The organism is Oribacterium sp. Sow4_G1_1, assembly GCF_052116105.1.
Taxonomy (GTDB): Bacteria; Bacillota; Clostridia; order Lachnospirales; family Lachnospiraceae; genus Oribacterium.
In genome coordinates, this window is the sequence record NZ_JBQKLS010000011.1 from 1 (window position 1) to 57,671 (window position 57,671).

Genomic DNA, 57,671 nt, shown 5'->3' on the forward strand with positions numbered 1-57,671 from the left:
ATCTTCAACTGCTTTTATCTTGAGTACTGGGTCTATCTTACTTTTCCTGGACATAACAATACCCCCAAGTAGGTTTCATTTTTCAATGTCCTACTTAGGGGTAGCATATCACAGCCCTCCGGGGTTCTGTTATGGCGATTTTTACGAAAGAACTTTGTGAAATCACTGACTTTCAAAGCAATTAAGCACATATTGCATGAATCCAGAACGAGAAAATAAGAAAATCTAAGAAAAAATAAACAAAGAAATCAAAGAATTTTCAAGATGAAAAGAAGGATTCTCTATTCTATCAGCCATAACATCTTCATATAATATGATCAAAAGGACGGGGGAGTCCCGTCAGGATAAACAATCATAGGAGGATTGGATTATTATGAAGAAGGCACTTAGCTTACTTACCGTTTCAGCAATGGCAGTTTCGATGCTCGCAGGATGCGGCAGCTCGAAGCCGGCAGAGACTACTGCAGCAGCTACGACTGCAGCAGCGGCAGAGACCACTGCAGCCGCTACAGAGGCAGCTTCTGAGGCAGCAACAGAGGCAGCTGCAGCTGCAACGGATGCGGATCTTTCCGATAAGAAGGTCGGCGTATGTATCTATCAGTTCTCTGATAACTTCATGACCCTTTTCAGAAATGAGCTTCAGAACTATCTCGTATCCCTCGGCTTCAAGGCAGAGAACATCGAGATCATGGATGGTGCAAACGACCAGGCTACACAGACCAACCAGATTCAGAACTTCATCACCAAGGGTGTTGACTGTCTCATCATCAACCCGGTTAACTCTTCTTCCGCAGCAACCATCACCGATATGGTAACCGCAGCAAACATTCCGCTCGTATACATCAACAGAGAGCCGGATGCTCAGGAAGAGCAGAGATGGGCAGACGAGAACATGAAGGTCTGCTACGTAGGATGTGACGCTCGTCAGTCCGGAACCATGCAGGGCGAGATCATCGCTGACCTCGACAACCACGGTGATATCAACGGCGATGGCAAGGTTTCCTACATCATGATCGAGGGTGACCCGGAGAACGTAGATGCTCAGTACAGAACAGAGTTCTCTGTAAAGGCTCTGAAGGATGCCGGCATCGAGGTTGAGCAGCTTGACGATCAGGTTGGTAACTGGGATCAGGCGCAGGCACAGTCTCTCGTTGCAAACTCTCTTGCACAGCACGGCAAGGACATCGAGGTTGTTTTCTGTAACAACGATGCGATGGCTCTCGGTGCTCTGCAGGCAATTGAGGCAGCAGGCGAGACCGTTGGTACGGATGTTTACCTTGTAGGTGTTGATGCTCTTCAGGAGGCTTGTGACAACGTTAAGGCTGGCAAGCAGACCGGTACTGTATTCAACGATCACATTTCTCAGTCTCATTCCGCAGCAGATGCAGCTGTTAAGTACATCACCGGCGGCGACAATGAGCACTACATCGGCTGCGATTACGTAAAGGTAACCTCCGATAACGTTGACGACGTTCTTGCATCTCTTGGTTAATCCGAAAGGTTCGTAAGAATTTAACGAAGTACATAGAAATGGGTGCGGGTGCACGAGCTGCGCCCCACCCGTTTTTTAAACCCATTATTTAATGCTTGGAGGGCAAAATGGCGGAGTATAAACTGGAATTACGGAATGTGTGTAAGTCATTCCCCGGTGTAAAAGCGCTGGATCACGCTAACCTCGCTGTTCGCCCGGGTACAGTTCACGCACTCATGGGAGAAAATGGTGCCGGAAAGTCCACACTGATGAAGTGCCTTTTCGGTATCTATCACATGGATGAGGGTGAAATCTACCTGGATGGCGAGAAGACAACGATTACAGACCCGGATGATGCGATGGCGAAGGGTGTTGCCATGGTGCATCAGGAGCTGCAGCCGATACCGGCACGTAACATCGCGGAGAATATGTACATGGGACGTTTCCCGGTACATAAGTATGGTCCTTTACAGGTGATCGATCACAAGAAGATGTTTGAAGAGACCGATCGCTGGCTGAAGGAGCTGGGCCTCGACTATAATCCGAAGGCGCTGCTCGGCTCGCTCTCCATCGGACAGATGCAGATGGTCGAGATCGCGAAGGCGGTTTCTCATGAGGCAAGAGTCATCATCTTCGATGAGCCGACCTCCTCGCTTTCTGATAAGGAAGTAGATTTCCTCTTCAAGGTTATGAACCAGCTGCGTGATAAGGGCGTTGCGATGATCTACATCTCTCATAAGATGGATGAGATCAAGCGGATCGCCGACGACATCACGGTCATGCGAGATGGTACCTATGTCGGTACCTGGCCGGCAGCCGAGATGAGCACCGACGATATCATCGCGAAGATGGTAGGTCGTGAGCTTACGAAGGTATATCCGGATCACGTACATGAGATCGGCGACGTCATCCTCGAGGCAGAGCATCTTTCCTCTATTCACGAGAAGTCCTTCCAGAATTGCAGCTTCAACATCCGTAAGGGTGAGATCCTCGGTTTCGGTGGACTGGTCGGTGCACAGAGAACCGAGCTCATGGAGGGTCTCTTCGGTATCCGTCATCTCGCTTCAGGAACCATCAAAATGCATGGCAAGGAAGTGAAGATCAAGCGTTCGAGAGACGCGATGGATGCAGGTCTCGGTATGATCACCGAGGACCGTCGTGGTAATGGTATCTTCGGATGCCTGTCCATCAAGGATAACACGGGTATTTCCATTTACAACAAGCACCTGAAGGCGGGCTTCATCCTGGATCACCCGACGATCAATAAGATCGTAGATGACAGTATCAAGCAGCTTTCGATTAAGACACCGAGTATGCAGCAGCATATCGAGAACCTCTCCGGTGGTAACCAGCAGAAGGTTATCGTATCGAGATGGCTCGCAAATGATCCGGAGATCCTGATCATGGATGAGCCGACCAGAGGTATCGACGTCGGTGCCAAGCACGAGATCTATGAGATCATGGAGCAGCTCGCCGATCAGGGCAAGTCGATCATCATGATTTCCTCCGAAATGCCGGAGCTTCTCGGCATGGCCGATCGTGTATATGTAATGTGTAATGGTAAGATCACAGGTGAGATTGATCAGAAGGAAGATATGACGCAGGAGAAGGTAATGTCCTTCGCAACGCAGTTCTGATTCTGATTCGATAGAATAAAGGGGAAATAAAATGCAAAAGTCACAGAAAAAGAAAATCACGGATTTTCTCATTAACAACGGTGTTATCATCGTTATGTTCATCCTCGTTATCTACACAGGATTGACAACGAAGAACTTCTTAACGGCCAACAACTTCCTGAACCTCCTCGCAAACATGTCCTACAGACTGGTTATCGCGCTCGGTATTTCAGGCTGCGTTATCACCGGAGGATGTGATCTTTCCGGTGGACGTATGGTCGGCTTCGGCGCATGTATCGCCGGTACACTTCTTCAGAAGCAGGATTATGCAGGCCGTTTCTTTAAGGAGGGCTTCCTGGCAAACATCACACCGCTGAATCCGTTCCTGGTACTGCTGATCGTCATGATCATCTGCGGATGCTTCGGTGCCATCACCGGATGGTTTATCGCTTATCTGAGTGTTCCTCCATTCATTTCCACACTGGCGATGATGGAGATCATCTATGGCCTCGGTCTGATCTACACCGGCGCTACACCGCTCGGTGGATATATCACCGGCTACACCATGTTCTCGACCGGTCGTTTCCTGGGCTTAAGCTTCCTGATCTGGATGGCCATCGCCATGTCAGCGATCACCTGGTTCATCTATAACATGACCCGTCATGGTAAGTACATGTATGCCATCGGTGGCAATGCACAGGCCGCAGAGGTTGCTGGTGTTCCTGTAAAGCTTACCCTCGTTCTCATCTATGCGAAGGCATCTGCATTCTTCGCCATGGCAGGTTTCATGCTCGGTGCAAAGGCCGGTGGTGCATCCATCAATACGGGTCTTTCCTACGAGATGGAAGGTATCGCAGCCTGCGCCCTCGGTGGTGTATCTGTAACCGGTGGTCGTGGTAAGGTTTCATCTGCCATCATCGGTGTTGCCGTCCTCGAGCTCCTGAAGGTCGCTCTTCAGTTCCTCGGTGTCGATGCAAACTCTCAGTACATCGCGATCGGTATCGTTATCTTCGTCGCAATTTCTCTCGATATCAGAAAGTACGTACAGAAGAAGTAATTGAGCGAACGATTTCTATCGTCTATAATATGGGCTGTGGCGCATGCCACAGTCCATTTTTGTATCGACCTTAAGAATTTCGTAAGGGGGTCTGACCCCATTAAATTTTTCTTAAGATAAACGTTCGGGGTCTGTCCACGACCTGACACAGTAAAAGAGAGGTTTCTATGACATATAACATGACACTGTTTGCACAGACGGCTTCGGATCCGGTGACGAACGATCCGGTCGCATTTTTCCTCAGCCAGCACGGTGTGCAGCTCATACTCGGTGTGCTGGTGATCTACTGCGCCGTGAAGCTGCTGGTCTTCCACGATCCGGATTTTATCCGTCCGAAGGAGTGGGGAAAGGTAAAGGAGGAGAATCTTCTCCCATATACTCGTGAGATGGGCATCCTCGTGCTGATGTTCGGTGCCTGCATCTTCGTGATGGAGGTGGTGAGCCAGTATGATGGACTGATGGGCCTTCTGTTTATGATTCTGTCCATCGCGGTGACCTTCTATCGTTTTAAGAAAATCGAAGACAAGTACGGAAATCTCGACCATCATCAGAAGGTGGAGGACTGAGCTTAGTAGCTTGTGACGGTGAAACACGGCGCAGCCGAAGGTTCGGTATGCTTCGCTCGCATGCGGGAGGGTATGCGCTTTCCGGGATGCGGACAGGATGTGATGGCAGAGGGAGGTCTACATTGAACAAGTACAGAGTGATGCTGGTGGATGATGAGGAGGATGTCATCCAGGTGATCATCCGGAAGATGAACTGGGAGAAGCTCGGCTTCACGGTGCAGGGCTATGCCCACAACGGACTGGAAGCGCTGGAGATGGCCGAGGAGGAGCAGCCGGACGTCGTGATGACGGACATCAAGATGCCGTTCATGGATGGACTCGAGCTCAGCCGGCGTCTGAAGGAGCAGTATCCGACCATCAAGATCATCATCTTCTCCGGCTTCGACCAGTTCGAGTATGCGAAGGAGGCCATCCGTCTGGAGGCCGAGGAGTACATCCTGAAGCCGATCGATGCGGACGAGCTGCGTGCCGTGTTCGAGCGCATCCACGCATCGCTGGATCAGGAGTTCGACGAGAAGCAGAACATCAACATGCTGAAAAACTATTATATGGAGAGCCTGCCGATCCTGCAGGAGAATTTCTGCACGGCGCTCATCGAGGGACGCGAGCCGGCGAATTCGCTCAGTCGCGATATGATGGACTATCAGATCAGTCTCGACGGTCCGTACTTCGGTGTGGTGATCCTTCACAACAGTATTTCACTCGCGCCGGAGGGCATCAATCCGCTGCTGATCACGATGTCGGTGCGTCGGCTATGGGAGGAGCACCTCGACGCGAGGTGGCATGCGCGCTTCTTCACCTACCTCGGCGACACGGTGATGATCGTGCAGCTCGAGCAGCCGGGCGCGCTGACGAAGCTGACGGATGACTGTCAGGTGCTGTGCCGTCTCAGTAAGCATGTGTCGAACGCGACCATCACCGCCGGCATCGGTCGTGCGGTCAATCACCTTCTGAACCTGCCGGAGGCCTACGAGAGTGCCCGGGAGGCCGTGTCCTACCGCGTCATCTATGGACGCGGACAGGCGATCAACATCATGGAGGTGGCGCCGGAGACCCAGAAGGAGATGCCGGCGGAGAGTCCGTCCGAGGACAGCGATGACCGCTTCTACCCGGTGTTCAAGGCCATCAAGCTGAGTTCGCCGGAGGAAGTCGATCGTCAGATCGATCAGTTTCTGGACGCGGAGGCACCGGTCAATCCGTCGCTGCAGGAGTATCGCTTCTTCGTGATGGAGCTCGTGACCGAGGGACATCGCTTCATAAATGCGAATCATCTGTCGATGGAGGCGGTGTTTGGAAAGGATGAGGACCTCTTTCAGAAGGTACAGCACCTTGATCTGGAGGCCCTGCGTGCATGGATGAAGGAAAGCGCCCATAAGATGCAGGCGCTTCTCCGGGTATCGCGCAGCGACAGCACGCGTACCTTCGTGGCGAAGGCAGAGGCCTATGTGCATGAGCATTACAGTGATAAGGACCTGAGTGTCGAGAGCATCTGTGATTTTCTCGGCATCAGTGCGGCGTACTTCTCGACCGTCTTCAAGCGGGAAACGGGAAAGACCTTCATCAACTACCTCACGGATATCCGTATGGACCGGGCAGTCCACATGCTGCTCGACGAAAATGAAAAAACCTATGTGATCGCGGAAGCGGTCGGCTACAGTGATCCGAACTACTTCAGCTATGCATTTAAAAAGAAATTCGGCGTATCGCCGTCGAAGTATAAGGCACAGCAGCAGGCCGGCACCGCGCCTGCCTGATGGTGGATGAACGGAGAGGTGCTTTGCAGAAAACCTGCAGACACCTCTCTGCTTGCGTATAAGAAAGAACCATGTGCAGATACAGGAGGACATAGTGGAGAAACAGCATCCGGCAGAGACGAAGCAGAACCGGAAAAAGGGGAAGCGAAGCTATCTCCCACATACCATCCAGGGAACGATTCTGATGGCCTTCACCATCATCTCCTTCGTGCTGCTCATGATCCTGGGGCTGGTCCTGTATCAGCTGTTTGCACGTCGTATGCGGACGAGCTCCGTGGAATCCACCGAGCAGATCGTGCAGCAGTCCGTCATCAATCTCGAGGATTACCTCGCCAATATGCGCCGCATCTCGGATGCGGTATACTATAATGTCATCAAAAATGCAGATCTCAGCACGGACAGCATCGATCGTGAGATGGACCTCATCTATGAAGCACACCTCGAGCATCTCGTCAGTATGGCGCTCTTTACCGCCGATGGCCGGCTGATTTCGTCCTCGCCGATCGCCACGACGAAGGAAAACCTCGATGTGACGACCCAGAGCTGGTTTACCGAGGCGCTTCGAAAGACCGATAATCTGCATTTCTCCACCCCGCATGTCGAAAATCTCTTCCTGGATCCGGCCTATCGCTATCGCTGGGTCATCTCCCTGAGCCGCGCCGTCGAAATCTATGAAAACGGTACCCCGACCATGGGCGTCCTCCTCGTCGATATGAACTACTCGACCATCGATCGAATGATGGAGCGGATCAATCAGGATTCGAGCGGTCAGTACATCTATCTGACCGATTCGAGCGGCAGCCTCATCTATCATCCGAAGCAGATGCAGATCAACTATGGGATTCTCACAGAGAACAACATCAACGAGGCGCACTACCAGGATGGCCATCATCAGGAGCTTTACCTCGGTACACGCCGCCAGGTGCTGCTGAACTCGGTTTCCTACACCGGCTGGAAGATGATCGCCGTGATCCCGGCCAGCGCCTACGGTGTGGATGCGGCCAGCCTACGTTTCGTCGTGATCCTGCTCGTATCGATCTCCCTCCTCGTCATGATCTTCGTGAATCAGATCGTATCGCGTCAGATCTCCCTGCCGCTGAACCGGCTGAACCGCTCCATCAAGCGGATGGAGGGCGGGGATGTCGTGCCGGAGGATATCTATGTGGGCGGCTCCGAGGAGGTCGAGCATCTCGGACGGACGCTTCGAAGCTCCATGACACGGATCAATCAGCTGATGGATGACATCGTGATCGAGCAGGAGGAGAAGCGAAAGTCGGAGATGGACGCCCTCCAGTCGCAGATCAATCCGCACTTCCTCTACAACACCCTGGATTCCATCGTCTGGATGATCGAGGGGGAGCACAACAAGGATGCGGTCTTCATGGTGACCCAGCTTGCGAGCCTCTTCCGTATCAGCCTGAGCCGTGGAAAGAACATCATTCCACTTGCGCAGGAGCTGAAGCATGCGGAAAACTATATGAACATCCAGAAGGTGCGTTATAAGAATAACTTCTCCGTTGTGTTTGACATCGATGAAAACATCCGGGACTACCTCAGCGTCAAGCTCATCATCCAGCCGATCCTCGAAAATGCCATCTATTACGGCGTTGGGGATATGGATCCAGATGACGGTGCCGAGATCCGTATCCGTGGCTGGCTGATCCCAGATACAGAAAACGAGAAGAGCGGTGAAGGCGATGCAGCACATGGGCAGACGTACGATGCGGCGTCGGGCCCGGTGGCCGCTCGGACGGCTCGGCAGCCGGATCCGACAGAGGCCAATGCTGGCGACCGTGCACACAGGCAGATGATTCAGGCGATGTCGGTCGGCGACATCTATATCGCAGTGAGCGACAACGGCTATGGCATGCCACCGGAGGTGTGTGAAAATCTGCTGAAGGACGATGAGGAATCGAGACAGCGGGTGCCGAAGCATGGCTCCGGTGTCGGACTCGTGAACGTCCACAATCGTATTCGGATCCGCTTCGGCGCACAGTACGGGCTGATGGCCGCGTCTGAGCCGGATGAGGGAACGACGATCACGATCCATCTGCCGGCGATCCCGGATACACCGGAGAACCAGAAGCTGCTGGAGAGCGGACACTACAGGACCGCTGTTTCGGACAGGAAAACAGCGGATGTGAAAACTGCGAGTGCGGGCAATGCCGACACCGAGGATGCAGCGGCGACGCGTTCAGATGTGCAGAGCTCAGATATAACAGACGTACTGGTGGAGGATGCAGGCAGAACGGAAGGAGGAAAACAGCATGCATGAGGATCGAAGCTTCTTATGGCCGATCATCGGTGGGCTGGTGGTCACCATCCTGTTCTGCTCCGTGATGCTGGTGCGGGGCACCGGTGAGAAGCGCTATCAGGTATCGGTGATCGTGAGTGATTCCTCCCAGGATCGCTGGGTGCCGTTGAAGGCAGGGCTCACACAGGCAGCGAGGGACAACAACATTGACCTGAGCTACGTCTATACCGACTACATCGATGATGTCTTTACACAGACCGCGCTGATCAATCAGGAAATCGCGGATGGTGCGGATGGCATCATCACGGATTTCTGTCTCAGCATGGGCACCGCGGACATCGTGCGGAACATCATCGCCCGTGTGCCGGTGGAGTTTATCATCACGAATGTGGATGCGGATGCAGATATCTCCGGAAACTATGCGACGGTGATGACGGATAATGTAGAGGTCGGCCGGGCCATCGGAAACGAGCTCGTGATCGATTACGGCGACCGTCTGAAGGGAATGAAGATCGGCATCATCGCCGGAAACCAGCAGCAGTATGCGATGCAGGACCGACTGAAGGGGTTCCTGGAGGCCGTGGGTGCGAAGGAACCGGAGATCGTCTGGACGGTGGAGGAGAGCCGTTTCCTCGAGAAGGAGCTGAAACGCTCGATGGAGCGGGTGACACCGGCGGTGATCGTCGGCCTCGATAATACGAGTCTCGAAGCGGCGGTGGACTATGTGGCGACGGCGGAGACGAAAAAGCTGCCCCTCTATGGTGCCGGCTGCAGTGAGAAGCTCGCGTACTATATCGATAACGGCACCATCGCATCGATGATCCTCCCGAACGAGTTCAGCATGGGCTATCAGAGTCTCACGGATCTTGCGGCCAAGCTTCGAAACCGGATGATGGTGCTCGAGGATCGGGAACAGGACTTCAATGTCGTCCATCAGGATAATCTGTTCCGGGATGAGAATCAGCGGATCCTGTTTCCGATCGTGCAGTGAGTGGTGCCGCTGTCATGGAAAACAACTGGGAGGATGGTATGAAGAAGAAAAAAGGGCGCAGGAGTGCAGTCATGGTGATGCTGGTCGTGATGCTGGTTCTCTGCGGCTGTGGTACGCGACAGAAGCTGCCGGCCAGAAAAACCGATGGAAAGATCAAAATCGGCGTGTCGGTCTATGATCAGTACGACGCCTTCGTAGCGGAGCTGATGCAGGATCTGAATGATCAGGTGCTGGGCGCGAAGGCGGAGGAAAAGCAGGATATCGTGCTGGAGGTCTATAATGCCTCGCAGAGCCAGACGAAGCAGAACGAACAGGTGCGCGACATGATCGCAGCGAATTTCGATGTGATCTGTGTCAATCTGGTCGACCGGACGGCACCGACCGAGGTCATCAATGCGGCACGGGATGCGGATGTGCCGATCATCTTTTTCAATCGTGAGCTGGTGGAGGATGATCTGCAGCGCTGGGATAAGCTCTTTTATGTGGGGGCCGATGCCTTCGTTTCTGGAAAGATGCAGGGGGAGCTGGCAGTAGATGCGATCCAGAGCGGCACGGTGGACCGGAATGGGGACGGCGCGATTCAGTATGTCGTGCTCGAGGGGGAGGCTGGACACCAGGATGCCATCGCCCGCTCGGAGAGCTCCGTCAATCGGATGCTGGAGCTCGGTGTGAAGCTGGATCGTCTTACGTATGCGATCGCAAACTGGAACCGTGCGCAGGCGAAAACCCAGATGGATAAAATCATCCGGCAGTATGGGGCGGATATCGAGCTGGTGCTCGCGAATAATGATGAGATGGCCCTCGGTGCGATCGATGCCTTCGAGGCGAGTGATCTTCCGAAGGCGCAGCGGCCGCTGATCTTCGGCATCGATGGCACGGAGGCGGGGCTCAGTGCGGTATGCGACGGGAAGCTCGAAGCGACGATCTATAACGACGCCGAAGGCCAGGCAGCGGCCATCTTTCATCTGGCACACCACCTGGCCCTGGAGGAGCCGCTGCGGGACCTTCCGCTCGTCGGCGACAAGTATATCCGTCTGCCGTATGAGAAGGTGACGCGGGATAATGTGCTGGAATTCAAGTGACCGTGGCCTCTTTCAATCTCTGTCACCGGTGACGTCGGCCCAGTAGCGGTCGCCGTGGTCGACCATCGCGATGTAGGTTTCCTTCATAACGCGGCGGAAGGCGCGGAGCTCTTCCGCGAGGCCGAAGCGGGCCGGGATGGTGCTGGTGACTTCGTGGATCTCAGCGGCGATTTTCTTTCCGAGGCGTTCATCGCCGAGGCGGAAGAGGCCGAAGGCGGTCGAGTCGTAGCTCCGGTCGCCGGCACAGCTCTCGATCCATAAGCGGGCAAACTGGCGCCACTCCTCGAGGAGAACTTCATCGACCTCCTCATCCAGCACGCAGAGCGTGGTGAAGTACTGCCGGATATCGCGCGCGCGCTTCTTCCGGTTCAGAAAGTTCGTACCGAGGCGGCCGTCGATGAGGAGACCCATCCAGGCTGCGACGAAGGCATCCTTTCGCTTCGCACCCGCGCGCTCGTTCGCCGGGTAGCGCTTGCGAAGAAGCTCGAGACGGCGGCGATCGTTCCGGTCGCCTGCATTGTCCTCGAGCATCTCGGTCAGAATCTTCTCACGGGTATCGATATCCTTGATGTCATAGTAGTGCGTCGGCCAGTCTTCCTTATAGTTGATGGCCGGCGTTTTTTCTTTATTTAAAAGCATGTTCGTGCGGTCCTTTCCAGCGGTATGATCCTATTCTGTAACCGTTCATGCAAGCTGCCCCTCCGGGTCCTCTCTGCCTGAACTGTTATCCTATTCTAGCATGATTCCTCGGACTTGCACAGAATTTGCTTGACGCGTGGGATCGCCGGTGCTATATTGTTCAAAACATTTTGAAATAAGGAGGAAATGAACATGAAGCAAGGCGGGAATGAAAAATTCAAACAGATAGAGGCGGACCGGAGTCGCATCGACTGGATGATCACGCTGGTGCCGTTTGTGCTCATCGTGGTGCTGGCACTGCTGTTTTTCCTTCTGCCGGACGCGTCCAATGCCGTGCTCGGCAGTATCCGGACCTTCCTGGGGGACAGCTTCGGGCTGTACTATCTCCTGATTGGCCTCGGAACGACCGTGATGTCGCTCTACATCGCGCTCTCACGCTATGGTCGCATCGTGCTCGGTGCGCCGGATGAGAAGCCGAAGTACAGCTTCTTCCAGTGGGGGGCCATGATGTTCACGGCGGGGCTCGCTGCCGACATCCTGTTCTACTCCTTCTGCGAGTGGATCCTCTACTTGGAGGACCCGCACACCGTGGAGATGGGCAGCCGTATGGACTGGGCCAGCACCTTCACGCTGTTCCACTGGGGCCCGATTCCGTGGGGCTTCTACCTCGTGCTCGCGGTGGCCTTCGGCTTCATGCTGCATGTGCGGAAGCGGACGCGCCAGAAGTATTCGGAAGCCTGCCGTCCGATCCTCGGGAAGTACACCGACCGTCTGCCGGGCCGTTTCATCGACCTCCTCGCCGTGTTTGCACTCCTGGCCGGCACCGCAACCACCTTTTCCGTCGCCACGCCACTCCTCAGTGAAGCGCTGAAGACGCTCCTCGGCATCGATCTCCCGGATCGTACCATCACGATCGCGATTCTGCTCGTGACCTGCGTGCTCTACACCTGCGCGGTCATGCGTGGTATGTTCGGTGTCTCTCTGCTCGCCAATGTCTGCACCTACTGTTTTTATGGCTTACTTCTCTACGTGCTCGTCTGCGGCGGAGAAGCGCGCTTCATCCTCGAGACCGGTTTCTCCGCGATGGGGCGTCTCGCGCAGAACTTCCTCGGCCTCGCGACCTATACGGATCCGACGAGAAGCACCGGCTTCGCGCAGAACTGGACGATTTTCTACTGGGCATACTGGATGGTATGGTGCGTAGCCGCGCCGTTCTTCATCGGATCGATTTCCCGTGGCCGCACCATCCGCTCGACGATTCTCGGCGGCTATGTCTTCGGCATGGGCAGCACCTTCGTAAGCTTCATCGTGCTCGGGAATTATGGACTGGGGCTTCAGATGGCTGGTCGCTTCGACATCGTCGCGCTTTATGATGAGACGCAGAACCTGTACACCACCATCATCGCCATCATTCAGCAGCTGCCGCTCGCGAAGGCGGTGCTCGTGCTGCTCATCGTGACGATGATCGCCTTCTATGCGACCTCCTTCGATTCCATCGCCCTGGTCGCTTCCCAGTACAGCTATAAAAAGCTCGGAAAGGACGAGGAGCCGCAGGGCTGGATCAAGGCACTCTGGTCGGTGCTGCTCATCCTGCTTCCGGTCGCCCTCGTCTTCTCGGACAGCTCTATGGCGAACCTTCAGTCCGTCAGCATCATCGCGGCCTTCCCGATCGGTGCCGTCATCGTCCTGATCACCGCCGCGTTCCTGAAAGACGCGAAGGCGTATCTGGAGGAGATAAACTAGACATTTGGATGGCCCCCTGTGTCTGAATGCTTGAGATGTTTTGGCGTGAGACGTTGAATGTGTATGGTGGAATATGCTAGAATTCTGTTGAATATGATTTGAGATTATTTTAACAGGGGGGACATGATGTTACAGAGCTTTTTTAATTATGATAATCCGATCTGGCGTTTCATGGGGCGGCTTGGCGATATGATCGTGCTGAACCTTCTGTGGCTCGTCTGCTCGATTCCGGTCGTGACGATCGGTGCGTCCACGACGGCACTGTACTACTGCACGCTGAAGTATGTGCGGAATGAGGATTACGGTGATTTTCGGATGTTCTTCCGCTCGTTTAAGCAGAATTTCAGACAGGCGACGATCATCTGGATCCCGATGCTGCTGATCGCTGCGGTGCTGGGCTTCGATTTCTGGTTCTTCGGACAGCTGATGGCCGGCTCTGGTACGGTGAAGTTCTTCCTGCAGGCGGTCGTGCTCGCCATGATCATCGTCTGGAGCTTCGTCTTCCTGTATGTATGGCCGGTCTTAAGCCGTTTCGAAAATACGACGAAGAACACCATCCTGAATGCCATCCTGATGTCGATCCGCTATCTCGGATCCACGATTTCGATGCTGATCTGTGATGTCGTGATTCTGCTGGTATGGTATATTCTCTTATTTTATATACCATGGCTGTCCGCGTTTCTGATGCTGATGGGCTTCGCACTGATCGCCTGGATCAACTCCACGATGTTCGAGCATATCTTTCTCAAGTTCATGCCGAAGGAGGATCACAGCCACGACGGTGATGTGCACCCGATTCTCGAGGATATCAATATGGATGGCTCTCTGAAGGAGGGGGCTGCCGAAGAAACCGGTGAGGCGATTTCCAGCTTGAAGAAATCATCGGAAGATGAGATATGACAGAGAAAAGAGAAGTAAAAGAAACCCTGCACTGAAAACATAAAAATCAAAACAGGACCATACAGAGGCCTCCGGCGCAGTTTTGCCGGGCTTCTGCATGGTCCTGTTTTCGATTCGTTCGTCTTCGGCGATTTGAGTTTCTCCGGCTGAATTTTTAACGTGTGATTTTTCTGTAAATAAAAAAATCCCCCATAAAAGGGAGGAGGGCAGGTGATCCTTCGATCCCTGCCCGAGTATTATGAAAAAAATCTTTTTAAATCGATAACTTATTTGTTATCTTGGTTATAATATATAAGTCAATGGTGAACAAAGTATGTGGGGCACGTGAACATTCTGTTAACATTCAGGTTCAAATATGAACGGACTATGAACACAGAATTCAAATTTGACTTTTCGAATACGGAGACTTCTGCTACACTTCAGAAAGTGCAGAAACGGATGCCGAAAAATCGGTATCCCGGTCCTGCGCCGGTCAGAAAGAAAGATGGAGATAAGAGCATGATCAGAAATGTGATATTCGATGTGGATGGCACCTTATGGGACTCGGCGCGTCAGGTGACGGCGGCCTGGCAGGAGGTGCTGGACCGTCATCCGGAAACAAAGGACGTGAAGATCACGGTGGACGATATGTACCGCTATATGGGACACACGATGTATGAAATCAGCTGCATGATGCTGCCGGATATCTCGGAGGAGCTGCGGGCGCTGATCATGCAGGACTGCATGGAGAACGAGGACCAGTACCTTCGTGCCCACAGCGGAGATTTCTATCCGGGCTGCATGGAGACGATCGAGCGTCTCCATGAGGAGGGCTACCGCGTGTACATCGTGTCGAACTGTCAGGACGGCTACATCGAGACCCTCATCGAGGATGCCGGCTGGATCCTGGGACCGGTAGAGGTCGAGGGCGATGTGCAGGACTTCGAGTGCTATGGACGAACCGGAAAGAAAAAGGGCAGCAACATCCGGCTTCTGATGGAGCGAAATGGCCTTCTGAAGGAGAGCTGTGTCTACGTCGGCGATACCGCAATGGACGAGGCTGGCGCCGCGCAGGCCGGCATCCGCTTTATCTATGCGAGCTACGGCTTCGGCACCGTCGCTAACCCGAAGGCCGTGATCCACGAAATCTCCGAGCTCCCGGAGGTGCTTCAGCGGCTTTCGAAATGAGAGCAGGGGCTGGACCGAAAATAGTTCTGAATTTAGTACAATATGCTTGATGACTTAAAAGAGGCTGTGCTATACTTTAAATGTTTTGAAAACGCTTACAAATGGTACTGCGCTTTCAGGTAAACCAGTTAGGTTCTGTCGGCATAGTGCAGACAGTTTTAAATGGAGGAAGTTATGGATTTAAATTTAAGACCAGCAAATGAGTGTGCATTTGATGCGGTTTCTCTGGGCGAGGTTATGCTTCGTCTGGATCCAGGTGAGGGCAGAATTAGAACTGCCAGATCCTTCCGTGCATGGGAAGGCGGCGGAGAGTACAACGTTATCCGCGGACTTCGTAAGTGCTTCGGTTTAAAGACCGCTGTTCTTACTGCACTTGCAGACAATGAGGTCGGTCACCTGGTTGAGGACTTCATGATGCAGGGTGGTGTGGATACATCCCTCGTAAAGTGGATGGACACCGACGGAATCGGCCGTGTATGCAGAAACGGACTGAACTTCACAGAGAGAGGCTTCGGTATCCGTGGTGCAAAGGGCTGCTCCGACCGTGCAAACACCGCTATTTCCAAGGCTACACCGGCTGATTTTGATTTCGATTACATCTTCGGTGAGCTCGGCGTTCGCTGGCTCCACACCGGCGGAATCTATGCAGCTCTTTCTGAGCAGGCTTCCGAGACCGCAATCGCTGCGATCAAGGCTGCGAAGAAGTATGGCACCATCGTTTCCTATGACCTCAACTACCGTCCTTCCATGTGGTCCGCAATCGGCGGCCAGGCAAAGGCGCAGGAGGTAAATAAGGAGATTGCTCAGTACGTTGACGTTATGATCGGTAACGAGGAAGACTTCACCGCTTGCCTCGGCTTCCAGATCGAGGGCCAGGACGAGTCTCTGAAGGAGCTCAATATCGACGGCTACAAGAAGATGATCAACGAGGCTGTAAAGACCTACCCGAACTTCAAGGCAGTTGCAACGACGCTTCGTACCGTTCACACTGCAACCGTAAACGACTGGTCCGCACTCTGCTGGGCAGACGGCGAGATATACAAGGCAGCGGATTACAAGGGCCTCGAGATCATGGATCGTGTCGGCGGCGGCGACTCCTTCGCATCCGGCCTCGTATATGGCCTCATGACTACCGGTGATGCGGAGAAGGCTGTAAACTACGGTGCAGCTCACGGCGCACTCGCGATGACCACTCCGGGTGACACCACCATGGCTACCAAGAAGGAAGTAGAAGCTATCATGGGCGGCGCAGGCGCACGTGTACAGCGTTAATTCCTGACTTGCTTCATTAAGACAAAGCTCCCCTTACCTTCGGGTAAGAGGAGCTTTTGTTATACTCAGTTGTACGAATGTCATTACACAGCAGAACCGGCGCCATAGGGGAACCAGCTTGCGCATTCAAAGAACAGGTTCTTATGAAAAGTCCGTGTAGGGCATACAGATTTATCTGTAATGCCCTACACGGACTTTTCATGAGGTTCTGTACTTTGAACTAAGTGAGCGGTTCCCCTATGGTGCCGGTTCTGCGTTCGGAATACATTTATGCTACGTTCATCACGAGCGGCACCAGCACCACGGTGAGGATTCCCGCCACACAGATACTGATGGAACCCATGGCGCCCTCGATCTCACCGAGCTCCAGCGCCTTCGCGGTACCGACCGCATGTGCCGAGGTACCGAGCGCGAGCCCCCGCGCGATCGGATGATCGATATGGAAAAGCCGGAAGACCAGCTCTGCGATCATATTGCCGAGGATGCCCGTGATGATGATCGCCGCCACGGTCAGCGTGACGATACCGCCCGCCTCCTCTGAGACACCCATGCCGATCGCCGTCGTGATCGACTTCGGCAGTAGGGTGGCGATGTGCTCCGCTGTCAGTCCGAACAGCTTTCCCATGATGAGAATGCTGAGAATCGAGCATAGCGTGCCGGCGGTGATCGCTGCCAGCACCGCCACCAGATTATCCTTCAGCAGCCGGAGCTGCTTGTACATCGGAATCGCGAGACAGACCGTCGCCGGTGTCAGCAGGTAGCTGAGCAGATTCGCACTCGCCTTGTAATCCTCATATGGAATCTGAAAGATCACCAGCACCGCGATGACCATGATCGTCGACACCAGCAGCGGATTCAGGATGGCGACACGGAACTTCGCCTTCAGCCGGACGGCCAGCAGAAATAAGAAGATACTTAAGATTAAACCGAAATAGCCAGAGCTCTGCAGTGCTTCCTTCATCATGCCTTCTCCTTTCGCTCCGCTTCCGCGGAAGTTATCTGTGCAGCGCCGGAAGCATTGGCCTCCGCCTGTAACGCGTGGCGCTGCACTTCCTTCTCGTGCAGGATCTCACGGTAGCCGTTCGCACCATCGATCTCACCGTTCGGACTGAGCGTCCGGCGACCGATGCCGAAGGTCTCGTGCGGCTCGAGTGAAAGCTCGGCGTCCTCTGCAGCCTGATCCTCCTTCGACTCACTGCGCCGAAGAATCGCGGTGGCGGTCAGGCCCGTGACGATCATGACGAGCACCGTCGACACGACGATGATCACGAGGTACGGCAGGAGCACCGGGAGCAGGATATCGATGGCACTCATGATGCCGACCGCCGCCGGAATGAACATCATGGTCATGGTGTCGAGCAGGAAATTACCCGCGCCCTCGACCTCCGGAAGCTTCACGATCCCGGTCACCAGTGCGATCAGCAGCAGGATCATACCATACACACCCGCCGGAACCGGAAGGGGCAGGAGCGTGTTCAGCAGTTCACCGAGAAAGGTGAATGCGATGATCCACATGATTTCTTTTACATACTTCATACTTGTCTCTTTTCTTTACTATAGGTCCATCAGTGCACGCAATGGCCTCCATTATACGCTCATGACGGACGCTGTAAAGCGTTAATTTATTATCCAGACACTGCCATAACCCGTACATATAAAAGTATGTGATTCTGTGCATTTCCCCTATTGTGCTTTGTGAAAATTCCATTATACTAAAATGCGGTGGTTAATGATTTACTACGTTCAATTTCATATGGAGGGTAAAGATGACAGATTTTAAGCCAGTGAAGGAAGGCAAGGTTCGTGAGATCTATGATCTCGGAGACAAGCTCATCATGGTCGCAACCGACCGTATTTCCGCATTTGATGTGATCCTGCACAACCAGATCACAGAGAAGGGTAAGGTTCTGACCCAGATGTCGAAGTTCTGGTTCGATCTGACGAAGGATGTAATCCCGAACGATCTGATCTCTGTTGAGAACAAGGATATGCCGGAGTTTTTCCAGCAGCCGGAGTTTGAGGGCAGAGCGACACTGTGCAAGAAGCTCGAGATGATCCCGATCGAGTGCATCGTACGTGGCTACATCACTGGTTCCGGCTGGGAGAACTACAAGAAGGACGGCACCATCTGCGGCATGAAGCTCCCGGAGGGGCTCGTCGAGTGCGCGAAGCTTCCTGAGCCGCTTTACACTCCGTCGACGAAGGCAGAGATCGGCGATCACGATGAGAACATCAATTTCGAGCAGTCCATCGTGGTTCTCGAGAAGGCATTCCCTGGCAGAGGCGAGGAGATCGCGACGAAGATCAAGGATGCAACGATCGCTGTATATAAGAAGTGCGCAGACTATGCGCTTTCGAAGGGCATCATCATCGCCGACACCAAGTTCGAGTTCGGTCTCGATGAGGAGGGTAATGTGCTCCTCGCCGATGAGGTACTGACACCGGACAGCTCCAGATTCTGGAGACTCGACCAGTACAAGCCGGGTGAGGGACAGTCCAGCTTCGATAAGCAGTTCGTACGTAACTGGCTGAAGGCAAACCCGGACAACAACGCAACCCTTCCGCAGGAGGTTGTTGATAAGACCATCGCCCTCTACAAGGAAGCGTACACTATGCTGACCGGCAAGGAAATCTGAGGATTATAACAGATCCTGTGATTTCAGCAGTTTCCGGGACCGGAATCCCTTCCGCGATACTGACCGCGAAGGAAGACGTCGGATTATAACAGATCCTGTGATTCTGCTTATTGAACAAATTCAAAAACATCGGGCGCCATGTATGTACATGACGCTCTTTTTTTGTATAATTTTTTTATATTGAGCACAATTAAAGGAGAGTCCACCATGGCAGATCATTACGATGAGAACGACGAGGAAGTGGTATCCCTCCCGGGCGTAGATACCGATGGCGAACGCACAGAGAATATCGATGACGGACGGATTCGTCGACCGTCTGAATTTTTCGTCCGCACCACGAGCGACGATATCGACGAACAGGAGCATGCCCGACGCGAATACTTTAATAAGGTCGTCGGTGAAGCAGAGAATGAAGCATTACAGGCAGCGGAGGGGCTGGGCCCGAACGCCGAAAACTCCTTGCTCTACCGCATCTGGTCCCGCGTGAATCACGAAAGCGAGGAGGCCGTCGCCGGCATCGTCGAAAAGAAGGTCGAGTACGTCGAGCTCTTTTTCGACCTCATCTTCGTGTACAGCCTCCGTACGATCAACGCACTGTTTCATGCCTATGAGCACTCCTTCCCGCCGATGAGTGCGATCCAGACCTTCCTTTTCCTGACCGCGGTCGTCATGCAGGTCTGGATGTTTACCACGATGTTTTTCAACCGTTACGGCCGGAAAGCCCTCCGGGATTACATCAGTATCTTCATTAATATGTATCTCCTGTACTACATGGCGAGCGGCTCGAACCACCACTGGCTCGATCATTATATCCGCTACCACGGAGCCTGGGCACTGATCATGCTGAACCTCGCGTATCGAAGCTGGGATAAGCTGCGTTTCGCCCCGCATCTCGATGACATCGACCGGAGGATACTCGGGGCGAATGTCGTCCATCATCTCATCGAGTGCGGCATCATCCTCGTGTCGATCCCGGTGCATGAAACCACCGGCGTCGTGCTCTCGCCGCTTGCGCTGATTTACGGCTATGTCGCAAAGGCCAGTGAGTTCCGCGCCTATAAGGCGAGACCGTGCGACTTCCCGCATCTCGCCGAGCGAAATCTGCTGCTCGTGATCCTGACCTTCGGTGAGATGATCATCGGCATCGCCAGCTTCTTCGAGGCGGGGAAGAATGTGCTTCTGAACATCATTTCCTTCCTGATCGTCATCGGCATGTTCCTGAGCTACGGCTTTTTTAATGACAATGTCCTCGACCACCACAGAAAGACCTCCGGCCTCGGCTTCCTCGCGATCCACGTCATCATGATCCTCGCGATCAATTCGACGACCATCGCGCTCGAGCTCCTCGCTCGCCCGCTGGTGCCGCTTCTTCCGAAGACCATGTGGATGACCAGTATGCTGCTCGTCTACTATCTGTGCCTGCTGGCGACCGAGCGTTATGCGAAAGAGCACCTTCGGACGAACCGCTTTAAGTTCATAGGCTTCGTCCTCTCGATCCTGGCGGCTTATCTCTGCCTGATGCTGCTCGCCGGACATAATCAGCTGGTGGGTGCCTTTATCACGCTTGTCTTTGTATATGGCATCTTCGCGCTCCTGTTGCACATCCACCACAGCAGCCTCCGCAAGATGAAGGTCGGCGGATACATCTCGTAAACCTGGGATACGGGGGCCCCGGCTTAGATTTCACCGGTCTCGGAGTACTGTGCTTCCGGTTGTCGTTCGCCGAGCTACGTCTGAACAGCAGCACCCCGGATGAAACGTAGAATACTGATTGAGTTCACTCCTCTGAAATGCTAGAATAGTCACGTACATTTGTTTGACGGATTATTCTCTTTTCAGAGGAGTTTTTTTATGAAACTGATTCACTGTGCAGACCTGCATCTCGACAGCCGGATGAGTACGCATCTCGGGGATGCGGCAGCCCGGGAGCGGCGGCAGGAGCTGCTCGGCACCTGGCTCCGCCTCGTCGCGTACGCGGAGCAGCATCAGGTGCGCGCGATCCTCATCGCCGGCGACCTCTTCGACCGGCCGGCCGTGAGCCGGACGACGGCGCATGCCGTCCTCGAGAGCGTACGTACCCACCCGGAAATCGCGTTTTTCTATTTAAAAGGAAATCATGACACGGACAGCTTTCTGAACCAGGCGGAGAGTCTGCCAGAGAATCTCTATACCTTCCAGGACACCTGGCGGAAGTACCGGCTGTCAGATCATCTCGTGATCGCCGGCCGAGAGTTTACGGAATCCGGCACCCTGAACGAGCTGGCGGCGAAGACCCTGCGCCTTGAGGAGGCCGATGTAAACATTGTCCTCCTCCATGGGCAGGTCAGCGAAGGCACAGCGCAGGACAGTGCGTCGACCGAGACGATCCATCTCGCGGACTATGCGCATCAGGCCATCGATTATCTGGCGCTCGGACATGTGCATCAGTACCAGGAGGGAAGCCTCGACGGGCGCGGAAGCTGGTGCTATCCGGGCTGCCTCGAGGGGCGTGGCTTCGATGAGTGTACGCGGCATGGCTTCGTCCTGCTCGAGGTCGATGAGGCGACACATCAGCTCCGGCGTCAGCTCGTGGATATCAGTACGCGCCATTTCTGGACGGTGCCGCTGGAGGTGCAGGGGCTTGACTCGTCGATGGCGATCGTGCGGCGTGCGCGTGCCCTGCTGTCACTGCTTTCCGGGACGCCGAGTGCGGATCCGGCGATCGCGGAGATCCCGGCGGAGCGCGTCGAGGCGATCCTTCAGGCGGGGGCCGGGGTGCGCATGCGCGCGCAGGACCTCGTGAAGCTGGAGCTTCGCGGCGCGCTTGCGATGGATGTGGAGCTTAGCCTCGACTTCATCCGTACGCAGCTTGCACCGATGTTTTACTTCCTTCGGGTCGTGGATGAGACACGGCGTTTCATCGACCCGTCGATGTATCAGCATGATAAATCGCTGAAGGGCGCGTTCGTCCACTCGGTCGAGGCGGATGCGACGCTCGACGAGCAGACGAAGGCGGCGGTGATCGAAGCAGGTCTCCGGCTGCTGCGGGGCGAGGAGCTGCTGTGAGTGGGGGCCGTGGCAGAACGGGACGGATCGGGCGGCGCTTCCGAGGCGCGCTGCCCAGTAAAGAAAGAGAGAATCGAAGGATTTGTAGATGAGATTACTGAACTGTCAAATCGAAAATTTCGGAAAGCTGCAGAATCTGGAGCTTGATTTCCAGGACGGGCTCAATGTCTTCCTCCGGGAGAACGGCTTCGGGAAGTCGACGCTGGCGGCCTTTATCCGGGTCATGTTCTATGGACTGTCCGGTGAGCGGAAGGCGCAGGACAGCGACAATGAGCGGAAGAAATACCGTCCATGGCAGGGCGGCAGCTTCGGCGGCTCGCTCTGCTTCGCGCTCGACGACGGAAGGTGCTACCGCATCACACGACACTTCGGCGAGCGGAAGGGGCAGGACCAGTTCATGCTTTACGATGCGGAGACGAATCTGCCGTCGAAGGACTACAGTGAGCGCATCGGGGAGGAGCTCTTCCGCATAGATGAGACCTCCTTCCGGCGTACCTGCTTCATCGGACAGCAGGCGCTCGAAACCGGCGTGACCTCGGAGATCAATGCGCGTATCGGTAATGTCTCAGAGGATCCGGAGGATATGAACCGTTATGCAGCGGTGCTGGAGCAGCTGAAGGATGAGATCAATGCACTCTCACCGGCGCGGCGGACGGGTGCGATTTTTAAGAAACGTCTGGAGCTCGAGGAGCTGAAGAACGGCTGTGCCGGCAGGGAAGCGGAAGAGCAGCAGGCGGTCGAGGGGGCGGCCGCACTCCACAAGGCGCGCGAAACGAAGCAGCGCCTGCAGTCGGTGCTGGAAAGCACGAACCGGCGACTGGTCCAGCAGAGTCAGCAGCAGGACGCGATCCGCGACCGGATGGAGTATGACCGCCTGTGCGCGGATCGCAGCGACAGCCTGACACGGCTCCTGGAGCAGGAGCGGCGTTACCTCGGTGCTTCCTTCGATACGCTGAGCGGAGAGCAGCGGGCACAGCAGCTGCAGCGGGCGCTGCGGCGTCTTCAGGAGACCTTCCGAAGCGGACTCCCATCGGAAGCCGAGATGCGCGGCGCGGAGAAGCGTCTCGGTCGCATCGCCTGGCTGGCGGATCGCATCGCCGGCCTCGAGCAGCAGGGCGGCCGTCGGAGACGGAAGGCATCGCCGAAGAAGAGTACACAGCAGACACGCGCCTTCGCCGGACTGCTGCTGTCCCTCCTTCTGCTGCTCCTCGGTGTGTACTGTCTTCTTCATTTCGGCGGAAACATCATGCCGAGTGTCGTGCTGCTCGGTCTCGGAGCGCTTGCGCTGCTGCTGTCTGCCGCTCGCTTCGTGAAAAGCACAGGAACGAGGAGTGATGATCAGGAGCGCATGGCCGCGCTGCAGAATATGCGTGTGGAGCTCGAGCACCTGAACCAGGAGCTGAACCGCTTTCTGGGCCGTTTCTATCCGGAGATGGACTACAGTGCCGCTGCGGATGATCCCACCGCGGCGGAGGGGGAGGATGTCGACGGCGATGACATTGACCGAAGACACCCGAACCGGGCAGCCCTGCTTCGCCGGCTCGGCACGGACATGCTCAGCTACAGCCGGCTTACGGATATCCGAACGATCGCTATCGAGCTTTCGAAGCGGCAGCAGGCGCAGGAGGCCTTCGAGCAGAGCCATGATATGGAAAAGCTGCGCGCCATCCAGAGACCGGCGGAGGCAGCGGAGAGTCTCGCAGCGCTGAGCCAGCAGATGCAGACGCTGCGGGCACAGCTCGAAGCGCTCGAGGCCCGTATCCAGCAGCTGTCCGCTGAACAGGAAACAGCGGAGCGCAGACTTGAGGAGCTGTACGAGATGGAGCGGCATGCACAGCAGGCCCTCGAGGATCTCGCGGCGATGGAGCAGCGCCACCATCTGCTGACGCTCGTCCGCGACCACCTCACGAAGGCACGGAACGACTTCACGAAGCAGTACATGGACCCGATGATGGATGCGTTCACGAAGTACTACTGTATCCTGTCCAATGCCTCGGACGAAGCGCTGGTGACTACCCCGGGCGGAACGGTAGCGCGAATGGATGCGCCTGCTGGCAACGGGACAGCACACGTGACGTCTTCGCTGACGGACACAGCAGCAGGCAGTGAAGCGGTCGTCTCCTCGCCGTCGGCGATTCCGTTCCGCATGGATGCGGATTTTAACGTGCATCTCCTCGCAGAAGGGGAGGCACGTAATACGGAGCTTCTTTCTGCCGGCTACCGGAACCTCGTGGAGCTCGCGCGGCGCATGGCCTTCATTGACGCCATGTATAAGGAGGAGAAGCCGTTCATCCTCCTCGATGACCCGTTCATCAACCTCGATCCGCCGAAGGTCGAGGGCGGCATGCGCTTCCTCGAGGCCATCGCCCGTGACCACCAGGTGATTTACTTCACCTGTCATGATAGCCGTAAATAAAAGAAACCACCGTACAAGCCTTACGCAGGCTGTACGGTGGTTTTTCTGTTCGCTACATACTGAAGATGCAGCGCGGTCGTCTTTTTTAACGTTTTCTTGTTTTCTTCCCAACTTCCGAAGTGGCCTCTGCTTCCTCAACGAGGTTCTGCGAAACGGTCATCTCCTGATTATCGATGTGCTCCTTCATCAGTGTCTTCGCGCGGATGAGATCACGGATCCGGATCGCCTGCAGGATCTCCTCGTGCTCATGCACGAGGATGCCACGCTTCGCCTCATCCTTGATATACTCGAGACGATAGCGGTACATCTGCTCCCGGAGATTATTGATCATCTGGACGAGCTTCTCGTTTCCGGAGGCCTTATAGATGATGTCATGGTAGGCCTCGTCGGCCTCGGCGATCTCGATCTCCGTGCCGCCGTTCTTCACGACCTTCTGAAAATGATCCTCGGCTGCGCTCAGCTCACGAAGCTCTTCGTCCGTGATCCGCTGACAGGCGAGGTCCGTCGCCAGCTCCTCCAGGGCACCACGCACCTCGAGGGTATCCTGCAGATTCTTGTGGGAGATCTTCGCGACCTCGGCACCACGACGCGGAATCATCAGTACGAGACCTTCCAGCTCCAGCTTTCGGATCGCCTCACGAATCGGTGTACGGGAGACACCGAGCTTCTCGGCGAGCTGGATCTCCATAAGACGCTCACCCGGCTTCAGCTCGCCCTTCAGGATCGCCTGACGGAGTGTGTTGAACACGAGATCCCGTAAAGGAAGATATTCATTCATATTTACTGTAAAATCATTCATCACTGTACTTGTCCTCCGAAGAAAGTCGTTCACAGGCGAGCCGGACGGCTCGGTGAGGTTCTGGATGGCTGCAGCCATGGCTCGGTGAGGTATACCTGCTTCGCGAGGCCGCTTTCCTTCGCGGAAAGCAGCGCCTGATAGCAGGCCTGTGCCTTTTCGGGATCATCGAAGAGGCCGAACACCGTCGGGCCGGAGCCGGACATCATGGCATTCAGTGCGCCGAGCGCCATCATACGCTCTTTGATGGCGTCGATTTCCGGATGCTGCCGGCTGGTGACGGTTTCGAGGATATTCCCCATCCGTCCGGCGACTGCGCGTACATCCCGCGCCTTCAGCGCCTCGATCACCTGATCAACATCCGGGTGTGCCTCCGCCGGGAGCGTGTTTACATGCAGGTTCTCGTAGACGGCCTTCGTGGATACCGAGATCGCCGGCTTGGCGAGCACGATCGAGCAGGCCGGCAGTGCCGGGAGCGGAGTCAGAATCTCTCCGATGCCCTCGGAAAGTGCCGTCCCGCGCATGAGACAGAACGGGATGTCTGCCCCGAGCTGGACGCCACGCTTCTTCAGCTCTTCGAGACTCAGCCGGAGATCAAACAGCCGGTTCATACCGTACAGTACCGTGGCCGCATCCGCAGATCCTCCGGCCATGCCGGCGGCCACCGGGATGATCTTTCGAAGATTCATCTTCACACCGCCCTCGAGATGAAACTCGTCCATCAGCATCTTCGCCGCCCGGTACATGAGATTGTTTTCGTTGACCGGCAGAAACGGCAGATTGGTTTTCAGCACGATGCCCGGCCTGTCGGTGCGCTCGATATCGATGTTGTCGTGGAGCTTCACGGTCTGCATGATCATGCGAACATCATGATAACCGTTCGGGCGCTGCCGCAGCACGTCGAGCGACAGATTGATTTTTCCATATGCCTGAAGTTTGATATGATTCATAACTCCCTGTTTCCTTGATTTGTATTTTGGCCTTTGTATACATTACTCTTATTTTAGGGCATCCCGACGTTTAAAGCAAGCGCTCCTCTGCTCTATTGACAAAAGAAAAGTGGATGAGTATACTCTCTGACATGAGTGACAGACTGTCACTTTTGATGACGACATGTCATCTTTTTAACATGACGAAACCGGCACCGACGTGAAGCGACGATATGCGGAGCATTCGAGGTGCCGTCAAGGAGAGGAGAATCTATGGCGACGGAAAGATTTCTTAAGCTTTCCCAGGATAAAAAAGACAGAATATTACAGGCAGCAAGGCATGAATTTGCGAGGGTCCCGTTCGAGGATGCCTCGATCAATCAGATTATCAAGGAGGCCGGGATTTCTCGCGGTAGCTTCTATACCTACTTCGAGGATAAGCTGGATCTTCTCCACTATGTATTTCGCGATGAGGGGATGCGAAACGAGCAGTATTTCCGGGAACTTCTGCTTCGAAAGCAGGGGAACTACTGGGAAGCGCTTCATGAATGGGTGTACAGCATCGAAAAGCTCATCGATCAGGGTTCGATACAGGAAGACATCAACATCATTATGCAGAGCGGTATGATGCAGCGTATCCTTGCGTTCACCGAAAGTGGAAAGATGGACCATGCGGAGTGCATGAAGAACGAGTGGTTCCGAAGGCAGATCGATCCGACCTGCTTCCGTCATAGCGATCGTCCGGGACAGTTTGCCGTCATCATCCGACTCGGAAACGCCATCGCGATGATGACCGTGATGGCGCTGGTCGCACATGCGCCGGAGGAGCACGCGCGTGTCCTTCGAAACTTTGAAACAGAGCTTGCCATCCTGCGAGAGGGTGCGGATCCGCATTTTCGTGTGGGGGAGGCGCCGATCGGCGATGTGAGCGCAGGCGCGTAAGCCATAAGTGTTCAGGCCGACGACATTGGCCAGGACCCGGATGTGAAGGAACAGTAAAATTACAAGATCAGAAAACAGGAGATTATATATGAAGAAACAGGTAAAGATCGCCATCGGTGCCGTCATCGTACTCGGCTTTGCAGGGCTCGTGGCGACGCGCATGATGAAGCCACAGGAGGAGATGCAGACGAAGGGACTGCCGGCGGTCACGCTGACCACGGCGACGGAGGGAAGCATCGAGCAGACGACCGCGCTTATGGGTACGGTTCAGCCGTCCGACACCTACTACATCACCCCGAAGGTGGCCGGTGAACTCGTCGAGATCTACGTTCAGAACGGCCAGTCCGTTGAGGAGGGCGCGCCGATCGCGAAGATCGATAACCAGAAGCAGATCGATGCCGCGAAGTCTCAGATGGAGGCGGCCAATGCTTCCGTTCAGGCGGCTTCGCAGCAGGCCGCGACGGCGCAGGATGCGGTGAATCGTATGACTCCGCTCTACGAGTCCGGCGATATCTCGGTGCAGAGTTATAACCAGACCGCGAACTCCGCGAAGGCCGCAGCTTCCCAGGTGGATGCTGCGAAGGCCCAGGCGGCGAGTGCGAAGCTGAACTACGAGACTCAGGTGGAGTTTGCTACGGTGACCGCACCGGCAGCCGGCGTCGTACAGAACCAGAACATGACCCTGCACGGTATGGTGTCCCAGTCCTCTCAGCTCTGCGTCATCACCGGTACCGGCGCGAAGGTCGTCAAGTTTAACGTGACCGAGGATGTCCTTCAGAACCTGACGCTGGGTCAGACCGTGACGGTGGAAAAGAACGGTAGCAGCTATAGTGGTACGGTCACGAAGCTGACGAAGCTCGTGGATCCGCAGTCGGGACTCTTCCCGGTAGAGGCGACCCTTTCCGGTGCCGACGCTCTTTCCGACGGCAGCAGCACGAAGCTTTCGCTGGTGGCCGCGAAGGCGGACCATGCCCTTCTCGTCCCAGTGGATGCGGTGTACTATTCCGGTGGAAATCCATACGTGTACACCTATGAAAATGGCCTCGTGAAGCGTGTCTTCATCACCACCGGTATCTCCGATGATCAGTATTATGAAGTGACGGATGGCCTCGATGGCACGGAGCAGATCGTGAACAGCTGGACCGATGACATCTATGATGGTGCCGAGGTCCGCATCGTGGATGCAAATGGCCAGACGACCGAGGATGCATCCACAGGTGCAGAGACGGAAGAGACCCACGCAGCAGACTGAACCTGAGGAGAGAATACTATGCATAAAATAACCGAATTTGTCCTGAAAAGACCGGTTACCACCTTCCTCGTGGTCGTCAGTCTGATCTTTTTCGGATTCATGTCCATCACGAACCAGAAGATGGAGCTCATGTCCGACATCGAGATGCCGATGATGATCGTCACCACGACCTATGCAGGCGCGTCACCGGAGGATGTGGATAAGCTGATCACGAAGCCGATTGAGGACGGTGTATCCGTCCTGTCGGATGTGAAGGAGGTCACCTCCCGTTCCGCAGAAAACTACGGCATGACCATCATCCAGTATGAGTATGGTACGGATATGGATGAGGCCTATGATGCGCTGAAAAAGAAAATGGATGCCATCAAGTCGAAGCTTCCGGATGGCGCAGATGATCCGACCTTCCTCGAGATGAGCATGAACGGACAGCCGTCCATGTACCTCACCATCCAGAATCCGACGCAGGAAAACATGTACAACTATGTCGAGAATGACATCGCACCGGAGTTCAACAAGCTGAGCACGGTTGCGTCGGTGGATACGACCGGCGGACAGAAGCAGTACGTACAGATCCAGCTGATTCCGGAGAAGCTGAAGCAGTATCATCTTTCCATGTCGACCGTGGCACAGCTTGTCAGTGCCGCAGATTTCAGCTATCCGGCGGGTACGACCAGCGTCGGCAGCCAGGATCTTTCCGTCACCACCTCGGTCAGCTACCCGGATGTGCAGTCGCTTCAGAATATCCCGATCGTCACCGGAAACGGCAGTACGATCTACCTGAAGGACATCGCCCTCGTGCAGCTCGCACTGGAGGACAAGGCGGCCATCGGCCGTTATGATGGCAACGATACGATGATGCTGAGCATCACGAAGACCCAGGACTCCTCCGCTGTTTCCATGTCGAAGGAAGTGATGTCTGAAGTGAACGAGCTGAAGGCGAAGGACGAGAACCTCGACATCATCGTCGTACAGGATGAGGCCGATATGATCAAGAGCTCGCTCTCATCCGTTTTCCAGACCATGATTGCCGCCGTCATCATCTCGATGGTCATCATCTTCATCTTTTTCGGTGACTGGAAGGCATCCCTCATCGTCGGTACCTCCATCCCGATCTCGATCCTGACGGCCCTCATCGCGATGTGGGCGATGGGCTACTCCCTCAACATGATCACGATGTCTGCGCTGGTGCTCGGCGTCGGCATGATGGTCGATAACTCGATCGTCGTCCTGGAGGCCTGCTTCCGTGCGATGGATAAGTATGTGGCGATTGGCGTGAAGACGCGGCGCAGCGCAGCGGTCGAGGCCGTAAAGACGGTCGGAGAATCCGTTCTCGGATCGACGGTCACGACCTGCGTCGTATTCCTGCCGCTCGGCTTCATGTCTGGTCTGTCGGGACAGTTCTTCGCACCGCTCGGCTTCACCATCGTGTTCTGTATGATCGCCTCGTTGATTTCGGCGGTTTCCGTCGTACCGCTCTGCTTCGTTTTCTATAAGCCGAAGGAGAACACGAAGGCACCGGCCTATAAGGCGGTCCGCAGCATGCAGGGTGGCTATCGCCGGATCATGGAGAAGCTGCTTCGGCATAAGAAGATGGTGCTTATCTCGACCGTCGGTCTCCTGATTCTGTCCTTCCTTCTGGCATCCCAGATCCGTATGGAGATGATGCCGCAGACCGATCAGGGCCAGATCGATATCACGGTTTCGACGAAGCCAGGTCTCAACATCGAGGAGGTAGATAAGATCCTTCAGAACATCGAGGCCATGGTCGCGGCCGATCCGGACACCGAGGACTATATGGTGAGCGCCGGCAGCTCGGGCATGATGTCGATGATGAGCAGTGGCGGCAACAGTGTGACGGCGTACCTGAAGAAGGATCGCAGCATGTCCACGAAGGAAAAGGCGAACGAATGGCGGAAGGCCCTCGATGGCACGAAGGACGCGGTCATCACCGTGGAGTCCTACAGTATGATGTCGACGATGTCGACTTCGAACGATACCTACTCTACGATCATCACCTCGACGAACTATGACAAGCTGAAGGAGGCCTCCGATCAGATCATTGACGAGCTTCGTCAGCGGAAGGATGTTACCGCCGTTCACTCCTCGCTCGAGAATGCGGCACCGCTCATCAAGTTCCATGTCGATCCGATCAAGGCGGCCGCCGAGGGCCTGACCCCGGTACAGGTCGGACAGCAGCTCTACAGCATGTTGTCCGGTACGAAGGCCATGACCATGCAGGTCGACGATGAGGATGTGGATGTCAAGGTCGAGTACCCGAAGGATGAGTATGACCATCTTCAGAAGGTAGAGGATATCTTCCTGAGCACGCCGACCGGCACCCAGGTACAGCTGAAGGATCTCTGTGATATTAAATTCGAGGATTCTCCGGCGACCATCGTACGTGATGATCGTAAGTATCAGCTGACCATCACGGCGGATTACACGGATCTCGCGGATAAAATGACCTCGAAGACCATCGATCAGGAGGTCATCGCGAAGTATCTCACGAACGGTATCGGCTACGCAGAGAGCTCCAGCACGAAAATGATGATGGAAGAGTTCAGCTCGCTGGGCATGGCCATCGTCATCGCGATTTTCCTGATCTGGGTGGTCATGGCGGCACAGTTTGAGTCCATGCGCTTCTCGTTCATGGTCATGACGACCCTGCCGTTTGCGCTGATCGGTTCCTTCTTCCTGCTGTGGATCGTGGATGCGACGATCTCCATGCCGTCCCTCCTCGGTTTCCTGATGCTGATCGGTACCGTCGTAAACAACGGCATCCTCTATGTCGATACCGTGAACCAGTACCGTATGGCGATGCCGCTCCAGCGTGCCCTCATCGAGGCTGGTGCGACCCGACTTCGCCCGATCCTGATGACGACCCTCACGACCGTCGTGTCCATGATTCCGATGGCAATTGGCATCGGCGACAACGGACAGATGATGCAGGGCCTCGCCCTCGTCGATGTCGGCGGTCTCACCGCCTCAACCCTCCTCGCGCTTCTGATGCTGCCGACCTACTATGCGGTCATGGATAAGCGGAAGAGAAACGTCGAGCGGGATGTTCCGGAGGCCGGCTATATGGTTGACCGTAATCCGGCCGAGTATTATCAGCAGAAAGCTGCATCGGAGTGGGAGCGCTACGGTACCCCGGACGATGATCCGACCCCGATGAACGATTCGGATATGACCGACGGATTTCCAGATTAAAAGCTGTTAGTATATGCTAACTCGTGATAAAATAGCCACGGAAACGTGACAGGATGCCTGCATTGGCAGAAACAGGCGGCGGACCGCCGGGATGTGACGGTCCGTCGAAAAGGAGAGTTCAATGAAGAAAAGCAGAAAGCAGATGACCGCCCTGACGCTCGTGCTCAGCATGGCGATGTCCGGACAGGTCCTCGCCGTGACGGGCGCGACGGTGGACTATGCGCCGGCGCAGACCTCCTATGAGCGGGAGCGGACGGTGGAGCAGTGGGCGACGCTGCGTGATGATGTGATCAGCTGGGATGAGCTGCAGGACCTCGTGCATGAGTACAATCCGACGGTGTCGGCGATGTGGCTGAACTACCGGAATAACGAGAACAGCGGCACCTATGACCTCGACTACGATGATGTGCTCGACGCCATCGAGAGCACGTATTCGAATTCGCTGGGAAACGGAGACATCTCGGATGCCACGGCAGAGATGACCCGGAGTACCTCGCTCGCGGGGATCGAAACGACGATTCAGAATTCGGACCGTCAGATCGTTGAGCTCACGAATCAGAAGACCGAGCGGAACATGACGGAGGCCATCCGGCAGCAGATCATCGCGATCTATACCTCGGAGCTTACGAAGGAGCTTGATCAGCTGACGGCGGAGTATAACGAGACGAAGATCGGCGTCGCCGAGCGGAAGCTGCAGGCGGGCACTGGTACGGAGCTCGAGGTGCTGACGGCACAGAAGACGGCGAAGGATGCCGAGGCTGCGCTGCAGGCCGCGACCGCGGATGCCACGAAGGCACGGCAGACCGTGCTCGTGAACCTCGGCTGGAACTATGATGCGACACCGCAGATCTGTGCGGTGCCGGAGGTGACGGACGCGATGATTGCGGCACTCGATCTCGCCCAGGATACGCAGACGGCACTTCAGAATAATTATCAGCTGCGCATCGATCAGCGGAAGCTCGCGCTCGCCGAGAGCGAGGGCACGAAGAACACGACGCAGATCACCGTGACGAACGACGAGAATCAGGTGCAGTCAAACATGACGGCCCGCTACAATGCCGTCCTGAGTGCACAGAATGAGCTTCGGAAGGCGGAGCTGAATCTTCAGAATCAGCAGACGACCCTCGGACGTGTGACCCGCAGCTACGCAGCAGGCGCGGCGAGTGCGCGTGATCTCGAGGATGCACAGTACAGTGCGGCGGCAGCAGAATATACCGTGAAGCTCGATCGCTATGCGCTTCAGAGTGCATACTTCAGCTACCTCGCCGGCCGTGACGGCCTCGCGGGCAGCAGTGCGTCCTGACGTGACGGATAAGCATGCATCTGATCGATCAGCGTGACGAGGGCGTACAGGGTACGCCGGAGTTGTATGGCTGCACAGGTCGTAAGCGTGCCTGCCACGACGATGATCGTATAAACAGGAGAGTGACGATGAAGAAGAAAAAATATATGACCGCGCTTCTGATCCTGACGCTCGGTGCCTACGGCTTAGGATCGCCTGCATTGGCCGCGACCACGACCGTCAGCCATCCGCTGTACGGTGAGAGCCACACGCTGACGGGGCAGGATGCCTCAGGGCGTCCGGACGGGATGGATGACGCCACCTGGGCAGCGCTCATGGATGATGTCATCGAGTACAGCGAGATCCCGGATCTCGTGGAGTACCGGAGCATCATCGGGCGCACGCAGACGGCGATGATCGATGGACGAGCCGACGGCATGGTGCAGATGACGAATGCGCTGTCGAGTACGATCCGTGATCTGAGAGATACCATCTCGGATCTCCGGGATCGGGCGGCAGATAGTACGAGCGCGGAGGAGAAGCAGGCGCTGCTGATGCAGGTGCAGGTGCTGGAAGGCATGATCGGTACTGCCGGCGGCACGGGTCTGGCCGGAAACCAGAACCAGACAGAAAGTGGTATTTCGACCCTTGTGACGAAGCTGAAGCAGGGACTGCACCCGACGAAGGTGGCCCTGATATCCGGCATGAACGGTGCTTTCGTGGGCTACCAGAGTCTCGTGGAGCTTCGGGAGATGTACGCGGACCAGGTCGGGATGTACGAAGGGATGTATGAGCGTGCTGTGCGGCAGCAGGCTCTCGGTTCGGCGACGGCACTCGAGGTACAGCAGGCGAAGGTGAATCTCGATGGCGCGAAGCTGAGCCTCTCCGACACCGAGGAGAAGCTGCGTTCCGTGAAGGACGCCATCGCGCTGACGCTCGGATGGAATGCGGCGGATACCGCGAAGGTGACGATAGGAAAGCTTCCGGCGTATGACGCGGGCTTCATGGCCGGTCGGAACATCGAGGTGGACATCGCCGAGGCACGGCTGCATAATGTAGCCTATGGCAGTGCGATGGGGACGGTCGATAAGAACATCACCGGCTATACCGCGACGGATATCCAGCTGAGGTCGGCGGAGCAGAACCTCAATATCACGATGACGGAGCTCTATAACACGGCCGTGCAGGCGGGGACGACTGCGGAGTCGGCGCAGCTCGGCTTCCGGATCGCGGACCGTCAGAAGGACTCGGCGGAGCGTATGCTGGCGGCCGGTATGATGAGCCTCACGGATTATAAGGCCGCATCGGTGCAGTATAACGCATCGAAGATGCAGGCGGACATGTCCGCCATCAACGCCTCTGCGGCGGTGCTGAACTACCAGAACGCACTGCAGGGAATTCTGTGAGCCCTTCGCTTTCATCGTTGTATGGTGGTTTCCGATGTACCTTCGGAAGAGACACCGGGTTCCAGTCCTGACTGTAATAAATTTTTTAATGAACGATGTGCAAAATTATGCGCGCCCCGTGTGCTAGAATACGGGATGTCGGAAAGCTTGAAAAAGCGTCTCCTGTGCGGGTTTTGTGCATCGTTTTTTCTAGTCTGTCCGCAGACTAGAACTATGGTCCGCAGACAGACTATGGTCGGTATAACGACTATATTCAAAGAATAAACACTATGCTATACTTCGTGCAAAGGAAATAGTAACTCCTTGACAGAGATGGAATTTAAGCTTAAAATGATGAATTAAAAGAACATACGTTTTTATGGAGGATAGACATGGCAGCGAAGACCAGTAAGGCACCGGTTGACTATAATCAGGATCATGAGCAGAAGCTGAAGGCCCTGGATGTGGCACTCACACAGATCGAAAAGAATTTTGGTAAGGGCTCGATCATGAAGCTCGGTGAGTCCGCCGCAAATCTAAATATCGAAACCGTACCGACCGGATCCCTTTCCCTGGATATCGCGCTCGGTGCCGGCGGCTACCCGAAGGGAAGAATCATCGAAATCTATGGACCGGAGTCCTCTGGTAAGACGACGCTCGCGCTCCATGCCGTGGCCGAAGTACAGAAGCGTGGCGGGATCGCCGGCTTCGTCGATGCAGAGCATGCACTGGATCCGAAGTACGCGCAGAACATCGGCGTTGATATCGATAATCTCTATATTTCCCAGCCGGATTCCGGTGAGCAGGCACTGGAGATCGCCGAGACGATGGTGCGCTCCGGCGCGATCGATATCCTGGTCATCGACTCGGTCGCAGCCCTCGTTCCGAAGGCGGAGATCGATGGTGAGATGGGCGACAGCCACGTCGGTCTGCAGGCTCGACTCATGTCGCAGGCGCTTCGTAAGCTGACGGCGGTCATCGCGAAGTCGAACTGTATCCTGATCTTCATCAACCAGCTGCGTGAGAAGGTCGGCGTGATGTTTGGAAGCCCGGAGACGACGACCGGTGGACGGGCACTGAAGTTCTACGCCTCCGTACGACTGGATATCCGTCGGGTGGAGACCCTGAAACAGAACGGGGATGCCGCCGGTAACCGTGTACGTGTAAAGGTGGTAAAGAACAAGATCGCCCCGCCGTTTAAGCAGGCAGAGTTCGATGTTATGTTCGGCGAGGGTATCTCGAAGGCCGGTGACGTCCTGGATCTTGCGGTCAATGAGAACATCGTCGAGAAGTCTGGAGCATGGTTCGCCTATAATGGCGAAAAGATCGGACAGGGCCGTGAGAATGCGAAGGAGTACCTCCGTCAGAATCCGGCGGTCATGGCGGAGATCGAAGGCCTCGTACGCGAGAAGTACGGCCTGCCGAAGGACGAGTTTGCTGAGGCGGCAGCTGCGGCTGCGCAGCAGATGCCGGATACAGACACGGAAGAGCAGGATGAAGTATAAAGAACGCAGATACTCTATAACCCGGGTACGTATCAGTGGGTGAGAGAAGTGCGGATGTAAGCATGATAATCATCAGCCGGATGATCCTTTTGGATGATCCGGCTGGCTTTTTCTGTATATGATAGAAAAGAGCAATCGGTTTTCACGCATGATCGGACCACGGAACGTTTTCATGTCTTCGGTCAGCTGTATGTGAAAGGAAGATGAATTGAAAAGTCTGGAAGATTTTCAGAGAGAGCATGGTGGCGGTGAGCGATATGTGCTGGATCCGGATCAGCTGAGTGAGCGGGAGAAGCTCGTGAATCGCTGCAAGGAGCGCTGCCTCTATCTCATCGAGCACGCAGAGAAGAGCGAGTCCCGTCTCCGGGAGAAGCTTCGGAAATCCGGAAAATACACAGAGGACATCATCGATGAAGCGATGAAGATGCTGAAGCGCTATGGGTACATCGATGACCGTCGTTTCGCCGAGCAGCTGATTAAAACCTATGCCGGACAGAAGTCGCTCCGGGAGATCGAGCAGAAGCTCTACCAGCGGGGCGTCGGACAGGCGGAAATCCGCGCGGCGATGGATGCCTTCCGCGCAGACGACCAGCGCGCCGGCGACGCGGAGCTTGCAGCCGTGCAGCGGGCGATTCGTAAGAAGTGTAAGGATACGGAGGCACTCGGCGTAGAGGAGAAGCGGAAGCTCTATGCCGCACTGCTCCGGAAGGGCTTCAGCTATGAGCTCGTGACGCGGGCACTGGCGCTCGATGCTGAAGAAAGCCTGTAGCTTCTTCCCCCTGCAGCCTTGACAGATGATCACAGGAAGCGTAAAAGATGGGGATGAAGCATCGGTATCGATGCGCGGACGCATACGTACGTGAGAGGCTGCATGAGAAGATGAAGAACAGGGGAGATACAACAGAATCCGAAAAAGCAACATCCGTAATGGAATCTGAAAACAGTGAATCCGGGATGCGAGAGGCGCTGGCGCGGGATCAGAGGTATGGAAAGCCGGTCGTCGTCGCCGGCATCGTGCTGATCGCGATGGAACTCTGGAAGCAGCTGACGCTGTGGCTTCTCGTGGAGGGCGGACAGTATAATGTCTGGTACTTCCCGTTTCAGCTCTGTTCCCTCCCGATGTACCTCGCCCTCCTTTATGGTATGCTGCGGAAGCGTACAGGGCGGCGTGCCTTCATCATCAAACGGGCCCTCCTGACCTTTCTGCAGGACTACGGCTTTCTCGGCGGTGCACTGGCACTGATCGTACATGAAGGCCTCCTGCATCCGGGACATCCGCTGTTGACGGCTCATGGCTTCATCTGGCATATCGTGATGCTGCTGACGGCGCTCTATATTCATGCCACTGGACTTTCGGACAGATCCTGTCGGGGATTCCGGCGTACCCTCCCGATCTTCGGCATCGCCGTCGTCCTCGCAGAGCTCATCAACATCGCACTGCATCGCTATGGCGACTGTGATATGTTCTACATTACGCCATATCATCTCAGCTCTCAGCCGGTATTTCGTTCGATCGATGCCGTCATCGGACGCCCGGTCGGGATCCTTCTGTACCTCGGCTGCGTCGTCCTCGGTGCCTTTCTCGTGCATCTCCTCTTTTCGTTACGGTCACCGTTCAGAAAGTAGGGGTCCCCGGCTTAGATTTCACCGGTCTCGTAGTACTGCGCCTTCGTTGCCGCCCGTTCGGGCCCACTGCCTGAACGGTGACTCGTTACTGCGGAGCAGATCTGTCGTGCAAAATATAATTGCATGCCCGGGCCGCATATGCTAAGATACCGATTCGTGACGAAAAAAAGCCGGAGGGTATCATGGCAGATAAATACGATTGCTTAAAACTGGAAAACCAGCTTTGCTTCCCGCTCTATGCATGTGCGAAGGAGGTCGTACGGCACTATAAGCCGTTCCTTGATAAACTGGATCTGACCTATACGCAGTACATCGTGATGATGGTGTTATGGGAGAAGAAAAGTGTGAACGTAAAGACGCTCGGAGAGAATCTGTACCTGGATTCCGGTACATTGACCCCGCTGCTGAAGCGACTTGAAACGAAGGGACTCATCCGACGGGCCCGCTCTCACAGCGACGAGCGTGCGCTGGATGTCTCCATCACCGAGAAGGGCGAAGCGCTTCGGGAAGACGCACTCGATATTCCACAGGAAATCAACGCATGTATGCAGCTTCAGAAGGATGAGATCCATGCACTGTATACACTGCTTTATAAGACCCTGGACGGCGTTGAAGCGTCCATCGCATAGGAAACGCTATGTATGAAAAACTGTTCGCAGCCTGCTGCGGGCAGTTTTTTGTTCTTCCCCTTTTTGTTGACATGATTGTTATATTTATATAAAATTAAATGGTTGAGTTAATGTAATTTGAAAATAATTTCAAATATAAGCTGTATTATAAATAGAATTGGTCTGGGCCGGGACGGACAGTCTGCCGTTTTGACTCGTTCACATATCTGTTTGTACATTAACAACATAATAGTGAAGGAGGAACACAAAGTGACCATCGTTATCGTTGTGGCAGTGGCCGTTGTGGTGGGCCTCATCATGTTCTTCGCTGGAATAAACAAGGCAAAGAGTGACTTCGAAAAGACAGTCGGCTCCGCTGAGAAGAAATCCAGAGAGATCATCGATGATGCGATCAGAACAGCTGAGAATAAGAAGCGTGAAGCTCTTCTCGAGACGAAGGAAGAGGCGTTAAAGGCGAAAAACGATCTTGATAAGGAGATCAAGGACCGTCGTAAGGAGGTATCCGATCTCGAGCATCGTATGCTGAAGAGAGAGGAAGCCTCTGAGAAAAAGGCTGTGGCCCTGGATCAGAAGGAACAGGAACTCCGGAAACAGCAGGATCGGATGCAGCAGAAGGAAGCCGAGATCGACGAGCTGCATAATCAGAAGGTGACGGAGCTCGAGCGTGTGTCCGGTCTCACGAGAGATCAGGCGAAGTCAGAGCTTCTGAAGTCCCTCGAAGAGGACACAAAGCACGATTATGCGAAGATGATTCGCGAGTATGATAATCAGGCGAAGGAAGAGGCCGAAAAGAGTGCCCGCAACTATATCGTGGATGCGATTCAGCGTTGTGCAGCTGATCAGGTGACCGAGTCGACCGTTTCCGTCGTGCAGCTTCCGAATGATGATATGAAGGGCCGCATCATCGGCCGTGAGGGACGTAATATCCGTACACTGGAGCAGCTGACCGGCGTAGAGCTGATCGTCGACGATACGCCGGAGGCGGTTGTTCTTTCCGGATTTGATCCGGTGCGTCGTGAGGTCGCAAGAATCGCCCTCGAGAAGCTCATCGTCGATGGACGTATCCATCCGGCGAGAATCGAAGAGGTCGTAGAGAAGGCACAGAAGGAAGTCGACGAAACCATCCGTGAGGAGGGTGATGCCGCTGTCCTCGAGGTCGGTGTACACGGCCTGAATCCAGAGCTGGTGAAGCTTCTCGGCCGTATGAAGTTCCGTACCTCCTATGGTCAGAATGCACTGCGTCACTCCGTTGAGGTCGCCCAGATTTCCGGACTCCTCGCCGAGGAGCTCGGACTCGACGTTCGTATGGCGAAGAGAGCCGGTCTGCTGCATGATATCGGTAAGGCTATCGATCATGATATGGAGGGAACGCATGTCCAGCTCGGCGTCGATCTCTGCAAGAAGTACCATGAGCCGGAGGTGGTCATCAACACCGTGGCATCCCATCATGGCGGTACCGAGCCGACATCTCTGATTGCCTGCCTCGTCGCCGCAGCCGACGCGATCTCCGCAGCCCGTCCGGGCGCACGTCGTAAGTCTCTCGAGACCTACACGAATCGTCTGAAGGAGCTCGAGGATATCACGAACTCCTACAAGGGCGTAGAGAAGTCCTTCGCTGTTCAGGCCGGACGAGAAGTACGTATCATGGTTGTCCCGGATCAGGTATCCGACGATGATATGACCATCATGGCACACGATATCGCGAAGCAGATCCAGGATCAGATGCAGTATCCTGGCGTCATCAAGGTCAATGTGATCCGCGAATCCCGCGCCGTAGACTACGCGAAGTAAACAGAATAAATCATCATATGATGTAGAGAAATCCCTGCAGGCGATGCCCTGCAGGGATTTCTTATATATTCACAGAACTGCAGGATTTTATGCGTGGTGCTGACCGATGAGCTTTCAGTCGGAAGGTTCTCCCTGAAATGAGGAGACCCCGGTGAAGCCGAAGCTCCACCGGGGCAATTATGAAAAATCTATCAATTGGAGAAAAATACCAACATTCATATCGTACAGAGGATTTTCTTTATCTAATTTTCTGTACATTGTTAATATAGTATCGAAATATGAATAAATTATGAACAAACGGTAAATGCTTTTCACTTTTCGAAATATTTTGACTGCCGCTGGAACCGTCATCTTTAGCCGCCCCTCCGGGTCCCCTGTTTGAGCAGTAAAGTAACCGCTCACCGGCCATGTCCCTTTTCGAGTACCTGCATTGAGTTGCCGTCGCATTTGTGGTAACGTATAACAAGTAAAACTGGCTTTATCTGTGAGGAGAATACATGCCGAAAAATAAAACACTGATCCCACACAACACGGAGCGTGAGGTGCTGGTCACGGGCCATCGTAACCCGGATACCGACTCCATCTGCGCTGCGATCGCATACGCAAACCTGAAAAATAAAATCACTGGCAGCAGTAAGTACATCCCTTGCCGCGCCGGCGAGCCATCCCGTGAGACCGCCTTCGTCCTCGATTACTTCGAGGTTCCGGAACCGCGGCTGATCACCACCGTAAAGACCCAGGTCTCCGATATCGAGTACCGTCAGACCCCGGGTGTAAATAAAAACATGTCCCTCAAGAAGGCATGGACCATCATGAATGAGGGCAATGTCGTCACCCTTCCAGTCGTCACGAAACGGAACGCCCTTGAAGGCGTCATCACCATCGGCGATATCGCGAAGTCCTATTTCAATGTCTATGACTCGCAGATCATCTCGAAGGCACATACGCAGTTTTCAAATATTCAGGAAACACTGGAAGCGACCGTCGTTACCGGTGATGTCAAGCGCTTCTGCACCGAGGGTAAGGTGCTGATCGCAGCCGCAAACCCGGAGATGATGTCCTACTATATCGAGAAGCACGACATCGTCCTCCTCGGAAACCGTGCGGAGAATCAGCTCTCTGCGATGGATAACGGTGCCGACTGCATCATCATCTGTGAGGGGGCCGATGTTTCTCCGACCATCAAGGCACTGGCCGAGCAGAACGGCATGATCATCATGGTCACCAGCTACGACGCCTATACCGCAGCGCGACTCATCAACCAGTCGATGCCGATCAACTACTTCATGACGGAGGATGATATTATCACCTTCACCGAGGACGATTTCGTGGATGATATCCATGACATCATGGCAAACAAACGTCACCGTGATTTCCCGGTCCTCAGTAAGGACGGTACCTACCTCGGCATGATTTCCCGCCGAAATCTCCTCGGAAATCATGGCAAGCAGGTCATCCTCGTGGATCATAACGAAGCCGGACAGGCGGTCGAGGGCATCGAATCTGCCGACATCCTCGAGATCATCGATCACCATAAGATCGGTGCCGTGCAGACCATGTCCCCGGTATACTTCCGAAACCAGCCGCTCGGTTGCTGCTCGACGATCATCACGATGATGTACCGTGAGAGCGGCGTAGAGATCGATCGAACGACGGCCGGTCTTCTGATGTCTGCGATCATCTCCGACACCCTGCTCTTCCGCTCGCCGACCTGCACGCCGAAGGACGAGAAGACCGCACGTGAGCTCGCGGAGATCGTCGGTGTCGATATCGAGAAGTACGCCTTCGATATGTTCTCCGCCGGCTCGAACCTGAAGGGAAAAACCATCAAGGAAATCTTCTACCAGGACTTCAAGCACTTCAAGGCCGGCAAGGTCGACTTCGGTGTCAGCCAGGTGACCTCCCTGAATAAGGAAGAGCTCGAAAGCATGAAGGACGAGCTGGAGGATTTCGCCCTTGAGGCGATGAAGATCGAGGGGATCGACATGAGCTTCATCATGCTGACCAACATCCTCGAGCGCAGTACCGACCTCCTGGCCATCGGAGCCGGCGCAGGTCCGCTCGTGAACAATGCCTTTGCCGTAGAATCTGTGCGGAGACCTGCACGAAGCGAAGACGGGAAGGTGCTCGATGCCTGGTCCGTCGAGCTTCCAGGTGTGGTTTCCCGTAAGAAGCAGCTTGTGCCGCAGCTCACCCTTTTCGCAGAACAGCTGTAAACAGACATTCGTGCAGTCTGAAGCGGCAGTCGTGACGAATGCACCGGAGGGCAGACTTCTGGCTCCGACGAGCGGAGGCTGAAGTCCGCCCTTCAGACGTTATAACAGAACGGAGAGGAGACACTATGAATATTACGATGATCGGAATGCCATCCAGCGGCAAGTCTACCGTCGGGGTACTGCTGGCGAAGCGACTGGGAATGAACTTCGTGGATGTCGATATCGTCATCCAGGAGAAGACGGGGAAGCTTCTGAAGGAGATCATCGCTGAAAAAGGACAGCAGGGTTTCCTGCAGGTCGAAGGCGATATCGCGGCAGGTCTCGATGTAGAGAACGCGGTTATCGCACCGGGCGGCTCCATCTGTTACGAGGACTGGGCGATGCAGCACCTCCGTTCCATCGGTAAGGTCGTCTACCTCGACATCAGTTACGATGAGATGGTACGCCGCATCGGGAACATCGTCGACCGTGGCGTCGCGATTCCGGAGGGATACACACTGAAGGACCTGTATGATGAACGCACCCGCCTCTATGAAAAGTATGCGGATATCCGCATCGACGAGCGTGGCAAAAGCCTGGGACAGGTCGTGGATGAGCTGCGCAGGATCTTCACAACACAGTATAAGGATGAACTGAAGCTGCCGAAGTAAATCTGGCAGCACAGGAAGAGCAGGAGAAAACGAGATGGCAGATAAGTATACGAAACGCCTGGTGCTGGGCATCCTTGCGCATGTAGATGCAGGAAAGACGACCCTCTCGGAGCAGATCCTCTACAGCTCCGGACGCATCCAGAAGCTGGGGCGTGTCGATAAAGGTGATGCCTACCTCGATACAGACCAGATGGAGAAGGAACGCGGTATCACCATCTTTTCGAAGATGGCGAGCTTTCAGCTTCAGGATATCGCGGTGACCCTCCTCGATACGCCGGGACATGTGGATTTTTCCGCCGAGATGGAGAAGACCCTGTCCGTGATGGATTATGCGATCCTCGTGATCAATGGTGCCGATGGTGTACAGGGACACACTGAGACCTTATGGCGTCTGCTGGAACGCTACCATGTTCCGTGTTTCGTGTTCGTAAACAAGATGGATCAGCCGGGGACGGAGAAGCCGGCCCTGATGGCGGATCTGGAAAAGCACTTCGGTATGAGCCTCGTTGATTTCAGCGAGGCCGGTCGCTATGCGATGTCCGACGCGCTGAAGGAAAATATCGCCATGTGTGACGAGCACTGCATGGAGCGCTTCCTCGAAACCGGTGCTCTCGAGCCGAAGGATGTACGGAACATGATCCTCGACCGGAAGCTTTTTCCGGTATTTTTCGGTTCGGCCTTGAAGGGCGATGGCGTGGAGGCACTGCTCCAGGGGATGTACCAGCTGATCGAAATTCCGCTCTATCCGACGAGCTTCGGGGCCCGCGTGTTTAAGATCGGACGGGATGCGCAGGGCCATCGCCTTTCCTATATGAAGATTACCGGTGGCGAGCTGAAGGTGCGTACCGAGCTTCTGCCGGGCGAGAAGGTGCCGGAGCTTCGGTTCTACAGCGGTGTGAAGTATACCACTGCGGATACGGCGGAAGCCGGATCTGTCGTGGCGATCCCGGATCTTCCGGGACTGAAGACCGGCGACAGCCTCGGCTGTGAGCCGGCAGGACGTGACCCGAGTCTGCGCCCGGTGCTGGACTATCAGCTCGTATCCGAAGATGTGGATGCGCTGGAGCTCTATCGGAAGCTGCAGTCGCTCGCCGACGAATTCCCGGAGCTCCATATCCGCTGGGACAGTGCGCAGAAGGAGATTCACATTCATCTCATGGGTGAGGTCCAGACCGAGATCCTGAAGCGTATGGTGAAGGAACGCTATGGTATCGAGATCGGATTTTCGGCCGGTCGCATCCTGTACCAGGAAACGATTGCAGGACCGGTCGAGGGTGTGGGCCATTTCGAGCCGCTTCGACACTATGCCGAGGTGCATCTTCTGCTGGAGCCGCTCCCGCGTGGCAGCGGTCTTCAGTTCCGAACCGACTGCTCCACCGATGCGCTGGCCATCAACTGGCAGCGTCTCGTACTGACCCATCTCAAGGAGCGGGAGCATATCGGTGTACTCACCGGCAGCCCGGTCACCGATCTTCGTTTCACACTCGTGGCCGGACGGGCCAGCAACAAGCATACCGAGGGCGGCGATTTCCGTGAGGCGACCTACCGTGCGGTGCGCCAGGGACTCCGGAAGGCGGAGAACATCCTGCTGGAGCCGTACTATGCCTTCACGCTCGACATTCCGACCGACTATATCGGCCGTGCGATGACGGATCTCTCGAATATGAATGCACACTTCGGCTCTCCGGAGATGAAGGGGGAGCGGGCAGTGCTCGAGGGTACCGCACCGGTCGTTCGGATGCGGAACTACCATCAGGAGCTGATGGCCTACACGAAGGGTCTGGATAGTCTCTCTCTGCGCTTCAGCGGTTACGACCGCTGTCATAATCCGGAGGAGGTAATCCTTGCCCGGGGCTATGACCCGGATCAGGATATCCTGAATCCATGCTCCTCCGTTTTCTGTGCGCATGGTACCGGCTTCATCGTGCCGTTTGACGAGGTGGAGAGCTACATGCATGTCGAGTCGCCGCTCGAGCTGGAGGGCCCGGTGGAGAAGCGCGACTTCGAAGCGGATGCCCTGCGCCTCGAGCGTATGCATGAGGGCAAGAAGGACGAGGGCTACAAGAGCGGCGGTCATTACATCGCGGATCAGGAGCTCGAGGATATCTTCGTGCGTACCTACGGACCGATCAAAAACCGGGCGAAGGACATGAATATCGCGAGTGCCCGCACCATTCGTGCACGGGAAAAGGAAGAAAATCTCGCAGAGAACCGCCGGACGAAGAAACCGCTGGTGAAGAAAAAGAATTATCTGCTCGTGGATGGCTATAACATCGTATTTGCCTGGGAGGAGCTGAAGGCACTGGCCGCGGTGAATCTCGATGCTGCGCGTGGAAAGCTCCTCGATATCCTGTCGAACTATGCCGGCTACACCGGCGTCGAGCTGATCGTCGTGTTCGATGCCTATCGTGTGGCAGGGCATGTCGTAGAGCAGACGAAGTACCATAATATCTACGTGGTCTTCACGCGGGAAGCGATGACGGCCGACGAGTACATCGAGGAGGAGACCCACGAGCTCTCGAAGCAGTATAACGTCACCGTGGCGACCTCAGATAAGGTAGTGCAGGTCATCACCTGGGGAAGTGGTGCCGTCCTGTGGTCCGCCCAGGACCTGCTTCGCGAGGTGCAGCGCTGTGAAGGAGAGATCCGAAAGGAGTGGCATGTTTAAACGTCAGTGGTGGCGTATGTCCATCGACCGGAAGGTGCAGAGCTTTGCGGCTGTGATCGTATTCATCATACTGGTCTCGGCCGGCTTCGCCATGTTCACGATGAACTATTCTCTCCGGGACTACGGTCAGCTCCTCGATGAAAACCGCGCCTGCCAGTCCTTTATGAAAGCGATGGAAGAGGAGGGCCTTGCCTTCGACGGCTATGTTTCTGCCGGTACCGAAACGGCACGGGATATGCTCGAGAAGGCGATTCACCGTACGGAACGCTCGATCGAAGCGCTTCCGTTTGATTATGAAATCATCGGAGCGGAACGTTATGCCCGTACCTGGAATATCCGGAATGCGTATCAGCAGTATGCGGCGCTCCGTGATGAGATGCTGTCTGAAAGTACGAACCGGACCGATTTCCTGAAACGTCTCAATGAATACAATCAGCGGGAGGATTACCTCGAGCAGTATTCCCGCCGGCTGCTGCAGCTGACCGTAGAGGCTGGCTCGAGTGCGTATACCGAGAAGCTCCCGCTCTTCCGGGTGCTGCCGTTTATTTTTATCAACTTCACCCTGATTATGCTCGTCATCGTCGTGGAGATGGGAAGCGTGATGAAGGAATCCATCGCGAAGCCGGTTCGGGAGCTCAGCCAGGAGGCACAGCGCATCGCTCGTTCCGATTTCTCTGGAGAGGATATCCATGTAGAAAACCGGGACGATCTCGGTGAGCTCGTGTCGATCTTTAACGATATGAAGCATGCGATGGAGGAGAATATCCAGACGATTCAGGAAAACCATCGGATGACAGAGCTGCTGCAGCAGGAGAAGCTCGAGAACAGCGAGATGGAGAAACGGCTCAATGCCAATCGGCTCGAGCTGCTGAAGAGTCAGATCAACCCGCATTTTCTCTTTAATACACTGAATATGATCGGCTCCATGGCGGATCTCGAGGATGCCCCGACGACCGAGAAGATGACGCAGTCACTTGCACAGCTCTTCCGGTATAATCTGAACACACGCGAGCAGATCGTGCCGATCGAAATGGAACTTCGCATCGCTGAAAACTATATGTATCTTCAGAAGATGCGTTTCGGAAGTCGCATACAGTATCAGGTGAACACGCCGGAAGACGTCAGCCATATTCGTATTCCGTCCTTTACGATGCAACCACTGGTGGAAAATGCCATCGTACACGGTCTGTCGAAGAAGGAGCAGGGCGGGACAGTCTCGGTTACCGTGACCGAGGATTCGACGAGCGAGATCGTCACCCTCCTGATCGAGGACGACGGACTGGGCATCGCGGAAGAGCGGCTGTCTGCACTGAACGCCCGCATGCATAACCCGGAGGAAAATAAGACGGCGCGGATCGGCATCGGTCTCGGCAATATCTATCGCCGGATTCGTACACTCTATCCGGAGGGTGGCGATCTCCGCATTGACGCAAAGGAAGGCGTCGGTACACGCATCACACTGACGATCCCACAGGAACGGGAGGGAGCGGAACCGCGTCCGGCGCTGGAGGGGGTCTGACCCCATAAACTTCGGCTTTAGATTTTGTTTAGAAAAATTTTATGGGGTCAGACCCCCTTACGAAATTCTTAAATTTTATGGGGTCAGACCCCCTTACGAAATTCTTAAGACGAACGGGAGCAGATCCCGTCAGGTTTCAGTTTATATGGAGGAAAGGAGCTTGGTATGTACAGAATCCTGGTGGCAGATGATGAGGCCATCGAGCGGAAGGTACTGTTGAAAAAGCTGCGCCAGAAGTTCGGTGAGGAATCGGCGGTATTTTATGAGGCGGAGAACGGACGCGAGGTACTGAAGCTGTATGAGGAAAAGGGGGCGGATATCCTGCTGCTGGACATCGAGATGCCCGGTATCACGGGACTGGAGGCAGCGGAGCAGATCCGGCAGAAGGACCGGAACTGTGCCATCCTCTTTCTGACCGCCTTTAACGAGTTTGACTATGCGCGAAAGGCGATTTCCGTGCATGCGCTCGATTATCTTCTGAAGCCGTATGATGAGACGGAGCTGTTTCTCTCGATTGATTCGGCGATGCACTATGTCGATCAGGTGAAGGCGGGTCAGCTTCAGCCGCTGCCACAGGTGGAGACGGAAGCAGCGGCAGGTGGATCCTCCGGAGTGGAAACGCCGGGGGAGGGCGAAGAAGACCACGCGCAGGAAGAGAGTGGTGAGGACCGGATCGTATCCCGCATGCGCCGCTACGTGGAGGCGCATTATATGGAGGACGTCTCCGTGCTCGATATCGCAAGTGCCTTCGGCTACAGCGAGGCGTACTTCTGTAAGCTCTTCAAGCAGAACTTCGGAAAGAATTTCGTGACCTATCTGACAGAGTACAGGGTAGAGCTCGCAAAGAAGGCACTCGCTGAGCTTTCCTGCAACGTAAAGGAAGTCGGCCAGCGGGTCGGCTATGCTGACAGTAATTATTTCACGAAGGTGTTTCGCCGGATCACCGGCATGAGCCCATCCGAGTATCGAAATCAGCTGGGCTGATTGTTCATAAAAACGTCTTAATGGTGAGAGAAGCCATAATCTGTTGTGAGTATCGCACAGATTATGGCTTCTTGCTTTGTGTACTTTGATAAAAGTGAATAACAAATGTGAACAAAATGTTAAAATAGTACGGCAAATGTCAGAATTTTCCTCTGTTTCCACGCAGGATTGTTCTTTATAATGTGCTTGTGTGTGAAAGACATCCGCAGAGTGTGGATGTCAAAATTATACAAAATGGAGGATATCTATTATGAAGAAGAGAATCTTAAGTGGCGTTCTCGCCGCAACCATGGTTGCATCCCTTGCAGCCTGTGGCTCATCCAAGCCGGCTGAGACCACTGCAGCAGCTACCACTGCAGCAGCAACCGAGGCAGCTACCGAGGCCGCAGCTGAGACCACTGCAGCAGCAGAGGAGAAGACGACCGAGGCCGCAGCAGCAGACGGTGAGTACACTGTAAACGAGGCTGCAGCAGCTGATCCGGCGGTTACCCTGACCATGGCTGAGGTTAACCCGCTCGAGGGTACTATCTGCGGACAGATGGATACCAAGTTCAAGGAGGCTGTTGAGGCAATCTCCGGTGGTTCCATCACCATCGACCTTCAGGCATCCGGCGTACTCGGCGCAGAGCAGGACGTTCTTGACTCTATGCTCGGCGGTGGCGGAGACATCGATATGTCCCGTATCTCTGCATTCGCGCTGACTTCCTACGGCGCATCCAAGTCCGTTCTTCTTTCTCTCCCGTACGTTTTCGAGTCCAGAGAGCATTTCTGGAACTTCGTACACAGCGATCTCGGTGCAGAGATTCTGAACGAGTCTGAGGAGGCTGGTGTTGGTATCAAGGGTCTCTTCTACGGCGAGGAGGGCTTCAGACACTTCTTCACAGTTGAGAGCAAGCCGGTTTCTACCGTTGCTGATCTTAAGAACATGAAGATCCGTGTTTCCAATGACCCGATCATGCAGAAGATGGTTTCTTCTCTCGGTGCAAACCCTGCATCTGTTTCCATGACCGAGCTTTACTCCGCACTTCAGACAAACACCGTTGATGGTGCTGGTCAGCCGATCGCAAACTACGCTTCCAACCGTTTCGACGAGGTTGGTCCGAACCTTACACTGGATGGTCACACACTGGGCGCAATCGAGGTTGTTATCTCTGATGAGTCCTGGAACAACAAGCTGACCGACAACCAGAGAGACGTTATCACCGAGGCTTCCAAGATCGCTTCTGATTACTGCCAGAAGATCGCTGCTGAGACTGAGGATAAGGTTCTCGAGGAGCTCAAGGGTCGTGGCTGCAACGTCATCGAGATCGCTGACAAGTCCGAGTGGGAGGCTGCATGCGCACCGATCACCGAGGAGTATGCTACCGGCGAGCTTAAGGATGTGCTTGATCAGATCAAGGCACTTGCTTAATCTGTAAAAAAGTAACCAAACGTCATTTTCGAATGACATGTAGTGAGGTGCTCACGGCGTGTCCGTGAGCACCTCATAGTTTTAGAAGGGGGATTCTATGCTTGACGCTTTAAAAAAGTTTGAGCCAATCTATGATTGGGTTTACAAAATCGTCATGGTGCTCTGTAAGCTGCTTCTCGTGGCTGATATCCTCATCATGACCTGGGTTGTACTGGGACGTTACCTCACCTTCTTACCGGCGCCAGGCTGGGGCGAGGAGACGATCCTGACACTGATGGCCTATATGTCCGTGCTTTCTGCGGCACTGGCTATCCGTCGTAATGCGCATATTCGTATGACGACCTTCGATCGTTATCTTCCGACGGGGCTTCTGAAGGCCTTGGATCTTCTCGATGATATCGCTGTCATGGTACTTGCGTTCATCATGCTGATCGTCGGTTGGAAGTATGCAAACGGCATCGGTGCGAAGGGTTCCTTCATCTCCATGCCATGGCTCAGTAAGAAGTGGATGTATTTCCCGATTCCGCTGGCCGGCTTCGCGATGATCTTCTTCGAGCTGGAGCGCTTAGTGATCGATATCGAGCACATTCTGGATAAGAATTATAAGCCGGATGACGGCATGCATTTTGATACCCCGGATGAAAAGGAGGCGAAATAATTATGGCAAATACAACCGCTATTGCAGTTCTCCTGATTACATTCTTCGCATTGGTTTTCCTTAGAGTGCCGATTGCGTACTCTGTAGCACTTTCATCGGTCTGCTGCCTGATGTATCAGGGACTTCCGCTGAACACCGTTGCACAGCAGATGGTAAAGGGTATTTCATCTTTCTCCCTGATGGCCGTTCCGTTCTTCATCACCATGGGTGTATACATGGGAACCGGTGGTATCTCTGAGAAGCTGCTGGATCTGGCAGACGCCTTCGTCGGCTGGATGACCGGTGGTCTCGCCATGGTAAACATCCTGGCATCCTACTTCTTCGGTGGTATCTCCGGATCCGCTTCTGCAGATACCGCATCCCTCGGCTCTCTTGAGATCCCGATGATGGTAAACCGTGGTTATGATGTTGACTTTGCGACGGCTGTTACCATCGCATCCTCTGTTGAGGGTATGCTGGTTCCGCCATCCCACAATATGGTTATTTACGCGACCACGGCAGGTGGTATCTCCATCGGTTCGCTCTTCCTCGCAGGTTACCTTCCAGGCGTTGTTCTCGCAGGTTCCCTGATGATCGGTTCCTACATCATCTCGAAGAAGAGACACTATCCGAAGGGTGAGCCGTTCTCACTGAAGAGACTGGGACGCAGCCTCGCAACCTCCATCTGGGCACTGCTGTGCATCCTGATCGTCGTAGTCGGTGTCGTAGCCGGCGTGTTCACAGCGACGGAGTCTGCTGCGATCGCCGTTATCTACTCACTGCTTGTATCGATTTACGTTTATAAGGGTATCACCTGGAAGCAGGCATGGGCGTGCCTCGACAGCTGTGTAGAGACCCTTGGTATCGTGCTGATCCTTATCTCTACCTCCTCGATCTTCGGCTACTGCCTGACCAGACTCCATGTTCCGGATCTCGCAGCAAACCTGATCACCGGTGTTTCGAACAACCCGGTTGTCATCGCACTGCTCGTGAACCTCATCCTTCTGATCCTCGGCTGCATCATGGATATGGCGCCGATCATCCTGATTTCGACCCCGATCCTTCTTCCGATCGTTATGTCCATCGGTATGGATCCGGTTCAGTATGGTATCATCCTCGTTCTCAACTGTGGTATCGGTCTTCTGACACCGCCGGTTGGCTCGGTTCTCTTTATCGGTGCAGCGATTGCGAAGCGTCCGATGGAGAAGATCGTCGTAGCGATGCTTCCGTTCTATGTGATGATGGTTGTCGCACTCATGATGATCACCTTCATTCCGAACATCTCCCTCCTCATTCCGAAGCTCTTCGGATATGTACAGCAGGGTACCGGTGTTCTTTCCATGATCGGCAAGCTGTAAGCAGCGTGTCTACATGTGAATTTATGCGATTAAAAAGCGCGGCGGTTGAATCCGCCGTGCTTTTTTTATAAGATGGATGCAAACAGGAAGAGAGGTGCATGCATGCGTTATCATTTTAAATACAGAAACGGCGTGAAGGAGATGTGGGAGCTCGCGATGATCTATCAGTACAGCTCGCTGGTTGGCGTGGTCAATGTCGTCTTTACCTTCGCGATGGCGGTCCTCGCGGGTGCCAGCTACGGAAATCACTGGATGGGCTGGCTCATCGTTTCAGCGATCGGTACAGTTTATTTCCCGCTCATTCAGCCGCTTATCGTTTATGTTCGATGCAGAAAAAATGCAGTGAAGATCCAGGAGGATACAGAGCTTGCATTTTCGGAGGAGCATATCTATATCACCGTAGGGGAGCAGCACCAGACACTGACATGGAAGGAAATCTATGCGGTTCGTCGCTTTCTGAATCTGACGGTACTGTACACTGGACGTGGACACGGACTGGTGATTCCGGGCTATGCCTTTCAGAGTAAAGAAGAAAGCAAATCCTTCCTGCAGTTTGCAGAGGCAAGTGCAGTGAAGGCTCATCCGGCGAAAAAGACGAAGTGACGGTAGACAGTGAAAAGACGCAGTGACATGAAGAGACAGACGATTTTTTCTTTCAGAGGACGCAGAAAGTGCCTGCTGTTGAGTCTTGGCGGCGTCGTTCTGCTGAGTCAGCTGCCTGGATGCAGTACGGCAGCGGCCGATGCGTCGAAGAAGGCGAGCTCGCAGAGTACAGGCGGTGCCGGTGTGGCGTCGACAGCGAGTGCGGATGCTGCGGGGATCACAGACGCACAGACGAATCAGTCGCAGACATCACAGGAGAGGCAGAGAAAGGTCCCGGAATATGTGTTCAGCTATGCCGATAACCAGACGGGCAATTATCCGACCGTCCAGGCAGCACGCCGCTTTGCAGACCAGGTGAACCAGGAAACCGATGGCCGCATCGAGATACGTGTATATCCGAACGCAGAGCTCGGGGATGAGGATTCTACGGTACGACAGGTATCCTATGGTGGCATCGATTTCTGTCGTTGTTCGCTCTCGAATCTGCCGGACTATAGTGAAGAAACGCTCGTACTGCAGCTGCCCTATCTATATGAGGACCGAGACCATATGTGGCGGGTACTGGATGGGGAGATCGGTGCACAGGTGAAGGACAGCTTCCAGGGAAGCGGTATGGTTGCACTTTCCTGGTTTGATGCCGGCGTTCGTAATTTCTATACGACGGATGAAGCGATCCACTGCCTCGAGGACATGCAGGGGATGAAGATCCGTGTCCAGCAGGCAGAACTCGCAGAAGATATGGTCGAGGCGCTGGGGGCGGAAGCCGTGCCGATCGTCTACGAAGCCGTCAAGGATGCGCTGCAGACCGGTGAGATCGATGGCGCGGAAAATAACTGGGCGTCCTACGAGGCGATGCAGCATGACGAAATCGCCCGGTACTATACCGTGGATGAGCATATGCGCGTTCCGGAGCTGATGCTCGTCAGCAGTGCGACCTGGGAGCAGCTTTCCGCGGAGGATCAGGCGACGATTCAGCGCTGTGCGGATGCGGCCGGCCTCTATGAGCGTGAGCTCTGGACGGCACGTGAAACGAGTGCACGGGAGAAGTGCCTTCGGGAGGGCACCGTCGAAATCGTGCTGCCAGAGCGGGAAAAGAAGCGCTTCCGGGATGCGGTTTATCCTCTTTACAAAAAGTACTGCGGGGATTATGCTGAACTCGTTGAAAAAATCAATGAAATAAGAGATTGATAAGAAGGTAGAGAATATATGTATCAGATTCAGTTTGATAAGCCTGTACACGTTCATTTCATCGGTATCGGCGGTATTTCCATGAGCGGTCTCGCCGAGATCCTGCTCTCACGGAAGTTTCCGGTGTCCGGCTCTGACAGCCATGAGTCAGCATTGACCGACCAGCTGGCAGCGCAGGGCGCGGTGGTCCACTATCCGCAGATGGCAGAGAACATCACAGATGACATCGACGTCGTCGTCTATACGGCGGCGATTCACCCGGATAACCCGGAGTTCAGAGCCGCACAGGAGAAGAATCTCCCGATGCTGACCCGGGCCCAGCTTCTCGGTGAGATCATGCGGAACTATAAGGAGGCGATCAATGTCTCGGGCACCCATGGAAAGACGACCACGACCTCGATGATCACGGAGATCCTGCTCGAGGCGCATAAGGATCCGACCGTTTCTGTCGGCGGCATGCTGAAGGACATCGGTGGAAACATCCGCGTCGGTGGACAGGAGACCTTCGTCGTGGAGGCCTGTGAGTACACGAACTCGTTTCTCAGCTTCTTCCCGACCATCGAGGTCATCCTGAACGTCGAAGCCGATCACCTCGACTTTTTTAAGGACATCGATGATATTCGTCACAGCTTTAAGCTCTTCGCAGAGAAGCTGCCGGAGGATGGCCTGCTGGTGATCAATAAGGACATCAAGCACAGTGAGTATTTCACGCAGGCGCTGAAGTGCCGGGTAGTCACCTTCGGACACGAGAAGGATGCAGACTATACGGCAAACTTCATCAGCTACGATAAGTTCGCACACCCGAGCTATACCCTTTTCTATAAGGGCGAAGAGCTGGCACAGGTGGAGCTCGGCGTTACCGGCGAGCATAATATCTATAACTCGCTTGCGGCGGTTGCCGTCGCTCGCTCTCTCGATATCCCGATGGAGACGATCCTGCGTGGTCTGAAGCGCTTCACCGGTACAGATCGCCGATTCCAGAAGAAGGGCAGTGTGAACGGCTTCACCATCATCGATGACTATGCGCATCATCCACAGGAGATCGCAGCGACCATCGAGGCGGCGAAGAAGTATCCGCACCGGAAGCTCTGGATCGTATTCCAGCCGCATACCTACAGTCGTACGGCGGCGCTGCTGGATGATTTTGCAGGCGCGCTGAGCCAGGCGGATGAGATCGTGCTGGCGGACATCTATGCGGCACGAGAGAAGAACACCATCGGCATCAGCTCCGATGATCTGCGGAAGCATATGCTCGAGCAGAATACAAATGTATATTACATTCCGAAGTTTGAAGACATCGAGGACTTCCTCCTGCAGCATGTAGAGGAGGGGGATGTCCTGATTACGATGGGCGCGGGCGACATCTATAAGGTCGGCGACGACCTGCTGAAGCAGCCGGGTGCCATCGTGGAAGAAGCCTGATCAGACGAGGCCAGAACCCCTTACGCGGGTTCTGGCCTCATTTTGTATTACGAATCCCGCCGGGCCACCTGCCAGATCCGACTGAAAATGTAAGCGTTTGCCAAAAAGAAATAAGTTTTCATCAACAGATATTAATGGAAATCCACCGCTATGCTGTGGATAAACACCGGATTGTACTATTTAAATACAATCCGCTGCCGCTCTTGACATCGATTTTACGCGCTTTTACACATTGCAATAAAATTGTAAACAATTTAGAATCGAGATGTAGGTCTTGACTTTTCAGCTGTGAACATTATCCACCGCGATGTGGATAACTTAGGTGGATAAAGTTGTGGACTGGATCGGTTGAAGAGCTTTGCACCCTGTGTTATCATCATTTCACCGAAGCAAACGGTGGTTCTGCCACCGGGCATTGCGGTGGGCGCGTACCCTGAGAACGACGTCTGCGTGATCGATTTTGCATCGGATTTTTTTAACTGTAGATTTCCGTATCACGGAATGTAGATAGAACCGGGTAGTTGAGATGGGCACAAATATTGTTGATAACCTTGCGGTACATGCGACCTGTATTTCGAACGATTTTCTGGATAAGTATCTGGGATCGGCGAACGGGGATTATATAAAAGTATATCTTCTGATGCTTCGGCATAAGGGAGAGCAGTTTACGGTGACGGATGCGGCGGATGCACTGAACCTGACCGACGGTGATATCGAGCGTGCCGTGCGCTACTGGGAGAAGCAGGGCGTTTTTAAGGCGGGGACCGATGCCCTCGTTCGCGAGGAGCTCCGCGAGACCTGCGATATGGAGGCGGAAGCAGAGGCGCAGAGCGCTGCGGCGGCTGTTTCGACCGCGATTCCGGCACAGGCGATGGAGCAGGCCGAGCAGAAGCTCGAGAAGCTTTCCGGTACCGTCGATGATGTGTTCGATGACGAGGAGTTCGCCGGTATTCTGTTTGTGGCGAAGCATGTGCTGCCGACACTTCCGAGCATCCGTCAGGTGGAGACGCTTCAGTATATGTATAAAGATCTCCACATGCAGGCAGATGTCATCGAGTATCTGCTTGAGTACTGTGCGAGCATCAAGAAGACGACCAGCAAGTATCTGCAGGCTGTCGCGATCAACTGGCACGAGCAGGGCATCGTCACGCTGGCACAGGCACGGGAGCTGATCAGGTCCTTCGAAGAGAAGAAGACGAAAAAGAAGCCCCGTGGTTCCAGCTCCAGAAACAACAAGTTCCTTAACATCGAAAAGTCAGAAATCGATTATGACAGCATCGCACAGAAGCGTGTGCTGGACAGGATGAAGAATGGCACTCACGAATGCACAGTATAATCAAATCATGCACGTCTATGACGTCCGTCGGATGAAGGATGCGCTGCATCTCGAGGCACGGAAAAAGGACGCGTATCAGAAGCTTCCGGAGCTGAAGGCTCTGGAGGCTTCTGTGCGCGCAGAGGCGGGGCGCACGCTCCAGCTGATGCGCGAGGGACAGAAGGAGGAGCTTCGGAACCTGAAGGACCATATCCGCGCCATCGGCGAGGAGAAGAAGGATCTGCTCGTGCGAAACGGCTTCCCGGCAGACTATCTCGAGATGCAGTATACCTGTCCGGACTGCCAGGATACCGGCTTCATCGGTGGAGAGAAGTGTCACTGCTTCAAAAATATGCAGATGCAGTTTATCTATCAGCAGTCCCATCTTGGGCGTATCGTACGAACACAGAACTTCGATCACTTCGATCTCACACGCTTCGATGATCGGGAGTTGATCGATGGTGCGGGCGGAAAGACGAACCGTCAGTATATGGCGGAGGTCCGGAATCTGCTGCTGGACTGGACGCAGAACTTCGATGAGCGGCACGGCAACGTGATCCTGATGGGAAATCCGGGTACCGGAAAGACCTTCCTCATCAACTGTGTGGCGAAGGCGCTGATGGACAGCTACCATTCGGTGATCTACTTCACCAGCACGGATCTCTTCGACAGCTTTTCGAGAGCGCTCCGGCATGATGTGGAGGAGCAGGAGGAAACAGAGGATGCGATCCTGAACTGCGATCTCCTCGTGATCGACGATCTCGGTACGGAGATGAACAACAGCTATACGACCTCGCGTCTCTTTTATGTGCTGAATCAGCGGATGGTACTGCACAAGTCCGTGATGATTTCGACGAATCTGAACTTCCGGGCGATGCAGGACCGTTATTCTGATCGTATCGTCTCCCGTATCATGGCGGAGTACGACTACATCCCGCTCTACGGAGTGGACCAGAGGCTGCGCTGAACCGAAAGCCCATAGGCCTCTGGGATAGGTGGAAAAAGCTACCGCCCACCGGGTCCTCTGTCTGTACTGTTATGGAAAAAGCTGTAGTTATAGAATGTATGGTAAAAAAATGTTGACAGTCATGACTGTTTACATATATAAAGAAGGTTGATTTGAGATTGGAACGTTTCTAAGGAGGAGAGAGAAATGTCAGATTCCAGAACTTCAGAGTTTATTGAGCGTATCCCGGTGGGACCACTGGCGCTGATGCCGCTCGATTCGATCCAGCCACTGGGCCAGAAGGTCGATGAGTATCTTTCTACATGGCGTACCCAGCGTGAGAGTGATCACAAGGAGACCATCGCGTTCAACGGTTACCAGAAGGACAGCTATATCGTACAGGCGAAGGTGTCCCGCTTCGGCTCCGGTGAGGCGAAGGCGAACATCCTCGAGACCGTACGTGGCGTGGATCTGTATCTGATGGTTGACGTCATGAACTATGCACAGACCTACAGCCTGTTCGGCCAGGTGAACCACATGTCCCCGGATGATCACTACAGTGATCTGAAGCGCGTCATCGCAGCGACGACCGGCAAGGCGAAGCGCATCAATGTCATCATGCCGTTCATGTATGAGTCCCGCCAGCACAAGCGTACCGGACGTGAGTCCCTCGACTGCGCGATGATGCTCCAGGAGCTTCATGCGATGGGCGTGGAGAACTTCATCACTTTCGATGCACATGATCCACGTGTCATGAATGCGATCCCGCAGGACAGCTTTGACAACATCTCCTGCTCC

45 protein-coding genes (1 of these 45 running past the window's edge) are annotated in these 57,671 nt (G+C 54.7%); 40 read left to right on the forward strand and 5 right to left on the reverse strand.

The window, feature by feature from the left end:
• The first annotated feature begins 373 nt into the window (after window positions 1-373).
• The 8 genes from ACTQ52_RS07985 (at window position 374) to ACTQ52_RS08020 (ending at window position 10,791) form a co-directional block, all read left to right on the forward strand.
• Complete coding sequence (locus ACTQ52_RS07985) at window positions 374-1,492, forward strand: galactose ABC transporter substrate-binding protein (protein WP_410042724.1); 1,119 nt, start codon at window positions 374-376, stop codon at window positions 1,490-1,492.
• A 107-nt stretch (window positions 1,493-1,599) separates the two neighbouring features.
• Window positions 1,600-3,108 carry a sugar ABC transporter ATP-binding protein gene (locus ACTQ52_RS07990; RefSeq protein WP_410042723.1) on the forward strand — a complete coding sequence of 503 codons (1,509 nt, stop codon included), beginning with the start codon at window positions 1,600-1,602 and terminating at the stop codon, window positions 3,106-3,108.
• A gap of 31 nt (window positions 3,109-3,139) precedes the next feature.
• Complete coding sequence (locus tag ACTQ52_RS07995; RefSeq protein ID WP_410042722.1) at window positions 3,140-4,144, forward strand: ABC transporter permease subunit; 1,005 nt, start codon at window positions 3,140-3,142, stop codon at window positions 4,142-4,144.
• 167 nt (window positions 4,145-4,311) lie between these two features.
• A complete protein-coding gene (locus ACTQ52_RS08000) occupies window positions 4,312-4,710 on the forward strand; it encodes a hypothetical protein (RefSeq protein WP_441982300.1) in 399 nt (132 codons plus the stop codon).
• A gap of 122 nt (window positions 4,711-4,832) precedes the next feature.
• Entirely contained in the window at window positions 4,833-6,464 is a 1,632-nt protein-coding gene (locus ACTQ52_RS08005) for a response regulator (RefSeq protein WP_410042720.1), read from the forward strand.
• Window positions 6,465-6,558: 94 nt separating this feature from the next.
• Entirely contained in the window at window positions 6,559-8,739 is a 2,181-nt protein-coding gene (locus ACTQ52_RS08010; protein ID WP_410042719.1) for a cache domain-containing sensor histidine kinase, read from the forward strand.
• Entirely contained in the window at window positions 8,732-9,709 is a 978-nt protein-coding gene (locus tag ACTQ52_RS08015; RefSeq protein WP_441982301.1) for a sugar ABC transporter substrate-binding protein, read from the forward strand. The genes ACTQ52_RS08010 and ACTQ52_RS08015 overlap by 8 nt, the downstream gene beginning before the upstream one ends.
• A gap of 38 nt (window positions 9,710-9,747) precedes the next feature.
• Window positions 9,748-10,791, forward strand: a complete 1,044-nt coding sequence (locus ACTQ52_RS08020) for a galactose ABC transporter substrate-binding protein (protein WP_441982302.1) — start codon at window positions 9,748-9,750, stop codon at window positions 10,789-10,791.
• A gap of 12 nt (window positions 10,792-10,803) precedes the next feature.
• Here the strand turns inward: ACTQ52_RS08020 and ACTQ52_RS08025 are convergent, their stop codons facing one another.
• The gene (locus ACTQ52_RS08025; protein WP_441982303.1) at window positions 10,804-11,430 is read right to left on the reverse strand and encodes a DUF6553 family protein; all 627 of its coding nucleotides are present in this window, start codon (window positions 11,428-11,430) and stop codon (window positions 10,804-10,806) included.
• Window positions 11,431-11,622: 192 nt separating this feature from the next.
• On the opposite strand from ACTQ52_RS08025, the gene ACTQ52_RS08030 reads away from it, so the two are divergent.
• The 4 genes from ACTQ52_RS08030 to ACTQ52_RS08045 all read left to right on the forward strand — a co-directional run bounded on the left by ACTQ52_RS08030 (window position 11,623) and on the right by ACTQ52_RS08045 (window position 16,512).
• Window positions 11,623-13,173: a BCCT family transporter gene (locus tag ACTQ52_RS08030; protein ID WP_441982304.1), complete on the forward strand. Its 1,551-nt coding sequence runs from the start codon at window positions 11,623-11,625 to the stop codon at window positions 13,171-13,173.
• Window positions 13,174-13,296: 123 nt separating this feature from the next.
• Window positions 13,297-14,073: a YesL family protein gene (locus ACTQ52_RS08035; RefSeq protein WP_441982305.1), complete on the forward strand. Its 777-nt coding sequence runs from the start codon at window positions 13,297-13,299 to the stop codon at window positions 14,071-14,073.
• Window positions 14,074-14,571: 498 nt separating this feature from the next.
• On the forward strand, window positions 14,572-15,240 hold the full coding sequence (locus ACTQ52_RS08040; protein ID WP_441982306.1) for an HAD family hydrolase: 669 nt from the start codon (window positions 14,572-14,574) through the stop codon (window positions 15,238-15,240).
• Between the two features lie 174 nt (window positions 15,241-15,414).
• Window positions 15,415-16,512 carry a sugar kinase gene (locus tag ACTQ52_RS08045; RefSeq protein ID WP_410042712.1) on the forward strand — a complete coding sequence of 366 codons (1,098 nt, stop codon included), beginning with the start codon at window positions 15,415-15,417 and terminating at the stop codon, window positions 16,510-16,512.
• A 268-nt stretch (window positions 16,513-16,780) separates the two neighbouring features.
• Here ACTQ52_RS08045 and ACTQ52_RS08050 read toward each other — a convergent pair whose 3' ends face one another.
• Window positions 16,781-17,473: an LrgB family protein gene (locus ACTQ52_RS08050; RefSeq protein ID WP_410042820.1), complete on the reverse strand. Its 693-nt coding sequence runs from the start codon at window positions 17,471-17,473 to the stop codon at window positions 16,781-16,783.
• Window positions 17,473-18,048 carry a CidA/LrgA family protein gene (locus tag ACTQ52_RS08055; RefSeq protein ID WP_441982307.1) on the reverse strand — a complete coding sequence of 192 codons (576 nt, stop codon included), beginning with the start codon at window positions 18,046-18,048 and terminating at the stop codon, window positions 17,473-17,475. The genes ACTQ52_RS08050 and ACTQ52_RS08055 overlap by 1 nt, the downstream gene beginning before the upstream one ends.
• 230 nt (window positions 18,049-18,278) lie before the next feature.
• Between ACTQ52_RS08055 and ACTQ52_RS08060 the strand changes: the two genes are divergently transcribed.
• The 4 genes from ACTQ52_RS08060 (at window position 18,279) to ACTQ52_RS08075 (ending at window position 24,609) form a co-directional block, all read left to right on the forward strand.
• Window positions 18,279-19,148 carry a phosphoribosylaminoimidazolesuccinocarboxamide synthase gene (locus tag ACTQ52_RS08060; protein WP_441226418.1) on the forward strand — a complete coding sequence of 290 codons (870 nt, stop codon included), beginning with the start codon at window positions 18,279-18,281 and terminating at the stop codon, window positions 19,146-19,148.
• Between the two features lie 207 nt (window positions 19,149-19,355).
• The gene (locus ACTQ52_RS08065; RefSeq protein WP_441982308.1) at window positions 19,356-20,801 is read left to right on the forward strand and encodes a low temperature requirement protein A; all 1,446 of its coding nucleotides are present in this window, start codon (window positions 19,356-19,358) and stop codon (window positions 20,799-20,801) included.
• A gap of 198 nt (window positions 20,802-20,999) precedes the next feature.
• On the forward strand, window positions 21,000-22,193 hold the full coding sequence (locus tag ACTQ52_RS08070) for a metallophosphoesterase family protein (RefSeq protein WP_441982309.1): 1,194 nt from the start codon (window positions 21,000-21,002) through the stop codon (window positions 22,191-22,193).
• An 88-nt stretch (window positions 22,194-22,281) separates the two neighbouring features.
• Window positions 22,282-24,609 carry an AAA family ATPase gene (locus tag ACTQ52_RS08075; protein WP_441982310.1) on the forward strand — a complete coding sequence of 776 codons (2,328 nt, stop codon included), beginning with the start codon at window positions 22,282-22,284 and terminating at the stop codon, window positions 24,607-24,609.
• Between the two features lie 85 nt (window positions 24,610-24,694).
• On the opposite strand, the gene ACTQ52_RS08080 is transcribed toward ACTQ52_RS08075, so the two are convergent.
• Both ACTQ52_RS08080 and ispE read right to left on the reverse strand, forming a co-directional pair.
• The gene (locus ACTQ52_RS08080) at window positions 24,695-25,411 is read right to left on the reverse strand and encodes a GntR family transcriptional regulator (protein WP_441226414.1); all 717 of its coding nucleotides are present in this window, start codon (window positions 25,409-25,411) and stop codon (window positions 24,695-24,697) included.
• A 26-nt stretch (window positions 25,412-25,437) separates the two neighbouring features.
• Window positions 25,438-26,355, reverse strand: a complete 918-nt coding sequence (gene ispE, locus ACTQ52_RS08085; protein ID WP_410042706.1) for a 4-(cytidine 5'-diphospho)-2-C-methyl-D-erythritol kinase — start codon at window positions 26,353-26,355, stop codon at window positions 25,438-25,440.
• Window positions 26,356-26,607: 252 nt separating this feature from the next.
• Between ispE and ACTQ52_RS08090 the strand changes: the two genes are divergently transcribed.
• From ACTQ52_RS08090 to ACTQ52_RS08205, 24 genes are all read left to right on the forward strand, one after another.
• Window positions 26,608-27,276, forward strand: a complete 669-nt coding sequence (locus ACTQ52_RS08090) for a TetR/AcrR family transcriptional regulator (RefSeq protein WP_441982311.1) — start codon at window positions 26,608-26,610, stop codon at window positions 27,274-27,276.
• Between the two features lie 88 nt (window positions 27,277-27,364).
• The gene (locus ACTQ52_RS08095) at window positions 27,365-28,528 is read left to right on the forward strand and encodes an efflux RND transporter periplasmic adaptor subunit (RefSeq protein ID WP_441982312.1); all 1,164 of its coding nucleotides are present in this window, start codon (window positions 27,365-27,367) and stop codon (window positions 28,526-28,528) included.
• Between the two features lie 18 nt (window positions 28,529-28,546).
• Window positions 28,547-31,738, forward strand: coding sequence for an efflux RND transporter permease subunit (locus ACTQ52_RS08100; protein ID WP_441982313.1), 3,192 nt, complete (start codon window positions 28,547-28,549; stop codon window positions 31,736-31,738).
• Window positions 31,739-31,859: 121 nt separating this feature from the next.
• Window positions 31,860-33,041 carry a hypothetical protein gene (locus tag ACTQ52_RS08105; RefSeq protein ID WP_441982314.1) on the forward strand — a complete coding sequence of 394 codons (1,182 nt, stop codon included), beginning with the start codon at window positions 31,860-31,862 and terminating at the stop codon, window positions 33,039-33,041.
• Between the two features lie 128 nt (window positions 33,042-33,169).
• Window positions 33,170-34,426 (forward strand): TolC family protein, encoded by a 1,257-nt coding sequence (locus ACTQ52_RS08110; protein ID WP_441982315.1) that lies wholly within the window; start codon window positions 33,170-33,172, stop codon window positions 34,424-34,426.
• A gap of 371 nt (window positions 34,427-34,797) precedes the next feature.
• Window positions 34,798-35,910 (forward strand): recombinase RecA, encoded by a 1,113-nt coding sequence (gene recA, locus ACTQ52_RS08115; protein WP_410042700.1) that lies wholly within the window; start codon window positions 34,798-34,800, stop codon window positions 35,908-35,910.
• A 208-nt stretch (window positions 35,911-36,118) separates the two neighbouring features.
• A complete protein-coding gene (locus ACTQ52_RS08120) occupies window positions 36,119-36,679 on the forward strand; it encodes a regulatory protein RecX (RefSeq protein ID WP_410042699.1) in 561 nt (186 codons plus the stop codon).
• 47 nt (window positions 36,680-36,726) lie between these two features.
• The gene (locus ACTQ52_RS08125) at window positions 36,727-37,536 is read left to right on the forward strand and encodes a TMEM164 family acyltransferase (protein ID WP_441982316.1); all 810 of its coding nucleotides are present in this window, start codon (window positions 36,727-36,729) and stop codon (window positions 37,534-37,536) included.
• 182 nt (window positions 37,537-37,718) lie between these two features.
• Window positions 37,719-38,165: a MarR family winged helix-turn-helix transcriptional regulator gene (locus ACTQ52_RS08130; RefSeq protein WP_441226406.1), complete on the forward strand. Its 447-nt coding sequence runs from the start codon at window positions 37,719-37,721 to the stop codon at window positions 38,163-38,165.
• Window positions 38,166-38,462: 297 nt separating this feature from the next.
• Window positions 38,463-39,956, forward strand: coding sequence for a ribonuclease Y (gene rny, locus ACTQ52_RS08135; protein WP_441982343.1), 1,494 nt, complete (start codon window positions 38,463-38,465; stop codon window positions 39,954-39,956).
• A gap of 497 nt (window positions 39,957-40,453) precedes the next feature.
• Window positions 40,454-42,172, forward strand: a complete 1,719-nt coding sequence (locus ACTQ52_RS08140; RefSeq protein ID WP_441982317.1) for a putative manganese-dependent inorganic diphosphatase — start codon at window positions 40,454-40,456, stop codon at window positions 42,170-42,172.
• A gap of 125 nt (window positions 42,173-42,297) precedes the next feature.
• On the forward strand, window positions 42,298-42,822 hold the full coding sequence (locus ACTQ52_RS08145; protein WP_410042695.1) for a shikimate kinase: 525 nt from the start codon (window positions 42,298-42,300) through the stop codon (window positions 42,820-42,822).
• A gap of 34 nt (window positions 42,823-42,856) precedes the next feature.
• Complete coding sequence (locus tag ACTQ52_RS08150) at window positions 42,857-45,490, forward strand: NYN domain-containing protein (RefSeq protein ID WP_441982318.1); 2,634 nt, start codon at window positions 42,857-42,859, stop codon at window positions 45,488-45,490.
• The gene (locus ACTQ52_RS08155) at window positions 45,483-47,009 is read left to right on the forward strand and encodes a sensor histidine kinase (protein ID WP_441982319.1); all 1,527 of its coding nucleotides are present in this window, start codon (window positions 45,483-45,485) and stop codon (window positions 47,007-47,009) included. The genes ACTQ52_RS08150 and ACTQ52_RS08155 overlap by 8 nt, the downstream gene beginning before the upstream one ends.
• 165 nt (window positions 47,010-47,174) lie before the next feature.
• Entirely contained in the window at window positions 47,175-47,993 is an 819-nt protein-coding gene (locus ACTQ52_RS08160) for a response regulator transcription factor (RefSeq protein WP_441982320.1), read from the forward strand.
• Between the two features lie 250 nt (window positions 47,994-48,243).
• Window positions 48,244-49,404, forward strand: coding sequence for a TRAP transporter substrate-binding protein (locus ACTQ52_RS08165; protein WP_441982321.1), 1,161 nt, complete (start codon window positions 48,244-48,246; stop codon window positions 49,402-49,404).
• 97 nt (window positions 49,405-49,501) lie between these two features.
• Complete coding sequence (locus tag ACTQ52_RS08170) at window positions 49,502-50,062, forward strand: TRAP transporter small permease (protein WP_410042690.1); 561 nt, start codon at window positions 49,502-49,504, stop codon at window positions 50,060-50,062.
• A gap of 2 nt (window positions 50,063-50,064) precedes the next feature.
• On the forward strand, window positions 50,065-51,399 hold the full coding sequence (locus tag ACTQ52_RS08175; RefSeq protein ID WP_410042689.1) for a TRAP transporter large permease: 1,335 nt from the start codon (window positions 50,065-50,067) through the stop codon (window positions 51,397-51,399).
• A gap of 102 nt (window positions 51,400-51,501) precedes the next feature.
• The gene (locus ACTQ52_RS08180) at window positions 51,502-52,002 is read left to right on the forward strand and encodes a YcxB family protein (protein WP_410042688.1); all 501 of its coding nucleotides are present in this window, start codon (window positions 51,502-51,504) and stop codon (window positions 52,000-52,002) included.
• Window positions 52,003-52,029: 27 nt separating this feature from the next.
• A complete protein-coding gene (locus tag ACTQ52_RS08185) occupies window positions 52,030-53,190 on the forward strand; it encodes a TRAP transporter substrate-binding protein (RefSeq protein WP_441982322.1) in 1,161 nt (386 codons plus the stop codon).
• 18 nt (window positions 53,191-53,208) lie between these two features.
• A complete protein-coding gene (murC, locus tag ACTQ52_RS08190; protein WP_410042686.1) occupies window positions 53,209-54,612 on the forward strand; it encodes a UDP-N-acetylmuramate--L-alanine ligase in 1,404 nt (467 codons plus the stop codon).
• A 526-nt stretch (window positions 54,613-55,138) separates the two neighbouring features.
• A complete protein-coding gene (locus ACTQ52_RS08195; RefSeq protein ID WP_441982323.1) occupies window positions 55,139-55,948 on the forward strand; it encodes a DnaD domain protein in 810 nt (269 codons plus the stop codon).
• Window positions 55,923-56,894: an ATP-binding protein gene (locus ACTQ52_RS08200; protein ID WP_441982324.1), complete on the forward strand. Its 972-nt coding sequence runs from the start codon at window positions 55,923-55,925 to the stop codon at window positions 56,892-56,894. The genes ACTQ52_RS08195 and ACTQ52_RS08200 overlap by 26 nt, the downstream gene beginning before the upstream one ends.
• Window positions 56,895-57,080: 186 nt before the next feature.
• Window positions 57,081-57,671 carry the 5' portion of a ribose-phosphate pyrophosphokinase gene (locus ACTQ52_RS08205; protein ID WP_441982325.1) on the forward strand. Its footprint extends 624 nt past the window's final position, so only the first 591 of its 1,215 coding nucleotides appear in the window; its start codon is at window positions 57,081-57,083; its stop codon lies off the right edge, out of view.

What these genes read in the sequence shown, in the direction of transcription:
- ACTQ52_RS07985 (WP_410042724.1), top strand. Translation starts at nt 374, where the DNA reads ATGAAGAAGGCACTTAGCTTACTTACCGTTTCAGCAATGGCAGTTTCG.
- ACTQ52_RS07990 (WP_410042723.1), top strand. Translation starts at nt 1,600, where the DNA reads ATGGCGGAGTATAAACTGGAATTACGGAATGTGTGTAAGTCATTCCCC.
- ACTQ52_RS07995 (WP_410042722.1), top strand. Translation starts at nt 3,140, where the DNA reads ATGCAAAAGTCACAGAAAAAGAAAATCACGGATTTTCTCATTAACAAC.
- ACTQ52_RS08000 (WP_441982300.1), top strand. Translation starts at nt 4,312, where the DNA reads ATGACATATAACATGACACTGTTTGCACAGACGGCTTCGGATCCGGTG.
- ACTQ52_RS08015 (WP_441982301.1), top strand. Translation starts at nt 8,732, where the DNA reads ATGCATGAGGATCGAAGCTTCTTATGGCCGATCATCGGTGGGCTGGTG.
- ACTQ52_RS08020 (WP_441982302.1), top strand. Translation starts at nt 9,748, where the DNA reads ATGAAGAAGAAAAAAGGGCGCAGGAGTGCAGTCATGGTGATGCTGGTC.
- ACTQ52_RS08025 (WP_441982303.1), bottom strand. Translation starts at nt 11,430, where the DNA reads ATGCTTTTAAATAAAGAAAAAACGCCGGCCATCAACTATAAGGAAGAC.
- ACTQ52_RS08030 (WP_441982304.1), top strand. Translation starts at nt 11,623, where the DNA reads ATGAAGCAAGGCGGGAATGAAAAATTCAAACAGATAGAGGCGGACCGG.
- ACTQ52_RS08035 (WP_441982305.1), top strand. Translation starts at nt 13,297, where the DNA reads ATGATGTTACAGAGCTTTTTTAATTATGATAATCCGATCTGGCGTTTC.
- ACTQ52_RS08040 (WP_441982306.1), top strand. Translation starts at nt 14,572, where the DNA reads ATGATCAGAAATGTGATATTCGATGTGGATGGCACCTTATGGGACTCG.
- ACTQ52_RS08045 (WP_410042712.1), top strand. Translation starts at nt 15,415, where the DNA reads ATGGATTTAAATTTAAGACCAGCAAATGAGTGTGCATTTGATGCGGTT.
- ACTQ52_RS08050 (WP_410042820.1), bottom strand. Translation starts at nt 17,473, where the DNA reads ATGAAGGAAGCACTGCAGAGCTCTGGCTATTTCGGTTTAATCTTAAGT.
- ACTQ52_RS08055 (WP_441982307.1), bottom strand. Translation starts at nt 18,048, where the DNA reads ATGAAGTATGTAAAAGAAATCATGTGGATCATCGCATTCACCTTTCTC.
- ACTQ52_RS08060 (WP_441226418.1), top strand. Translation starts at nt 18,279, where the DNA reads ATGACAGATTTTAAGCCAGTGAAGGAAGGCAAGGTTCGTGAGATCTAT.
- ACTQ52_RS08065 (WP_441982308.1), top strand. Translation starts at nt 19,356, where the DNA reads ATGGCAGATCATTACGATGAGAACGACGAGGAAGTGGTATCCCTCCCG.
- ACTQ52_RS08070 (WP_441982309.1), top strand. Translation starts at nt 21,000, where the DNA reads ATGAAACTGATTCACTGTGCAGACCTGCATCTCGACAGCCGGATGAGT.
- ACTQ52_RS08075 (WP_441982310.1), top strand. Translation starts at nt 22,282, where the DNA reads ATGAGATTACTGAACTGTCAAATCGAAAATTTCGGAAAGCTGCAGAAT.
- ispE (WP_410042706.1), bottom strand. Translation starts at nt 26,355, where the DNA reads ATGAATCATATCAAACTTCAGGCATATGGAAAAATCAATCTGTCGCTC.
- ACTQ52_RS08090 (WP_441982311.1), top strand. Translation starts at nt 26,608, where the DNA reads ATGGCGACGGAAAGATTTCTTAAGCTTTCCCAGGATAAAAAAGACAGA.
- ACTQ52_RS08095 (WP_441982312.1), top strand. Translation starts at nt 27,365, where the DNA reads ATGAAGAAACAGGTAAAGATCGCCATCGGTGCCGTCATCGTACTCGGC.
- ACTQ52_RS08100 (WP_441982313.1), top strand. Translation starts at nt 28,547, where the DNA reads ATGCATAAAATAACCGAATTTGTCCTGAAAAGACCGGTTACCACCTTC.
- ACTQ52_RS08105 (WP_441982314.1), top strand. Translation starts at nt 31,860, where the DNA reads ATGAAGAAAAGCAGAAAGCAGATGACCGCCCTGACGCTCGTGCTCAGC.
- ACTQ52_RS08110 (WP_441982315.1), top strand. Translation starts at nt 33,170, where the DNA reads ATGAAGAAGAAAAAATATATGACCGCGCTTCTGATCCTGACGCTCGGT.
- recA (WP_410042700.1), top strand. Translation starts at nt 34,798, where the DNA reads ATGGCAGCGAAGACCAGTAAGGCACCGGTTGACTATAATCAGGATCAT.
- ACTQ52_RS08125 (WP_441982316.1), top strand. Translation starts at nt 36,727, where the DNA reads ATGGGGATGAAGCATCGGTATCGATGCGCGGACGCATACGTACGTGAG.
- ACTQ52_RS08130 (WP_441226406.1), top strand. Translation starts at nt 37,719, where the DNA reads ATGGCAGATAAATACGATTGCTTAAAACTGGAAAACCAGCTTTGCTTC.
- rny (WP_441982343.1), top strand. Translation starts at nt 38,463, where the DNA reads ATGTTCTTCGCTGGAATAAACAAGGCAAAGAGTGACTTCGAAAAGACA.
- ACTQ52_RS08140 (WP_441982317.1), top strand. Translation starts at nt 40,454, where the DNA reads ATGCCGAAAAATAAAACACTGATCCCACACAACACGGAGCGTGAGGTG.
- ACTQ52_RS08145 (WP_410042695.1), top strand. Translation starts at nt 42,298, where the DNA reads ATGAATATTACGATGATCGGAATGCCATCCAGCGGCAAGTCTACCGTC.
- ACTQ52_RS08150 (WP_441982318.1), top strand. Translation starts at nt 42,857, where the DNA reads ATGGCAGATAAGTATACGAAACGCCTGGTGCTGGGCATCCTTGCGCAT.
- ACTQ52_RS08155 (WP_441982319.1), top strand. Translation starts at nt 45,483, where the DNA reads ATGTTTAAACGTCAGTGGTGGCGTATGTCCATCGACCGGAAGGTGCAG.
- ACTQ52_RS08160 (WP_441982320.1), top strand. Translation starts at nt 47,175, where the DNA reads ATGTACAGAATCCTGGTGGCAGATGATGAGGCCATCGAGCGGAAGGTA.
- ACTQ52_RS08165 (WP_441982321.1), top strand. Translation starts at nt 48,244, where the DNA reads ATGAAGAAGAGAATCTTAAGTGGCGTTCTCGCCGCAACCATGGTTGCA.
- ACTQ52_RS08170 (WP_410042690.1), top strand. Translation starts at nt 49,502, where the DNA reads ATGCTTGACGCTTTAAAAAAGTTTGAGCCAATCTATGATTGGGTTTAC.
- ACTQ52_RS08175 (WP_410042689.1), top strand. Translation starts at nt 50,065, where the DNA reads ATGGCAAATACAACCGCTATTGCAGTTCTCCTGATTACATTCTTCGCA.
- ACTQ52_RS08180 (WP_410042688.1), top strand. Translation starts at nt 51,502, where the DNA reads ATGCGTTATCATTTTAAATACAGAAACGGCGTGAAGGAGATGTGGGAG.
- ACTQ52_RS08185 (WP_441982322.1), top strand. Translation starts at nt 52,030, where the DNA reads ATGAAGAGACAGACGATTTTTTCTTTCAGAGGACGCAGAAAGTGCCTG.
- murC (WP_410042686.1), top strand. Translation starts at nt 53,209, where the DNA reads ATGTATCAGATTCAGTTTGATAAGCCTGTACACGTTCATTTCATCGGT.
- ACTQ52_RS08195 (WP_441982323.1), top strand. Translation starts at nt 55,139, where the DNA reads ATGGGCACAAATATTGTTGATAACCTTGCGGTACATGCGACCTGTATT.
- ACTQ52_RS08200 (WP_441982324.1), top strand. Translation starts at nt 55,923, where the DNA reads ATGGCACTCACGAATGCACAGTATAATCAAATCATGCACGTCTATGAC.